This window comes from Agromyces sp. Soil535, from assembly GCF_001428255.1.
Classification (GTDB): Bacteria; Actinomycetota; Actinomycetes; order Actinomycetales; family Microbacteriaceae; genus Agromyces.
Genome location: NZ_LMRW01000023.1, coordinates 283,155 through 339,439, shown reverse-complemented (window position 1 = coordinate 339,439; position 56,285 = coordinate 283,155). Strand labels below are relative to the sequence as shown.

Here is a 56,285-nt window from a genome sequence, read left to right as displayed (position 1 = left end):
AACGAGTCCGCGTCGTTGATGGTGGTGAGGTTCGACTCCGCGAGGTCGGCCGATCCGCCCCAGAGCTCTGGCAGCGCGCCGGCGAGGGCATTGATGACCTTGCCGGATGCCGCGCGCGTGGAGAGCTCGGTGCCCCCCTCGAACGACGGAAGTACGGATGCCACGTCGGCGGGCAGCTCGCCGGCCTCGAGGCGATCGAGCAGCACCTTGCGCACGGGGTTCGCTTCGGCCCACGCGTCGAACGCCACCTGCCACTGGGCGTGCGCGACCGCGCCGCGCTCACCGGCCTCGCGGGTGTGCTCGAGGATGTCCTCGGCGACGACGAAGGTCTGCTCGGGGTCGAAGCCGAGCACCTCCTTGGTGGCCTCCAGCTCGGACGCGCCGAGGGCGGACCCGTGGATCTTGCCGGTGTTCTGCTTGCCGGGGCTGGGCCAGCCGATGATCGTCTTCAGGACGATGATCGAGGGCTTCGAGGTCTCGCCCTTGGCCGCCTCGATCGCCCGGTGCAGTTCTGCGACATCCTCGACGTACTCGCCCGTCTTCTTCCAGTCGACGGTCTGCACGTGCCAGCCGTAGGCCTCGTAGCGCTTGGCGACGTCCTCGGTGAACGCGATGTTGGTGTCGTCCTCGATGGAGATCTGGTTGGAGTCGTAGATCACCACGAGGTTCCCGAGCTGCTGGTGCCCGGCGAGCGAGGACGCTTCGCTCGTGATGCCCTCCTCGAGGTCGCCATCGCTCGCGATGACGTAGATGAAGTGGTCGAACGGGCTCGTGCCGGGTGCGGCATCCGGGTCGAACAGGCCGCGCTCGAAGCGGGAGGCGTAGGCGAATCCGACCGCCGAGGCAAGACCCTGTCCGAGCGGGCCGGTGGTGATCTCGACGCCGTCGGTGTGGCCGTACTCGGGGTGTCCGGGGGTCTTCGAACCCCACGTGCGGAGCGCCTTCAGGTCGTCGAGCTGAAGGCCGTCGCCCGCGAGGTACAGCTGCACGTACTGCGTGAGGGAGCTATGACCGGCGGAGAGGACGAACCGGTCGCGGCCGAGCCAGGCGTGGTCGGCGGGGTCCCGGTGCATGACCTTCTGGAAGAGGAGGTAAGCGGCCGGGGCGAGGCTCATCGCGGTGCCGGGGTGCCCGTTCCCGACCTTCTCGACGGCGTCGGCCGCGAGCACGCGCGCCGTATCCACCGCGCGATCGTCGATGGGTTCCCACTGCAGAGTTGCCACGAGGTGCTGTTCCTTCCGATCGTGACGGCGTCGGGAACCGTCGGGCCCGACCCGCCGAGGACGTTGCGGCGCGGTTCCGCCCTGGCGGCGGATTCGGCCGGGCACGTCGTACGTGACGCCGGCTTGGTCGAACCCGCGAAGCCGGGCGCGCATCCTCAGTATATGGATTCAGCGAGCCAGTGTGACGGGCTGTGACTCACACGCGGCTCCGCGTGATGTGAGGCGGAAAGCGCATTCCGAAACACCACGCGGTGGGCATGGCCTAGAATCGTGAGGGGTCGCGCGGGGAGTGGTCGAAACGTGCCCGCGCCCGGAAGAGGAACGATGCAGGCAGCCGTACACACTCGCGAGTCGCGACCGGCGATGACGGTACGGCGCAAGCTCGCCGCCTACCTCGCGCTCACGAAGCCGCGTGTCATCGAGCTGCTGCTCGTGGTCACCGCACCCACCATGATCCTCGCGCAGAACGGCCTGCCGAACCTCTGGCTGCTCGTCGCCACGCTCATCGGCGGTGCGATGAGCGCGGGCTGCGCGGGCGCCTTCAACTGCTACATCGACCGCGACATCGACCGGGTCATGAAGCGCACGCAGGGCCGGCCGCTCGTCACCGGCGAGCTCACCGATCGCGAGGCGCTCGTGTTCGCCTTCGGGCTCGGCGCGGCATCAATCGCCTGGCTCTGGATCTTCACCAACTGGCTTGCGGCGGCACTCTCGCTCGCCGCCATCCTGCTCTACGTGGTCTTCTACAGCCTGATCCTGAAGCGACGCACGTCGCAGAACATCGTGTGGGGCGGCGTCGCCGGCTGCATGCCGGTGCTGATCGGCTGGGCGGCGGTGACCGGAAGCCTCTCGTGGACGCCGTTCATCCTGTTCCTCATCATCTTCCTGTGGACGCCGCCGCATTACTGGCCGCTCTCGATGAAGTACAAGGACGACTACGCCGCCGCTGGCGTGCCGATGCTCGCGGTCGTGCGCGGGCGCGCGCAGGTCGGCCTGCAGGTCATCCTCTATGCGTGGGCGACGGTGGCCTGCTCGCTGCTGCTCATCCCGGTGGCCGGCATGGGGCTCGTGTACTCGACCGTCGCGGTCGTCACGGGTGTGTGGTTCATCTTCGAGACGCACCGGCTCTACGGTCTCGCGATCCGCCATGAGAAGGTCTCGCCGATGCGGGTCTTCCACGGATCGATCGTGTACCTCTCACTGCTGTTCCTCGCGATCGGGATCGACCCGCTGCTGCCATTCTGAGTTCGTTCGTGTGCCGGTCTTCGCCCGGCGCACCGCGGTCGGGCTGTCACGGTCCACGCAATGGCGAGAGGTCGTCCTCCACCTCCGTCACGTCTGCCGAGTCGGTGCAGAGGCCCTCGGGCGCATGCTCGCGGATGTACGCGGACGCATGGCACACCTCGGTCGAGGACATGCGGACTTTGGTCGATCCGGATCCCTTGGCGGCATCGGACTCGCCCCCGCCACACCCGGCCAGCACACTCACGGCCAAGGCGGCGGGGACGATGAGGAATACGCGAACGTTCATGATCTCGTCCTTCCAGTCGATCGGACGGCAGCCACGATCCACTCCGCGCACGAGGTCGGCATCGGACGAACCCCCTGATATTCGCGGACGAACCCCTTACTCGCCACGACGAGGGGTGCCAAACTGTGGTGGTGGCCGTGCCACCCGAGCCGTCCTCGTCGGTGCTCGTCGGACGTGGGCGTGAACTCGGGATCATCCGTTCGCTCCTCGACCGCTCCGCCGCCGAGGATGCCCAGACACTGCTCGTCTCGGGCGATGCGGGCGTCGGCAAGACCGCCCTGGTGGCCCGGGCCTGTGCCGACCGCGATGGGTTGTCAACGGGGCTGTCCGGCACGTGCCTGCCGCTGACGTCGATGTCGATCCCGTTCCTGCCGATCCGATCGGCGCTGCGCGCAGTTGCCGAGGCGGGCGGCGACTTCCGCGAGGTCACCGCGAAGGAGGGCGAGTTCGTGCTGGGGTTCGACGCCTGGCTGGATCGGCGGTGCGCGGAGCGGCACGTCGTGTTGGTGATCGACGACCTGCAGTGGGCCGACCGCTCGACTCTGGATGCGATCATGTACGTGATCGCAGGACCGTCGTCCCGCCGGCTCGCGGTCGTGGCGACACTCCGGTCGGGCGAGGTCGGGCTGCGGCATCCGCTGCAGCGCTGGCTGGCGGACGTCCGTCGCCTGCCCCGGACGACCGAGCTCGCGCTCGGGCCTCTCGACCGAGCAGGGACTGCGGCCCAATTGGAATTGCTGCTCGGGGGATCCCCGCACCAGTCGCTCGTGGACGACGTGCATGGCCACGCATGCGGCAATCCATACTTCACACGGCTCATGGTTGCGGGCCTCTCCGCCGAGGCGCGCGCAGCGCCCGACGCCTTCCCGGGCGACCTCCGCTCGGCGGTGCTGCAGTCCTCGTTCCGGTTGTCGTCGGCGACGCGGCGACTCGCCACGGTGCTCGCGGTCGGTGGCCGGCCGATGCACGTGGATGAGCTCGCGGAGGTCGTCGGCGAGGATCCTGGCCAGGTTCGGATCCGGCTGGAGGTGGCTGTGGGCTCCGGCACGGTCGTGGCCGTCGGCGACGGGGCATTCTGGTTCCACCATCCGTTGAATGCCGAAGTGCTCGAAGCAGAGCTCGCCGAGGAGGATCGGCGCGACCTCCACGCGCGCTTCGCGGACGCGATCGAGCGGCGGTCCGCAGGGCAGGCCGAGACCGACGCGGCAGGAGCCGCCGCCGTTGCCGTCGCGATCGCCGACCACCGCGATGCCGCGAAGCAGACGCGCGAGGCCTACGAAGGGGCCCTGATCGCCGCGGGCCTGGTCGGCGGCGCGGACGGGCGCGCCGAGCAGCTGCGATTGCTCCGTCGTGCGGTCGCGCTTCGCGGCGAGCTGCCCGACCCGGAGGAGTCCGTCGACACGCTGCTGCGACGGCTGCGCACCGTGGCTGCCGACGCCGGAGCGACGGCCGATGAGCTCGATGCGGTGGAATCGCTGCTCGCCCGAGTCGACCCGGAGGCGCAGCCGCTCGTCGCCGCAGAGCTCCTCGTGCGTCGGATGCACCTCCGTGACATCGCCGGGCAGGCTTTCATCGACGTCGACGAAATGCGGGAGGCCGTCCGCTTGGCGGAGGCGGACACGACGAGCCCCCAGTACGCGCTGGCCCTCGCGGAGCTCGCTCACGCCGAAGTGTGGGCCGGCCATCACGATGCGCCGGCGCACGCGAGCGCAGCGATCGCGATTGCGCGTGGGACCGACGACCTGCGGGCGCTGTCTCACGCGCTCGCGGCCGGTTCCATGACGGCAGGCGTCGCCGAGGATGCGCCGACAGCCCAGGCGCTTGCGCATGAAGCGGTCGAGGCTGCCCGGGCCGCGGGCGACTGGTGGGCCTACGTGCACGCGATGATGTGGGAAGCGGACGCATTCAGGACCTGGGGGAGCGCTGCGTACAGCTTGCTCATTCGGGATCGGCGCGTCGAGATGGTCGAGCGGGGCGGTCCGCATGCGTATGCGGCGTGGATGTCAGCTGTCGAGGCGCAGAACTGGCTCATCATCGGCGACTGGCAGGAATGCGACGCACGTCTCCGCGTCGTGCTCGGCTCCGACCCGGGACCTCTCGGAGACGTCATGGCCCGACTCGTCGCGGCCCGGGCGGCCACGCTGCGAGGGCGGCAGGCCGAGGCCGAGAGCCACCTTCTCCGAGTCGAGGAGCTCATGATCGACGGGTCGGCGTACCTCGGGCTGGAATTCGACGCCGTCCACGCGGAGGTACGCTTCGGTGCGCACGACCATGACGGCGCATTCCGGGCGGCGATGAATGGAGCACGGAAGTCAGGCGCACCGCCGACGAGGTGCGAATGGCTGATGCCGCTCGCGGCCCGGGCCCTCGCCGATCGGGTGCAGAGCGAGCACGATGACGGGCGCACCGATGGGGACGCGCTGGAGACGCTGGACGCGCTGGTCGCGCGGTTCCCGCACGTCATCAGGGACATCGGCCCGACGACGGGGATACGGGGGAGCCTCCTCCACGCGTTCGATGCGCAATATGCCGCGGAACAGGCTCGAGCCCGCCGCCACCCGGGCGAAGCAGCCGCCTGGATCCGAGCGGTGGATGCCTTCGCGAACGCGGCACTCCCGTGGGAGGAGGCGTACTCCAGCTGGCGCGCGGCGGAGGCGCTGCTCGGCCGCGGCCACGACCGGCGGGCGGGTGCTGCGATGCTCCGGCATGGCCTCGCACTCGCCCGGCGGCTCGAGGCGCGGCCGGTCGAGCGCGAGCTGGGCGACCTGGCGGAGCGTGCACGGATCCCGGTGGAGGAGCCGTCGTCCGCGGCATCCGCTGCGCCCGCCGCGCTGCACGGCCTTACCGAGCGCGAGCGCGGGGTGCTCGACCTCGTCGCCGTGGGCCGCACCTACTCCGAGATCGCACGCACGCTGATGATCAGCGAGAAGACGGTGAGCACCCACGTCTCGCACCTGCTCGCCAAGACCGGCACGGCGAATCGCGTCGAGCTCGCCGGGTTGGTCCATCGCGTGACGGACGACGGCCCGGCGAACGGCTAGTCGATCACCCGATCGTCGTCGTGCGCGGCGTAGAACGCGGACTGGCGTCGCATGACCTCGTCCATGCCCGCCGAGCGGTCGACGCCGTAGACGGTGCCGGGGAAGTCGAGCGCCTGCTGGATCGCCCAGATCTCCTCGTGCCGGTCGGGGGAGAGGATGTGCGCGGGTGTCCCCACGGCCACCCAGCCGATCGGCACGACCGCGCCCGGCTCGAGGGTCGTGTTCACCTGCACGACGCCGTTGACGCGCACCTCGGCGCCCTCGCCGATCGACGCACCGGGGAACAACGCCGCCCCCGTTGCGATGAAGGCGCGGTCGCCGACCGTTGCGCCGTTCACGTGCGAGTGCGGCCCCACCATGACGTGCGATCCGATGATCGCCGGATGCCCGGCGCGCCCGCGGACGATCGCGTGCTCGAGCACCACCGATTCCGAGCCGATGCGGACCTCGCCATCCTCTCCGGTGAGCACTGCACCGTGCAGGATGCGCGCGCCGGACGCCACGACGACGTCGCCCGAGACGATCGCCCCGGGTGCGATCGTGGCATCGGGGTGGATGCGCGGAGCTCGTCCGCGGTGCTCGATCCTCATGCGCCGACGGATGCCTCCACCGGCCGGTCGGCGGGGACCGGACGCTTCAGCCGCAGCACGACGACCGTCATGGCGGCCGCGGTGAGCGCGGCGAGCACCATGTGCACGCCGACGGCGAGCGGCGGGAGTCCGTTGCGGGCCTGGTAGAGGCCGACCGCGACCTGTACGAGCTCGATCGCGAGGAGCACGCCCACCCAGCGCAGCGTCGGCAGGCGCAGCCGCCAGGCGGCGACGAGGAGCGCGATGGTGAGCGCGAGGAGGGCGTAGCCGGGCCAGGCGTGGACGTGCTCGAGCAGTTCGGAGTCGAACCCGCTGCGGCCCGCCTCGGCGTCGCCGGAATGCGGCCCCGACCCGGTGGTGAGCACGCCGAACGCGATCGTGAGTGCGAGCATCGCGGTCGTCGTGTGCGTGAGCCCGGCGTACCATCCGGGGACCGCGAGTTCGCGGGGCCCGGGCTGCGCGTCCATGCGCACGATGAATGCCGCGCAGACGCACACGAGCACGAGCGACGAGACGTAGTGGAAGCCGACGATGAACGGGTTCAGGCCGGTCCACACGGTGATGCCGCCCACGATCGCCTGTGCGACGACGCCCGCACCGACGATGAACGAGAGCGTGAAGAGGTCGCGACGCTCGGTGCGGATCCGCCAGACGAGCACGAAGAGCACGAGGGCGACGATGCCGACGACGCCGGTCATCAGGCGGTTCCCGAACTCGATGAGCGAGTGGTAGCCGAGCTCCTCGGTGGGGATCAGGGAGTCGGCCGTGCAGGTCGGCCAGGTGGGGCATCCGAGCCCCGAACCGGTGAGCCGCACGGCGCCGCCCGTCGCGATGATGGTCGTCTGCACGACGAACGAGAGCCATGCGAAGAAGTGGATGCGCCCGTCCACTCGGTCGGGCAGCCACTCGGTGAAGCGGTTCACGCTGGTCGGTCCTGATCCGGGTCGTACTGTGACGGCACTGGGAGAACCGTCCAGGCGGCAGTGCGACCCTATAGACTTGAGGGGTTGGATCCCCGCGAGGCGCGCGACAACGCGCGATGCGGGTTCCCAGCCATCTTAGGTTCGCACTGGAGCCACCCGCACATCATCGCCCACTCACCGAGCACCTCGACTCGCGGGGGGAATGAGCCGGACTGATAGCCGGTTGCACGGGAGGAGAAGAGGGAGAGCATGACGGACGTACTGATCGACCGCCCCGAACTGGAAGGGCTCGGCACGTACGAGTTCGGCTGGGCCGACTCCGACGTCGCCGGGGCATCCGCGCGCCGCGGCATCTCGCCCGAGGTGGTCGCCGACATCTCCGGGCTGAAGGATGAGCCCGAATGGATGCTCCAGCGCCGCCAGCGCGCGCTGCAGCTCTTCGAGCGCAAGCCCATGCCGACGTGGGGCGCCGATCTGTCGGAGATCGACTTCGACAACATCAAGTACTTCGTCCGTTCCACCGAGAAGCAGGCCCAGACCTGGGAAGACCTGCCCGACGACATCAAGAACACGTATGAGAAGCTCGGCATCCCCGAGGCGGAGCGCCAGCGCCTCGTCGCCGGCGTCGCCGCGCAGTACGAGTCCGAAGTGGTCTATCACCAGATCAACGAGGAGCTCGAGCGCAAGGGCGTGATCTTCATGGACACCGACACGGCGCTGAAGGAGCACCCCGAGTTCTTCGAGGAGTACTTCGGCACGGTGATCCCCGCTGGCGACAACAAGTTCGCGGCGCTGAACACGGCAGTGTGGTCGGGCGGGTCGTTCGTCTACGTGCCGCCGGGCGTGCAGGTCGAGATCCCGCTGCAGGCCTACTTCCGCATCAACACCGAGAACATGGGCCAGTTCGAGCGCACGCTGATCATCGCCGACGAGGGCAGCTACGTGCACTACATCGAGGGTTGCACCGCCCCGATCTACAAGTCGGACTCGCTGCACTCCGCGGTCGTCGAGATCATCGTGAAGAAGAACGCGCGCGTGCGCTACACGACGATCCAGAACTGGTCGACCAACGTCTACAACCTCGTGACCAAGCGGGCGACCGCGGCCGAGGGCGCCACCATGGAGTGGATCGACGGCAACATCGGTTCGAAGGTCACGATGAAGTACCCGTCGATCTTCCTCATGGGCGAGCACGCCAAGGGCGAGACGCTCTCCGTCGCCTTCGCGGGCCCGGGCCAGCACCAGGACGCCGGCGCCAAGATGATCCACATGGCGCCGTACACCCAGTCGTCGATCGTCTCGAAGTCGATCGCCCGCGGCGGCGGCCGCGCGGGCTACCGCGGCGAGGTGCGCATCGACGCGAACGCCCACCACGCGGCGAACACGGTGCGCTGCGACGCCCTGCTCGTCGACACCATCTCCCGCTCCGACACGTACCCGTCGATCGACATCCGCGTCGACGACGTGCACCTCGGCCACGAGGCCACGGTGTCGAAGGTGAGCGAGGAGCAGCTCTTCTACCTCATGTCCCGGGGCCTCCCCGAAGACGAGGCAATGGCGATGATCGTGCGCGGCTTCATCGAGCCCATCGCGCGCGAGCTCCCCATGGAGTACGCGATGGAACTCAACAAGCTCATCGAGATGGGCATGGAAGGATCGGTCGGCTAGGAATGCCCGCCCAGATGACCAGCACAGCCATGCCCACTGCCGAGCAGCACGGCTTCCGGCCGCACTCGGACGGCGCATTCGTGCCCGTGCAGACCCGCTCGGAGCGCTTCCGCTCGGTGAACGTCGAGGACTTCGCCCCCGTCACGGGCCGTGAGCACGAGTGGAAGCTCTCGCCCGTCGCCGCGTTCGCCGACCTCACGAGCGGTGTGCTCGACGGCTCCCGGGTCGAGATCGAGACGACCGTTCGACATGCTCAGGACGGCGCGGATGCCACAGGCGTCGACGTCTCGTGGATCGGCCGCGACGACGCCCGGGTCGGTCGCACCGGCATCCCCGAGGAGCGCGCCTCCGCGAACGCGTGGTCCACCTTCGGCGAGGCGCTCCTCATCACGGTGACCGGAGAGGACGAGAAGACCGCCGCCGTCACGCGACACGGGCTCGGTGACGCGCCTCGTGCCGCCCACACCGTCATCGAGGCGGCGCCCAACAGCCGCGGCCTGATCGTGCTTCGCGGCACCGGCGAGGCCCGCCTGAGCGAGAACGTCGAGATCGTCGTCGGCGAGGGCGCCTCGCTCACCGTCGTGTCACTCCAGGAGTGGAGCGACGACGCCGTGCACCTCGCGAGCCACTTCGCGCGCCTCGGCCGCGACTCGTTCCTCAAGCACATCGTCGTCTCGCTCGGCGGCAAGGTCGTGCGGGTCAACCCGTCCACGCACCTCGCGGAGCAGGGCTCCGACGTGGAGGCCCTCGGCCTCTACTTCGCCGACGCCGGCCAGCACCTGGAGCAGCAGGTCTTCGTGCATCACGACGCACCGCACACCCGCAGCCGCGTCACCTACAAGGGCGCCCTCCAGGGCGCGGGTGCGCGCACCGTCTGGGTCGGCGACGTGCTCATCGGCAACGCCGCGGTCGGCACCGACAGCTATGAGCAGAACCGCAACCTCGTGCTCACCGACGGCACACGCGCCGACTCCGTGCCGAACCTCGAGATCGAGACCGGCGACATCGAGGGAGCCGGCCATGCGAGTGCGACCGGCCGATTCGACGACGAGCAGCTCTTCTACCTCATGGCGCGCGGCATCCGCGAGGACGAGGCGCGCCGTCTCGTCGTGCGCGGGTTCCTCACCGAGGTCGTCCAGAAGATCGGTTCGCCCGACCTCGAGAAGCGGCTCATCGCCGCGATCGAGGCCGAGCTGGAAGGGCGCTGACGTGGCATCCGTTCGTGTCTGCACCGTCGACGAGCTCGGCGTCAACGAAGCAGCCCGCTTCGTGGTCGAGGGTGTCGCGATCGCCGTCGTGAAGGACGCCGCGGGCGACATCTTCGCGATCGGCGACACCTGCACCCACGGCGACATCTCCCTCGCCGAGGGCTTCGTGGAGGACGACACGCTCGAATGCTGGGCGCACGGCTCCAAGTTCTCGCTCAGGACGGGGAAGCCGCTCACCCTGCCCGCCTACGAGCCCGTCCCCGTCTTCAAGGTCGACATCGAGGGCGGCGACGTCCTCATCGACCCCGCGGTCAAGCTGACCGTCTGACCCTTCCTGCTCCGGCCCGGAACGGCCGCAATCGAAAGAGATCCCCAACCAACATGTCTGTGCTCGAGATCAAGAACCTCCACGTCAACGTCGAGACCGACCAGGGCACCCGCGAGATCCTCCGCGGCGTCGACCTCGTCGTCAACGAAGGCGAGATCCACGCCATCATGGGCCCGAACGGCTCCGGCAAGTCGACGCTCGCCTACACGATCGCAGGTCACCCGAAGTACCACGTCGTCCAGGGCGAGATCCTGCTCGACGGCGAGAACGTGCTCAAGATGACCGTCGACGCGCGTGCCCGCGCCGGCCTCTTCCTCGCGATGCAGTACCCCGTCGAGATCCCCGGTGTCACCGTCACGAACTTCCTCCGCACCGCGAAGACCGCGATCGACGGTGAAGCGCCCGCGATCCGCGGCTGGGTGAAGGACGTCCGCGAGTCGATGTCGAACCTCAAGATGGACTCGGCGTTCGCCGAGCGCAACGTCAACGAGGGCTTCTCGGGCGGCGAGAAGAAGCGCAACGAGATCCTCCAGCTCGAACTCCTGAAGCCGCGGTTCGCCGTCCTCGACGAGACCGACTCCGGCCTCGACGTCGACGCGCTGAGGATCGTGTCCGAGGGCGTGAACCGCGCGAAGGCGAACACCGGCCTCGGCATCCTCCTCATCACGCACTACACGCGCATCCTCCGCTACATCACGCCCGATTTCGTGCACGTCTTCGTCGGCGGCAGGATCGCCGAGCAGGGTGGCCGCGAACTCGCCGACCGCCTCGAGGAAGAGGGCTACGACCGCTTCCAGGTCGCGGAAGCCGCGGCCGAGTAGGGCCCGGGTAGAATCGCACCATGGTCACCTCACTCGCACCCGAGCGCTTCGATCAGGTCACCGAGGCGCTCAAAGACGTCATGGACCCCGAGCTCGGCGTGAACGTCGTCGACCTCGGACTCATCTACGACCTCGGGTGGGATGAGGAGCACGACGCGCTCGTCATCCACATGACGCTCACGAGCGCCGGATGCCCCCTCACCGACGTGCTCGAGGAGCAGACGGCCGAGGCGCTCGACGGCGTCGTCGACGCGTTCCGCATCAACTGGGTGTGGATGCCGCCGTGGGGCCCCGAGCGCATCACCGACGACGGGCGCGACATGATGCGCGCGCTCGGGTTCGCGATTTAGGCGTTCACGCCAGCCCGCGACGGGCGAGCAACGGCTCGATCGACGGAGCGCGGCCGAGCAGCGCGCTGATCGCCTCCCCGGGGTCGCGCGAACCGCCGGGCGCGAGGATCTCGCGACGGTAGCGGTCGCCGTTCTCGCGAGTCGCTCCACCGCGCTCCTCGAACCACGTCATGATGTCGGCGCCAGGCACCTCGCTCCAGATGTACGAGTAGTACCCCGCGTCGTAGCCGCCCGCGAACACGTGGGCGAAGTACGTGCTCGCGTAGCGCGGTGGCACGAGCGGGTCGTCGAGCCCCGCGTCGGCGAGGGCCGCGCCCTCGAACGCCGCGACATCCGTCACCGCGGTCTCCGCGTCGAGGCGGTGCCAGGCCTGGTCGAGCACGGCCGCGGCGAGGTACTCGGCGGTCTCGAAGCCCGCGTTGAACCCGCGCGCCGCGAGCAAGCGGTCGACGAGGTGCTGCGGCATCCGCTCGCCGGTCTCGTGGTGGACGGCGTAGTTGCCGAGCACCTCGGGGCGGAGCATCCACAACTCGTTCACCTGGCTCGGAAGCTCCACGAAGTCGCGGTAGACGTTCGTGCCCGCCTGCGACGGATACCGCACGCGGGCGAGCAGGCCGTGCAGCGCATGCCCGAACTCGTGAAAGAGCGTCTCGGCTTCGTCGAAGGTGAGGAGCGTCGGCTCGCCATCGGCCGGCTTGGGGATGTTCAGGTTGTTCACGACCACCGGGAGGTCGCCCGTGAGGTCCGACTGCTCGACGAGCGAGCTCATCCAGGCGCCGCCGCGCTTCGAGTCGCGCGTGTACGGGTCGAACAGGTGCAGGCCGACCGGCGTAGCGTCCTCCTCGAAGACCTCGTAGACGCGGGTGTCGGGGTGGAAGCCCACGAGGTCGTCGCGTCGCGCGAACCGAAGTCCGTACAGGAGGGTCGCGGCGTGGAAGACGCCGTCGACGAGCACGCGTTCGAGCTCGAAGAACGGGCGCAGCGCCGAGAGATCGAGGTCGTGCCGCTCGGCGCGCACCTGCTCGGCGAGGTACGCCCAGTCGGCGGCGACGGGCTCGCGGGCGCCCCGCTCGGCGGCGCGAGCGGTGAGCTCAGCGCGCTCGCGGGCGACATTTCGCATGGCGGGCGGCGCAAGCTCGCCGAGGAGCGCGGCGACGGCCTCGGGGGAGCCGGCGGTCTCGCCGGCGGTCACGGCGGCGGCGTGGTTCGCGAACCCCAGCAGGCGGGCCCGCTCGGCGCGCAGGCGCACGATCTCGAGCAGGGTCTCGCGCGTGTCGTGAGTGCCGCCGCGGCATCCGCGAGCCCTGGAGGCGGCGAGGAGCCGGTCGCGCACGCCGGGATCGGCGAGCACCGCGAGGGCGGGCTGGCCCGTCGGGAGCACCAGCGTGAGGAGCCAGCCGTCGAGTCCGCGGGACTTCGCCGCCTCGCGCGCGGCCGAGACGGCCCCGGCGTCGAGCCCGTCGAGATCCGCTTCACGTGTGAGGTGCAGCGCGAGGTCGTTCGTGTCGGCGAGCAGATGCTGCTGGAACGCCGTCGTGAGCGATGAGAGCCGTTCGTTGAGCGCGGTGAGCCGCTCCCGGTCGGCGGCCGCGAGGCCGGCGCCGGCGAGCACGGCCTCGCGATGCGTGCGCTCGAGCAGGTACGCCTGATCGGGATCGAGGCCGAGCTCGTCGCGCAACTCGTGCAGCTCGCCGATGCGGGCGAACAGGCGTGGATCGAGCCTGATCGCGTCGCGGTGCGCTGCGAGCCGCGGCGCGAGCTCCGCTTCGAGCGCATCGATCGCCTCGTTCGTGTCGGCCGAGCTCGCGTTCTCGAGCACAGGCAGCACCCGCCGCAGCAGCGCGCCCGAGCGCTCGAGCGCCACCAGCGTGTTGTCGAACGTCGGCGGTGCGGGATCGTTGGTGATGGTCTCGACCTCGGCGCGCTGCTCGCGCATACCGGTCTCGGCGGCCTCTCGGTAGTGCTCGGGTCGCACGAGGGCGAACAAGGGCAGCCGGTAGGGGAGCGGACTCGGTTCGAGGAACGGATTCGACGGGGCGCCCATCCGACCACCTTATGGCGTGCGTGCCGGATGCCGCGGCGGTCGTAGGCTCGGAGTATGCAGCGCGACGGGCAGTCCATCGAGTCCGCACCGGCCGAGGTGTACACGCACGGCCACCACGAGAGTGTCCTCCGCGTCCACTCGTGGCGCACCGTCGACAATTCGGCTGCCTACCTCGCACCGCACCTCCAAGCCGGCGCGCGTGTGCTCGACGTGGGCAGCGGCCCCGGCACGATCACGATCGACCTCGCGCGGCGAGTGCGGCCCGGCCTCGTCACCGGGATCGATGCGGCCGCCGACGTCGTCGCCCGCGCATCCGGGCTGGCCGCGAGCGAGCGCGTCGAGAACGTCGAGTTCCGCGTCGGCGACGCCTACGCGCTGGAGTTCGCGGATGCCTCGTTCGACGTGGTGCACGCGCACCAGGTGCTCCAGCACCTCGCCCGGCCCGTGGATGCGCTCAAGGAGTTCCGCCGCGTCCTGAAGCCTGGTGGACTCGTCGCCCTGCGTGACGTCGACTACGGCGGGGTGATCTGGAGCCCCGCGTCATCCGGCCTCGACCGATGGCTCGAGCTCTACCACGACGTCGCCGTCGGCAACGGCGGCGACCCCGACGCGGGCCGGCACCTGAAGCGCTGGGTGCGGGAGGCCGGGTTCGCCGAGATCGAGGCCGGCGCCTCGACCTGGGTGTTCTCCTCGGCGCTCGAACGCGAGTGGTGGGGCAACTCCTGGGCCGAGCGGGCGACGCAGTCGCAGTTCGCAGCCCACGCGATCGAGTCCGGGCACTCGAGTCGGGTGGAGCTCGCACGCATTGCCGCGGCCTGGCGCGACTGGGCGGCCGACGACGACGGCTGGCTGCTCATGCCGCACGCCGAGGTACTGGCGCGAGCCTGAGCTTTTGCCACTGCCATCGCGGCTGCGCGACGTGCGCGCGGGCACGGGCGGGCCGGCGGCTACCAGTCCTCGTCGGCGTCGTGCGCGTCGACGATGGCGTCGCTCACCGTCGTGCCGTCGTCGAGTTCGACGATCGGCCGACCTTCGAGCCAGGTGAGCGTCCAGTGGCGTCCTTCGCCGTCGCCGGCGTGAGTGGCCTCCGCGGCGGCGATCCGCGGGCGCAGGTCGGCGGGCACGGATGCCGGGGGCTCCACCCCGAACGCCCACCGCGTGCCGAGTCGCATCACGCGTCCATCTCGTACGTGACCCAGGTCGTGCGCTGGGCGACCTCGTCGTAGAGGCGCTGCGCCTCGGCGTTGTCGGCTGCGGTGATCCAGCTCACGCCGCCGGTTCCCACCTCGCGGGACCGCGCGTGCACGAACTCGATCAGTGCACGCCCGATGCCGGCGCCGCGCGCGTCGGCGTCAACGTACAGATCGTCGAGTTGGATGCCGCGCGTCGCCTTGAGGGTGTCGGGCACGACGCGGAACTGCGCGAGGCCCACGGGCGTCCCCTCCTCGTCGACGGCGAGCGCGGCCTCGAGCGGGTCGTGCTCGTCGCGGATCCAGGTCCAGACGATGAGCGCCTTCGCGTCGTCGAGGTCGGTCTCGTAGAACCGGCAGTACGCCTCGAACAGGGGCAGCCATCCGAAGAAGTCCTCGTCGCCCGCCATGCGGATCTCGTGTGTCATCGCGTTCCCCTTACGCCTGCGGTGCCACGAGCACGATGTCGCGCACCTCGAACTGCTCCGCCTCCGCGAACGACAGCGACGCGATGCGGCCCACCGCGCGGAGGTCGGATGCCGCGGACTCGAGCAGCGTGATCGCCGCCGCAGGAGCGGCGATCACGGCGCTCGCGACCGGCGTCTTCTGCGACGCCTTCGCGTCGGTCTTCGCGCGGCGGATGCCCGTGAGCGCGAGGCTCGCGAGCTCGAGGAGCTCGACGCCCGCCTCCCTGCGCGCGGACACTTCGTCGATCGTGGGCCAGGGCGCGCGGTGCACCGAGCCGTCGTTCGACCAGCTCCAGGCCTCCTCGGTCGCGAACGGGATCACCGGCGCGAACAGGCGCAGCAGCACGCTGAGCGCGGTCTTCAGCGCCGCGACGGCCGAGGCCTGCTCGGGGCTCGGCTCGCCGTACGCACGCTCCTTGACGAGTTCGAGGTAGTCGTCGCAGAAGGTCCAGAAGAACGTCTCGGCGACCTCGAGCGCCCGGGCGTGCTCGTAGGCGTCGAGGGCCCGGGTGGCGCTCGCGACGACATCGGACAGCTCGGCGAGCATGCTGCGGTCGACCGGCACGGTGACCGGGGCATCCGCCCGGCCGTCGAAGCCGAGGATGAACTTGGCCGCGTTCAGCACCTTGATCGCGAGGCGGCGGCCGATCTTGACCTGGGTCGGGTTCTGGGGGTCGAACGCAGCATCGGTCCCGAGCCGGCTGGATGCCGCCCAGTACCGCACCGCGTCGGAGCCGTGCTGTTCGAGCAGGCCCGCCGGCGTCACCACGTTGCCCTTCGACTTCGACATCTTCTTGCGGTCGGGGTCGACGATGAACCCGGATATCGCAGCGTTCGTCCAGGGCGCGACGCCGTGCTCGAGCTCGGCGCGCAGCGTCGACGAGAAGAGCCAGGTACGGATGATGTCCTGGCCCTGGGGGCGCAGCGAATACGGGAAGACGAGGTCGAACAGCTCGGGATCGCGCTCCCAGCCGCCCGCGAGCTGCGGGGTCAGCGACGACGTCGCCCACGTGTCCATCACGTCGTGCTCGCCCACGAATCCGCCTGCCGCACCGCGCTGCGACTCGTCGAATCCTGGCGCGGGTGTCGAGGACGGGTCGACGGGCAGCAGGTCGCGGGTCGCGACGATCGGCTCGTCGTAGACGGGGTTGCCGTCGGCGTCGAGCGGGTACCAGACGGGGATCGGCACGCCGAAGAAGCGCTGGCGCGAGATGAGCCAGTCCCCCGAGAGGCCGCCGACCCAGTTCTCGTAGCGCACGCGCATGAAGTCTGGGTGCCAGTCGATGCCGCGGCCGCGCTCGAGGAGTCGCGACGCGAGCGCATCGTCGCGCGCGCCGTTCACGATGTACCACTGGCGGGTCGAGACGATCTCGAGGGGGCGCTCGCCCTTCTCGAAGAACTTGACCGGGTGGGTGATCGACGTCGGCTCGCCGATGAGGTCGCCGGAGCCGCGAAGCTGCTCGACGACCGTCTGCTTCGCCGAGAACGTGGTCTTGCCGGCGAGCTCTGCGAACGCCGCGCGGCCCGTGTCGGAGCTGATCGCCTCGGGCGCGTCGGTGACGATGCGGCCGTCGAAGCCGATGATCGCCCGGTTCGGCAGGTCGAGCTCGCGCCACCACACGACGTCGGTGATGTCGCCGAAGGTGCAGATCATCGCGATGCCGGTGCCCTTGTCCTTTTGCGCGAGGTGGTGCGCGACCACCGGCACCTCCACGCCGAACACGGGCGTCGTCACCGTGCTGCCGAAGAGGGGCTGGTAGCGCTCGTCGTCGGGGTGCGCCACGAGTGCGACGCAGGCGGGGATGAGCTCGGGACGGCTGGTCTCGATCTCGATCGTGCCGCCGTCGTGACGGTGGAAGCTCACGCGGTGGTACTGGCCCGCCTGCTCGCGATCCTCGAGCTCGGCCTGGGCCACGGCCGTGCGGAAGGTCACGTCCCACAGGGTGGGCGCGAGCGCCTGGTAGGCCTCGCCGCGCTCGACGTTGCGCACGAAGGCGAGCTGCGAGGTGAAGATCGCCTCGTCGGCGATGGTGCGGTAGCTCTGCGTCCAGTCGACGGAGAGCCCGAGCGTGCGCCAGAGCGCCTCGAACTGCTGCTCATCCTCGACGGTGAGCCGCTCGCAGAGCTCGATGAAGTTGCGGCGGCTGATGGGCTGCTGGTCGGCGGCCTTGGTGCTCTTGTTGTCGCCGCCCTCGAACGGCGGAACGAAGTCGGGGTCGAAGGGCAGCGTCGGGTCGCAGCGCACGCCGTAGTAGTTCTGCACGCGGCGCTCGGTGGGCAGGCCGTTGTCGTCCCAGCCCATCGGGTAGAACACGTGCCGGCCGCGCATCCGCTGGTAGCGCGCCGTCAGGTCGGTGTGCGTGTAGGAGAACACGTGGCCGATGTGCAGTGAGCCCGACGCGGTGGGCGGGGGCGTGTCGATCGAGTAGATCGACTCTTTCGTGGCCGCGCTGCGCTCGAACCGGTACGCGCCCTCGCGCTCCCACGCGTCGCCCCAGACCGATTCGAGTCCTTCGAGCGCTGGCTTGTCGGGAATGCGCGACGTGTCGGTCATGAAAGCTCCGGTTCGATATCGGCGGCACCGTGTCCGTCAAGAGGTGCCTGAATGTGCGACGATCCAGCCTACCGGAGACCGCCTTGCCCACTCGAAACGGCGGGCAGGGCGGAAGTCGGGCGCCGCGGCCTACGCGGCGGGCGCAGGCTCGGGCGTCGCTACCATGTCGGGATCGCCCACCTCGGGAACATGCCGCATCCGGGCCGCGGCCCACGCGGAGACGAGCGTCACGGCCGCGAGCGGTGCGAGCACGACCCCCGGGTGCCACCAGACGTATCCGGTCGCCTCGCCGATGAGCGCGGTGACGAAGGGGATGAACCCGCTGACCGCCGCCGCGACGGCGTAGGCCACCGACAGGGCCGAGTACCGGTAGTGGTCGATGAACAGGTCGTTCATGAGCCCGCCGAGCGCCGCCCACGACATGGTCGGCAGGATGCCGCCGACGATCATGGTGCCCACGAGCACCGGGAAGCTCGCGAACTGGAGCAGCCAGTACATCGGGAACGTGATGAGGAGCGTGCCGAGGGCGCCCCACGCGACCACCCGGGCCGAGCCGACGCGGTTCGCCCACGCGCCGAACAGGGGGATGGTGACGAGCTGCAGCAGGCCGCCGATCGTCGTGGCCACGAGCAGATCCTGGAAGCTGAAGCCGAGGGTCGTGGTGCCGTAGTTGATCGTGTACGTGTTCATGAGCGAGTACGAGCCGATGCCGAGCAGGGCCGCGCCGAACGCCACGAGCAGGGCGACGGGCTGCCGGGCGAACATGGTCGCGAACGGCACTCGGTCGCGGCGGTGCTGGGCGACGACGGCCTTGAACACCGGCGTCTCGTCGATGGAGATGCGGAGGTACAGCGACACGGCCAGGAGGGGCAGCGCGAGCAGGAACGGGATGCGCCAGCCCCATGCCGCGAGCTCCTCGGCCGGCAACACGAGCGTCATGACGATGAAGACGGCGGCCGAGAGGATCGAGCCGACGGGGGAGCCCAGCTGCGGCACGGATGCGTAGAACGCCCGCTTCACGGGGCTCGCGTGCTCGCTGGCGAGCAGGATCGAGCCGCCCCACTCGCCGCCGAGGGACAGGCCCTGGGTCACGCGGAGCAGCACGAGCAGGACCGCACCGAGCCATCCGGCCTGCGCGTACGTCGGCAGGAAGCCGATGAGTCCGGTGGCCACGCCCATGATGCCGACGGTCCAGAGCAAGGTCGCGCGACGGCCGAGCCGGTCGCCCATGTGGCCGAAGATCGCCGCGCCGATGGGGCGCACGACGAAGGCGACGCCGATCGTCGCGAAGGCCGCCAGCGTGCCGCCGAACTGGCCGAGCGGGTCGAAGAAGAGCGGGCCGATGAAGAACGCCGAGAAGTAGGCGAAGACGTAGAAGTCGAACGATTCGAGCGAGGTGCCGACCATGGAGGCCCAGGCGACGCGTCGGACGGAGAGCGGGCGCGTCGGGGTCGTCGGTGCGGGAGTGGCGGTGGTCACGGAGGAGTCCTTGTTGGTCGATTCGCGATGAGCCCGACGAACCGGCCGGTGCCGGTGTCGCCCGGCCGGGTGCGGTAGGTGGAGCACCGGGCCGACGGGGCGTTCGGGGGAGCGGGGGCGCCCCGACGACGCGGCTCGCACTCATCTTGGCAGCGGGCCGAAGGCGGGACAAGCTACTTGTTCGACTTCAGATAGCACAATATGATCAAGGCTGTGCTGATCCGTCTCGATCCGACCCGCGCGACACCGATCTTCGACCAGCTCGCCGCTTCCGTGCGGGCCGCCATCATCGACGGCCGCGTCATCGGCGGCGAGCGTCTGCCGGCCGCGCGCGACCTCGCCGACTCGCTCGGGGTGAACATGCACACCGTGCTGCGCGCCTACCGCGTGCTCCGCGACGAGGGACTGATCGAGCTGCACCGGGGCCGCGGAGCCGTGGTCGCGGTGCGCATCGGCGGCCACGCCGCCCTTGCGGGCGCCATCCACGACCTCGTCGACGAGGCGAAGCTGCACGACCTCCCCGAGAGCGCGCTGCTCGCGCTCATCAGCGAGGCCTACCGCTGGACGCCGTCAGCGCCCGGCGTGCTCCGCACCGCGCCGACACGGTAGTCTTGAACACAACGACGTCGATCCGGCCATCACCGGGGAGTCTTCGGAAGAACGCGAACGGATGCCGCGTGGCATCCGCTCGTCACTAGAACCGAACGGGCGGCCCGTCACAGCCGGAACGAGGGGCCTCGGCATCCGCGGATGTCGTGGCAAGCGAGGTGGTACCGCGGCGGCGCTCGATCGAGCGGCCGGCGTCCTCGCGAGAGCATCCGTCCCCGCAAGGAGCGAGCGTGTACCCCCGTACCCCAGACGACCACGGCGTCGCACCCTCACCCGACTTCCCCGCCATCGAGCGGGAGGTCCTCGCGTTCTGGAAGCAGGACGGCACCTTCCAGGCCTCGATCGATCAGCGCGAGGGCGCACGGGAGTGGGTGTTCTACGACGGGCCGCCCTTTGCGAACGGGCTCCCGCACTACGGGCACCTCCTGACGGGCTACGCGAAAGACGTGTTCCCCCGCTTCCAGACCATGCGCGGGCACCAGGTGCACCGCCGGTTCGGCTGGGACACACACGGTCTGCCCGCCGAGCTCGAGGCAGAGCGCCAACTCGGCATCACCGACAAGAGCGAGATCGAGGAGATGGGCATCGCGGCCTTCAACCAGGCCGCACGCGACGCCGTACTCCGCTACACCGAGGAGTGGCAGGCCTACGTCACCCGCCAGGCGCGCTGGGTCGACTTCGAGGACGACTACAAGACGCTCGACCTCACCTTCATGGAGTCGGTGATCTGGGCCTTCAAGACGCTGCACGACAAAGGCCTCGCCTACGAGGGCTACCGCGTGCTGCCGTACTGCTGGCGCGACCAGACGCCATTGTCGAACCACGAGCTGCGCATGGACGACGACGTCTACAAGATGGTGCAGGACCAGTCCGTCACCGTGACCTTCCCGCTCACGGGTGCGAAGGCCGAGTCGCTCGGGCTCACCGCGGTGCGCGCCCTCGCGTGGACCACCACGCCGTGGACCCTGCCCACGAACTTCGCCCTCGCGGTCGGCCCCGACATCGAGTACGCCGTCGTGCCCGCCGGGCCGAACGGCACGCCCGACGCGACCGTCAACCGCGAGCACGTTGGAAGCACGGACACCGAGGTGCTCGGCGCCGAGTACCTCATCGCCCGCGACCTCGTCGGGAACTACGCCAGGGAGCTCGGCTACGACTCCGCCGACGACGCCCGCGCCGCGGTCTCGCGCACGGTGCGCGGTGCCGAGCTCGACGGCGTCACCTACGACCGGCTCTTCGACTACTACGCCGACGTCGAGCACTACGGCGTCCAGAACGCCTGGCAGATCCTCGTCGCCGACTACGTCACCACCGACGACGGCACGGGCATCGTGCACCAGGCGCCCGCGTACGGCGAGGAGGACCAGAAGATCGGCGAGGCGGCCGGCATCCCCGTGATCATCTCGCTCGACGACGGGGGCCGGTTCCTGCCGGCCGTCACGGATGTCGCGGGCCTGCTCTGGAGCGAGGCGAACAAGCCGCTCACCCAGCTCCTGAAGGCCGAGGGCCGCCTCCTCCGCCAGGCGAGCTACGAGCACTCGTATCCGCACTGCTGGCGATGCCGGAACCCGCTCATCTACAAGGCGGTCTCCAGCTGGTTCGTCCGCGTGCCCGAGTTCCGCGACCGGATGGGCGAACTGAACCAGGAGATCAACTGGGTCCCCGACAACGTGAAGGACGGCCAGTTCGGCAAGTGGGTCGCGGGCGCACGGGACTGGTCGATCAGCCGCAACCGCTACTGGGGCTCGCCCATCCCGGTGTGGAGGAGCGACGACCCCGAGTACCCGCGCGTCGACGTGTACGGCTCGCTCGAGGAGCTCGAGCGCGACTTCGGGCGTCTCCCGCTGAACGCCGCGGGGGAGCCCGACCTGCACCGGCCCTACATCGACGAGCTCACCCGACCGAACCCCGACGACCCCACCGGCGGGGCCACCATGCGCCGCATCCCCGACGTGCTCGACGTCTGGTTCGACTCGGGCTCGATGCCGTTCGCACAGGTGCACTACCCGTTCGAGAACCAGGAGTGGTTCGACACGCACCACCCCGCCGACTACATCGTCGAGTACATCGGCCAGACGCGCGGATGGTTCTACACGCTGCACGTGCTGTCGACGGCGCTGTTCGATCGACCCGCCTTCGAGAACGTCGTGAGCCACGGCATCGTGCTCGGCAGCGACGGCCAGAAGATGTCGAAGTCGCTGCGCAACTACCCGGATGTCACCGAGGTGTTCGACCGCGACGGCGCCGATGCCATGCGCTGGTTCCTGATGTCGAGCTCGGTGCTGCGCGGTGGCAACCTCATCGTCACCGAGGAGGGCATCCGCGAGGGCGTGCGGCAGGTGATGCTGCCGCTCTGGAGCACCTGGTACTTCTTCTCGCTCTACGCCAACACCGCGCGCGAAGGCGGCTACGAGGCATCCCGCCGAACCGACTCGGACGACGTGCTCGACCGGTACCTGCTCGCGAAGCTCCGCGACCTCGTGGTCGCGGTCACCGCCGACCTCGAGGACTTCGATTCGCCGCTCGCCGCCCAGAAGCTCCGCGACTTCGCCGACGTGCTCACCAATTGGTACGTGCGGCGCTCGCGCGACCGGTTCTGGGCCGGCGTGGGCGACGACGGCTCGGGCACCGAGGCGTTCGACACGCTGTTCACCGCACTCGAGACGTACTCGCGCCTCGCAGCGCCGCTCCTCCCGCTCGTGACGGAGAGGGTCTGGCGCGGGCTCACGGGAGGCCGCAGCGTGCACCTGGCCGACTGGCCCGACGCCGAGGAGTTCCCCGCCGACGACGCCCTCGTCGCCGCCATGGACTCCGTGCGCGAGATCAGCGGCGCGGCGCTCGCGCTCCGCAAGCAGGCCGGCCGCCGCGTGCGGCTGCCGCTTGCGAACCTCACGGTCGTCACCGCGGATGCCGCGGCGCTCGCGCCGTTCGAGGGGATCCTCAGCGACGAGCTCAACGTGAAGTCCGTCGACCTCGTGACGCTCGACGGGTCGAGCGCGGCGGCGTACGGCGTCACGAAGCGCCTCAGCGTGAACGCGCGTGCTGCGGGTCCGCGCCTCGGCAGGACCGTGCAGCAGGCCATCCAGGCGGCGCGGGCCGGCGACTGGTCGCTCGACGGCGACACGGTCGTCGCGGGCGGCATCGCGCTCGAGCCGGGGGAGTACGACCTCGTGCTCGAGGCGGGCGGATCGGGCGACGGCGAGGGCGCGCTCGCGCTGCTCTCCGACGGCGGCTTCGTGATCCTCGACACCGCCACGACGCCCGAGCTGGAGGCCGAGGGCCTCGCGCGCGACGTCGTACGGGCCGTGCAGGAGGCGCGGAAGGCGGCCGGCCTCGAGGTCGGCGACCGCATCCGGCTCGGCCTCATGCTCGACGACGGCGGCGCGACGGCCGCGTCGGCGCACCGCGACCTCATCGCGCGCGAGACCCTGGCGGTCGAGCTCGACATCGAGACGTCCGTCGACGTGTCGGGCGCCGCCGCGGCGCGCCCGGTCGGCGACGGATCGTCGCTCCTCGTGGACCTGGAGAAGCTGTGACCGACGGCGACGACTTCGAAGCGATGGAGGCGCGCGACGCGGCCGATGCCGTGTACGCGGCCCTGCTCGCGCGGATCGGCGAGGGATCCCCTCGCCCTCGACTCGCGCCCACGCGCCGCGCCGTCGAGCTCCTCGGCGACCCGCATCGCGCCGCGCCCGTCATCCACGTCACGGGCACCAACGGCAAGACCTCCACGAGCCGCATGATCGAGGGCCTGCTGCGCGCGTCCGGCCTGCGCACGGGCCTGCTCACCAGCCCGCACCTGGAGCGGTTCACCGAGCGCATCCGCATCGACGGCGAGCCGATCTCCGACGAGGCGGTCGCCCGCAATTGGGAGGAGATCCTGCCCTTCGTCGGGATCGTCGACGCAGAGCTCGAGGGCGCGGGGGACGAGGCGCTCACGTTCTTCGAAGCGCTCACGGTGCTCGCGTTCGCCTGCTTCGCCGACGCACCCGTCGACGTCGTGGTGCTCGAGGTCGGCATGGGAGGAGAGTGGGACTCCACCAATGTCGCCGACGGGCAGGTCGCCGTGTTCACCCCGATCGACCTCGACCACCAGTCGCGACTCGGCCAGACCGTCACCGAGATCGCCCGCACCAAGTCGGGAATCATCAAGCCCGCGGCATCCGTCGTCACGGCCCGGCAGGCCGACGCCGCGCTCGCGGTGCTCGAGGAGGCCGCCGAGCTCACCGAGTCGTCGCTCGCGGTTGAGGGCGACGCGTTCGACGTGCTCGAGTCCCGCGTGGCCGTGGGCGGGCAGCTCGTCTCGGTCCGGGGCCTCGCGGGGGAGTACCGCGACATCGCGCTTCCCCTGTTCGGGCGGCACCAGGCAGAGAATGCCGCCGTGGCGATCGCCGCGGTGGAAGCGTTCATCGGCGGTGGAGCAGTGCGCCTCGCCGACCAGGTCGTCCACGACGGCCTCGCGGCCACGTCCTCGCCCGGGCGCCTGCACCCGATCGCGAGCGATCCGACGGTGATCGTCGATGCCGCGCACAACCCGCATGGCGCCGAGTCGCTCGTCGCCGCACTCGACGAGTACTTCGACTTCGATGAGGTCGTGTTCGTCTTCGGCGTGCTCGCCGACAAGGACGCCGAGGGCATCGCCGCCGTGCTCGCCCGCACGGGAGCCGCGTTGCTCGTGACGAGGCCCGACTCCGAGCGTGCCCGCGACGTGTCGGACCTCGCGGCCGCCATCGCGTCGCGCATCGGGGCCGACCGCGTGCAATCCGCTGAACGGCTCGACGACGCCCTCGACGAGGCACGAGCCTGGGCCGCCGAGGCCCCGAAGCGCGCCGTGGTGGTCACCGGATCGATCGCCCTCGTCGGGGAGGCCATGGCGATCGCCGCCGACCGGGGCTGGGGTCGGGAATGAACGACGCCGCCACGCCGACGCCGGCACCCGCACCGAGGTCAGCGAGGCAGACCCTCGGCTCGATCGTGCTCGCCTTCGAGATCATCGTCGTGTTCCTCGCCGCGCTCGTGATCTGGGGCCTCGCGCCCACCGAGGGCGGCTTCTTGGGCCTGCCGCCGTGGGTGGCGCTCGCGGCGGGCGGCGCGCTCATCGTCGGCCTCATCGCGACGATCGGACTGCTCAGGTACCCGTGGGGCTTCGTGCTGGGCTGGGTGCTGCAGGCGCTCATCCTCGCGTCGGGGTTCCTCAACCCGGCGATGTTCTTCGTCGGCGCGCTCTTCGGCGGCATGTGGTGGTACTGCATGGTCGCCGGCGCACGAATCGACCGAGAGAGGACGGCGCACGCCGATCCGGGGAAGGAACAGGAATGACCACCGCCATCGAGGAGACCCTGGTGCTCGTGAAGCCCGACGGCGTCGCCCGCAACCTCACGGGCGAGATCCTCCGCCGCATCGAGGCGAAGGGCTACTCCCTCATCGACATCCGCATGGTGCAGGCCGACCGCGAGATCCTGGCGAAGCACTACGCCGAGCACGAGGGCAAGCCGTTCTACGAGCCGCTCATCGAGTTCATGCAGTCGGGCCCGGTGGTCGTGATGCGCGTCGCCGGCAACCGCGTGATCGAGGGCCTCCGGGTGCTCGCGGGCACCACCGACCCGACCATTGCGGCGCCCGGCACGATCCGGGGCGACTTCGGTCGCGACTGGGGACTCAAGGTGCAGCAGAACCTCGTGCACGGCTCCGACTCGGTCGAGTCGGCCGAGCGCGAGCTCGACCTCTGGTTCGCCTGATCGGATGCCGCGTCGACCGGGTCGCCCGGTCGACGCGGCGATCCCGGTGCGGCGTCGGACCGCTCAGCGGAAGAGGTTCTGCAGGTCGACCATGACGCGCGGAATGGCGTTCATGTGCGCCTGCGCGAGCAGGATGACGATGGCATAGCAGACGACCGTGATGAGCGGGATCCACTTGACCCACTCGGCCGCCAAGCGGCGGATGCGTGCCGATGCGGGAATATGACCCGTGCGCAGGTTGTGCAGCGTCACGGTCCAGAACGTGGGGATGGTCACCGCCCAGGTGAGCATGCACCACGGGCACAGCACGTCGAGCGCGTAGATGCTCTGGGCGATGAGCCAGCCGACGAAGACGAGGGCTCCGGCGACGCCCACGTTGAAGCCGATCCAGAACCAGCGCGAGAAGTGCGCGCCGGCGAGGATCGCCACGCCGATCGTGATGACCACCGGCCACGCCATCAAGCCGATGAACGGGTTCGGGAAGCCGAACACCGATCCCTGCCACGACTCCAGGTTCACGCCGCAGCCGACGAGCACCCCGACGTTGCAGGCGGGCACGTGCTCGGGATCCGCCAGCACGAGCACCTTCTCGACCGACAATTCCCAGGCCGCCAGCAGCCCGAGGGCACCGGCGATGATGAGGAATACGGCGAGGGCGACGGGTCGGGACCGTGGGGAGGAGTCCGGCATGTTCGTATTGTGGCATGCCGTTTCCACACCACCCTGTGAGAGCGTGCGATAATCGAAGCAGTCGTCCGGGCCGCGCCCGGCGCGACGCCAATGAAGGCTTTGAGGATGCACCGCATCCGAGTGAGCGGTCGAGACGCACCGCGAGACGTGGCGACACAGGCATCCTGCCGGTCGCAGCAGTGAAGGATTGGCGGTTCGGCGCACGGCGCTGGACTGCTCGAGACGAGTACGGAGCGGATGGCGCGGCCATCCACACCGTCGTAGGAGTGCACCAGAGATGGTGGAAGGCAACGAGAACCACACGAACGAACCAGATTCCGGCACCAGCACACCGAAGCGTCGCGGCGGCCTGTTCGGTGCGCGGCGAACCGGTCGTGGTCGCACCGGCGAGGATCGCGCGCCGCTGACCGGCGAACTGCCGGTCGAGGCAACCGTCGCCGACGAGGCGAACACGGTCGAGGCGTCAACGGTCGAGCCAGAGGGCAGGACCGATGGCGCAGCCGGCGCGGTGTCGGAAGAGGTCGGCACCGCGGCATCCGCGAACGCCGCCGACGCTGCAGAGAGCGCGGTCGACGCGCCTGCCGCCGAGCCGGCCCCCGTGTCGCCCATCCCCGCGACGCTGACCACCACTTCGCTCATCTTCCATGCGCCCCCGGCGCTCGTGCCCGTCGAGCGCGCCGAGCGCGGCGAGCGCCCCGAGCGCGGCGAGCACCCCGGCGCCCCCACGGACGAGGAGTCGTCGAGCGTGCGCCGACGCACACGCCGCCGTAGCGGCGAGGAGGGTCGCGCCACCGGCGAAGAGCCCGCGAACACCGTGGTCAAGGTGCGCAAGCCCCGCGAGCCCGAGCTCATCACGGAGCCTCAGAAGGTGAAGGGCTCCACCCGGCTCGAGGCGAAGAAGCAGCGCCGACGCGACGGCCGCGACGCCGGCCGCCGGCGTGCGGTGATCACCGAGGCCGAATTCCTCGCCCGCCGTGAGTCGGTCGACCGGCAGATGGTGGTGCGCGCCAAGGGCGGGCGGATCCAGATCGGCGTGCTGGAGGACGGCGTGCTCGTCGAGCACTACGTCGCCCGCAACCAGGACGCGTCGCTCATCGGCAACGTCTACCTGGGCCGGGTGCAGAACGTACTGCCGAGCATGGAGGCCGCCTTCGTCGACATCGGCCGCGGTCGCAACGCCGTGCTGTACTCGGGCGAGGTCGACTGGGACGCCGCCGCCGAGAACGGCGAGAAGAACCAGCCGCGCCGCATCGAGCTCGCCCTGAAGCCCGGCGACCGCGTGCTCGTCCAGGTCACGAAGGATCCGGTCGGCCACAAGGGCGCCCGCCTCACGAGCCAGGTCTCGCTGCCCGGCCGCTACCTCGTGTACGTGCCGAACGGCTCGATGAACGGCATCAGCCGGAAGCTCCCCGACACCGAGCGTGCGCGCCTGAAGAAGATCCTGAAGGAGGTGCTCCCCGATGACGTCGGCGTCATCGTGCGCACCGCGGCCGAGGGCGCCACCGAGGAGCAGCTCACCCTCGACGTGAACCGCCTGATCGCGCAGTGGGCCGACATCTCGACCCAGCTCGAGAAGGTGCAGGCGCCGGCGCTCCTGCATTCCGAGCCCGACCTGCTCATCAAGATCGTCCGCGACGTCTTCAACGAGGACTTCCAGAAGATGATCATCTCGGGCGACGAGGCCCGCGAGACCATCGAGCGGTACCTCCGCGCCGTCGCGCCCGACCTCCTCGAGCGCGTCGAGGCCTACATGGGCGAGCGTGACGCATTCGACGAGTTCCGCATCACCGAGCAGATCGAGAAGGCGCTCGACCGCAAGGTCTGGCTGCCGTCGGGCGGTTCGCTCATCATCGACCGCACCGAGGCCATGACGGTCGTCGATGTGAACACCGGGAAGTTCGTCGGATCCGGCGGCAACCTCGAGGAGACCGTCACCAAGAACAACCTCGAAGCGGCCGAGGAGATCGTGCGGCAGCTCCGGCTCCGCGACATCGGCGGCATCATCGTCGTCGACTTCATCGACATGGTGCTCGAGTCCAACCGCGACCTCGTGCTGCGCCGCCTCGTCGAGTGCCTCTCACGTGATCGCACCAAGCACCAGGTCGCCGAGGTCACCTCGCTCGGCCTCGTGCAGATGACCCGCAAGAAGCTCGGCCTGGGCCTCCTCGAGTCGTTCAGCGAGCCGTGCGAGGTCTGCGCCGGCCGCGGCATCATCGTGCATCACGACCCGATCGTGAAGCACCGCGTGCCGCAGCAGGTTGAGCGCGGCCGTGGCCGAGGGCGCGGTGGCAGCCAGCAGGCCCAGGCACCGTCGGACCCGAAGGCGCACACCGGCACCCACGCGATCACCGAGGACGTCAAGCACGCCCTGGCGCAGATCGCCGCGTCGACGATCCCGCACCCCGAGCACAAGCCGGCCGAGACGGATGCCGCGCCCGAGGCCGCGACGGAGCCGGCCCCCGCCGAGGCGGGTGCTCCCGCGGACGCGGCGGGCTCGACCGCGCCGGCCGTCGAGCCGCAGGCTGCCGCCGGTGGTCGCCGGCGCGGACGTCACCGCCGCGTGACGCAGGAGCAGGGTCCCGCTGAGCCATCCGAGCCGCGTGGTGACGCGGCCGAGCGCACGGGGGGCGAGCCAGTGCCCGCCGAGTCGGGCTCCGCGGCATCCGCGACGCGGGCGGGCGTGCCGATCGTGCAGTTGCCGCCGGTCGCGCCGACCGAGCGTCGACGCACCGTGCGTGCGGCGGACACCGAGGTGCTGCTCGACTCCGTGCTCGACGCGCTGCCGGCGCCGAAGAAGGCGGGCGAGGGTCGTGCCCGCAGCCGACGCGTGTCGACGGCAGCGCTCAGCACCGCCGGCGCACCACCGGTGATCACCCGCGCCGACGGCACGTCCGCCGGCTCGGGCCAGGCCTCAGCCGAGCGCTGACCGGGCGCGTCGCTCCCGCGGCGTCACCCGGAGACCGCTCGCCGCGAGCCGGCGCACGAGTTCGCGTGGCGACACCGGCTCGGCGCCGGCCTCGACGAGCTCGTCGTACCGCTCGATGGGCACGTCGTAGTGGTCGAGGTCGAACGCCCGCGGCGGCAGCCCCATGCACTCGGCGAACGAGCGGAGCTCCGCGATCGAGCGGTCGCTCACGAGGTGCGCCCAGACCGTGCCGTGCTTTGGCCAGAGCGGCGTGTCGATGAGCACGGTCATGCGGCCGATCCTACGCGCGGGCCCTGCGACGCGCCGCGTGACGCGCGTTTGACCGACCATGGGGCTTCGGGTAAACTCGACCGTTGGTGCCACCGCTTATCCCGGTGTGCCCGCACAGTTTTCTGGCAGTGACGACCCTCCTTCCCGCTGGGGTCCCGCGCAGTGACATCCCATCAGGCAGTGACATTTCCCAGCTAACGGAGCCCCGGCTCCCCAGAGATAGGTACGAGTAGTGGTTTACGCAGTAGTGCGCGCCGGCGGTCGGCAGGAGAAGGTCGAAGTCGGCACCATCGTGACGATGGACCGCATCAAGGCTGACAAGGACGGCAACGTCCAGCTCATCCCGGTCCTCCTCGTCGACGGCGAGAAGATCACCTCCGACGCCAAGTCGCTCGCGAAGGTCACGGTCACGGCTGAGGTCCTGAACGACCTCCGCGGCCCCAAGATCGTGATCCAGAAGTTCAAGAACAAGACCGGCTACAAGAAGCGCCAGGGCCACCGTCAGGAGCTCACGCGCGTCAAGGTCACCGGTATCAAGTAGCCCGCGGCTCGCAAGGAGAAACAGACATGGCACACAAAAAGGGAGCGAGCTCCACTCGCAACGGTCGTGACTCGAACGCCCAGCGCCTCGGCGTGAAGCGCTTCGGTGGTCAGGTCGTCGGCGCGGGCGAGATCCTCGTCCGCCAGCGCGGCACCCACTTCCACCCGGGTGCGGGCGTCGGTCGCGGTGGCGACGACACCCTCTTCGCGCTCGAAGCCGGCGCCGTGCAGTTCGGCACCAAGGGCGGCCGCAAGGTCGTCAACATCGTGGCGGTCGGCGAATAGTCGACCGATCGGTCTTGTGAGGGCGGGCTTCGGCCCGCCCTCGCGTGTTTCACCCGTTTGGAGGGATGCGGCATGGTCAGCTTCGTCGACCAGGTGACGCTCTTCGTGCGCGCCGGTCATGGCGGCAACGGGTGCGTCTCGGTGCGCCGCGAGAAGTTCAAGCCGCTGGCCGGCCCCGACGGCGGCAACGGCGGCCACGGCGGCGACATCGTGCTCGTCGCCGACCCGCAGGTCACCACGCTCCTCGCCTACCACGGTCGTCCGCACCGCTCGTCGGACAACGGGCAGCCCGGCATGGGCGACAACCGCTCGGGCGCCGCGGGAGAGCTCCTGGAGCTCCCCGTGCCCGTCGGCACCGTCGTGAAGGACCCCGACGGCACCGAGCTCGCCGACCTCTCCGAGCCCGGGATGCGCTTCGTCGCGGCCCCAGGAGGCCAGGGCGGCCTCGGCAACGCCGCGCTCGCGAGCACCAAGCGCAAGGCGCCCGGCTTCGCCCTGCTCGGCACGCCCGGGTTCGAGGGCGAGGTCACGCTCGAACTGAAGACCATCGCGGATGTCGCGCTCGTCGGCTTCCCGTCGGCCGGCAAGTCGAGCCTCATCGCCGCGCTCTCCGCGGCTCGGCCCAAGATCGCCGACTATCCGTTCACCACGCTGCATCCGAACCTCGGCGTGGTGCAGGCGGGCGACCACCGGTTCACCGTCGCCGACGTGCCGGGGCTCATCGAGGGCGCGAGCGAGGGCAAGGGTCTCGGCCTCGAGTTCCTTCGCCACGTGGAGCGGTGCTCGGCGCTGTTGCACGTCATCGACTGCGCGACGCTCGAACCTGGCCGCGACCCGGTCAGCGATCTCGACGTGGTCCTCGGCGAGCTCGCCGCGTACCCGGTGCCAGAAGGCCAGGTGCCGCTGCTCGATCGCCCGCAGCTCGTCGCGCTCAACAAGGTCGACGTTCCCGAGGCGCGCGACCTGGCCGGCTTCGTGCGTCCCGAGCTCGAGGCGCGCGGCTACCGGGTGTTCGAGATCTCCACGGTGAGCCACGAGGGCCTGCGCCAGCTCGGGTTCGCGCTGGGCGAGCTCGTCGACGCGGCGCGGGCCGCCGCCGCCGCGGCCCCCGCGGGGCCGCGCATCGTGCTGCGTCCGAAGGCCGTCGACGACTCCGGCTTCGTCGTCCGTCCGGAGGGTGGCAGCTACGGCACGATCTACCGCGTGCTCGGCGCGAAGCCCGAGCGCTGGGTGGCGCAGACCGACTTCACGAACGACGAGGCCGTCGGCTTCCTCGCCGACCGCCTCGCGCGCCTCGGCGTCGAGGACGAGCTCGTGCGCGCCGGGGCGGACGCCGGTTCCACGGTCGTCATCGGCCCCGGCTCGGGCGTCGTGTTCGACTGGGAGCCCACGCTCACCTCGACGGCGGAGCTCATCACCGCGCCGCGCGGGAGCGACCTCCGCCTCGACGAGCAGCGCCGCGCCACGCGCGCCGAGCGTCGCAGCGAGTACCACGAGCGCATGGACGCCAAGGCCGAGGCGCGCGCCGAGCTGGAGCGCGAGCGCGAGGCCGGACTGTGGTCCGACGGCGAGGAGGCGCAGTCCGCCGACGATGGCCAGGAGGCCGTCGAGGCGGGGCAGGAGGAGGACGAACGGTGACGCCGCGCACCCGCGCCGACATCCCGAGCGCCAGGCGGATCGTGGTGAAGGTCGGCTCGTCGTCGATCAGCGGCGAGAACGCCGGACAGATCGGCCCGCTCGTCGATGCCCTCGCGGCCGCCCACGAGCGCGGCGCGGAGGTCGTGCTCGTGTCGTCGGGCGCGATCGCCACGGGGATGCCGTACCTCAAGCTCGACCAGCGGCCGACCGACCTGGCGACGCAGCAGGCCGCGGCATCCGTGGGTCAGAACCTGCTCGTCTTCCGCTACCAGGACTCGCTCGACCGCTACGGCATCGTCGCCGGGCAGGTGCTGCTCACCGCCGTCGACCTCGAGCACGCCACCCCGCGCTCGAACGCCCAGCGTGCCATGGACCGGCTGCTCGCGCTGCGGATCCTGCCGATCGTGAACGAGAACGACACCGTCGCCACTCACGAGATCCGGTTCGGCGACAACGACCGGCTCGCCGCGATGGTGGCCGAGTTGATCGGTGCCGACCTGCTGGTGCTCCTCTCCGACGTCGACGCGCTGTACACCAAGCCGCCGCACCTCGAGGGAGCCGAGCGCATCGCGCACGTGCCCTTCGGCGACCCGTTGTCGGGCGTGGAGATCGGCTCGATCGGCCGCGCGGGCGTGGGCACCGGAGGAGCGGAGACGAAGGTCTCCGCTGCCCGTATCGCGGCGGAGGCGGGCGCTGCGGTGCTCATCACCGCGACGACGCGCGTGGCCGATGCCCTCTCGGGCGCGGAGATCGGCACGTGGTTCGAAGCCGCCCCCGTTCGTCACGCGGCGGGCGGGGATTCCACCCTCGCCTAGGCTGGTGCCATGGAGCACTCCGACCTCGACACGACGGTGATCGACGTGCGGCTGGCCGCCGCGAAGGACGCGTCCTACCGCCTCGCCCGGGCGACGACGGCGGAGAAGGATGCCGCGCTCGAGCAGGTCGCCGCGATCCTCCGCGACCGCGCCGCTGACATCATCGCCGCCAACGCGCTCGACCTCGAGGCCGGTCGCGAGGCGGGCCTGTCGGCCGGCCTCCTCGACCGGCTCGCGCTCGACGAGCGACGCGTCGATGGCCTGGCCGACGCAGTGCTCGACGTGATCGGCCTCACCGACCCGGTCGGCGAGACGGTGAGCGGTCGCTCCCTCCCGAACGGGGTGCGCATCGACCAGGTGCGGGTCCCACTCGGCGTCATCGGCGCGATCTACGAGGCGCGCCCGAATGTCACCATCGACATCGCCGTGCTCGCCCTGAAGAGCGGAAACGCCGTCGTGCTGCGCGGCGGCACGGCCGCAGAGCAGACGAATCGCGTGCTCGTCGGCGTGCTCCGCGACGCGCTCGAGGCCGCTGGCCTCCCGGCCGACGGCGTGCAGACGGTCGACGACTTCGGCCGTGCCGGTGCGCGCCACCTCATGCAGGCACGCGATTACGTCGACGTGCTCATCCCGCGCGGGAGCGCGGGCCTCATCCGCGCCGTCGTCGACGAGGCCCGCGTCCCTGTCATCGAGACGGGCGCCGGGGTCGTGCACATGTTCCTCGACGCGAGCGCCCGCGAGGACTGGGCGGTGGAGCTCGTGCACAATGCGAAGGTGCAGCGTCCCAGTGTGTGCAATGCGCTCGAGACGCTGCTCGTGCACCGCGACGCCGCCGAACGACTGCTGCCCGCGGTGCTCGACCGGCTCGAGGCATCCGGGGTCACCATCCACGCCGACGAGCGCGTCCGGGCCCTGCGTCCCGAGGCCCTGCCCGTAACCGACGAGGACTGGGCCACCGAGCACATGAGTCTCGACCTCTCGGTCGGCATCGTCGACTCGATCGACGACGCGCTCGGCCACATCCGCCGCTACTCCACGAGGCACACCGAGTCGATCGTCACGAACGACCTCGGCAACGCCGAGCGCTTCCTCAACGAGGTGGATGCGGCGGCGGTCATGGTGAACGCGTCCACGCGCTTCACCGACGGGGCCGAATTCGGCTTCGGCGCGGAGGTGGGCATCTCGACGCAGAAGCTGCACGCTCGCGGCCCGATGGGACTGCCCGAGCTGACGAGCACGAAGTGGCTCGTGCGCGGCGCCGGACACGTGCGCGCCTGACCTCGCTAGACTGTCACGAGCGAGACCCGCAGGATCGAAAGGAACGGCGAATGAGCCTCACGACCGCAGTGCTGACCGGCACGGTGCTGACCGAGACGGTGCACGCGAGGGAACTCCCGGTCGACTCGTGGGTCTACGGCCTCGTCGCGCTCATCATCTTCGCCGCCCTCGCCTTCGTCGCCGCGTCGTACCGCGACGTCGCCAACCGGCACCGTGCGAAGGCCGCGGCCTACGCGGCGCGCCACGGTGGGAGCGAGCACGACGGCCACTGAGCGGGCGTCGTCCCGATGACGGGCGAACATGGCCGGCCACGCATCGGCGTGATGGGCGGGACCTTCGACCCCATCCACCACGGGCACCTCGTCGCGGCGAGCGAGGTCGCGCAGTCCCACGGGCTCGATGAGGTCATCTTCGTGCCCACGGGCGCGACGAACTACAAGGCGGACGTGACCCCCGCGGAGCACCGGTACCTCATGACGGTCATCGCGACCGCGTCGAACCCTCGATTCACCGTGAGCCGCGTCGACATCGACCGGGACAAGCCGACGTTCACGATCGACACGCTGCGCGACATCCGCGCGGAGCGGCCCGACGCCGACCTCTACTTCATCACCGGGGCCGACGCGATCGCCCAGATCCTGGCGTGGAAGGACATCGACGAGCTCTGGCGACTCGCCCATTTCGTCGCTGTGAGTCGGCCGGGACATGTGCTGTCCGTTTCAGGTTTGCCAGAGCAGGACGTAAGCTTGTTGGAGGTTCCGGCACTTGCGATCTCGTCGACCGACTGCCGGGACAGGGTGCGCCGGGGATTCCCGGTGTGGTACTTGGTGCCCGATGGGGTCGTCCAGTACATCTCCAAGCACCATCTCTATCGGAGTGTCGAATGACGTCGTCGCAGGAACCGCCGCTGACGCGCCGCGAGTTGCGCGAGCGCGAACGGCTGCGGGAACAGCAGGCGGCTTCGTCGACCCCGGATGCCGCGGCAGCACCGCCGCAACAGCCTGCACCGCCGGCACAGCAGATGCCGCCTGCGCCTCCCGTCCAGGCGTACCCGCCCGTTCCGCAGCCCGTGCAGCCTGCGCCGCAGCCCGTGCCGCCCTCCGGCTACAACGCGCCTCGACAGGCCGGGGGATTCGCCGATCCGTCGTCGCCGTACGGCCGGCCGATCGTGTCTCCCGCGCCGCCCGCCGCGAATCCGTACCCGACGCCGCAGGCACAGATGCCCCCCACTGCGCCACAGCCCCCGCCGCCCGCGCCCGCGCCGCCGCAGCAGGCTCCTGTCGCGCCGCAGCCGACGACGCCCGAGCGCACGCTCACGCGCCGCGAGCTCCGGGCGATGCTCGACGCCCACGCGGCCGGGGAGTTCCACGACCTCGACTTCGACGACGAGCCGGCGGCTCCGCCTGCGCCGGCGCCCCCGCCGGTCGCAGCACCGGTCTCGAACCCGTTCGCCCAGCAGCCGGTCCCGACCCGCCCACCGGCGCCGCACCAGGTTGCCGAGGCGGCCATCGCCGACGAGCCGCTTGCGGCGCCGAAGCCGGTCGGCCACTGGACGGCGCAGCTGAACGCACCCGTCGAGCGGGCCGAGCCGTTCGACCAGCTCCTCTCCCGAGGTGGGGTCAGTCACGGCGTACCCACCACGACCAACGCCCTGATCCTGCCGACGCTGCCCGACCACGGCCCCATGAGCGATGCGCTCGCGAAGAGCGGCGAGGTCATCGTGACCGGCTCGATCGACCTGCCGCGCAGCTACGGCGCCACGGGCGTGCACCCCAGCCAGATCGACTCGTCCGACGTCGACCGCCTCTTCGACCAGGTCGAGGACGGCGCCGGCGTCGGTGCGCCGGTCTCCGCCACCCGTGCGATCAGCACCCAGAACACGGCGCGCGCGATGATGGCGCCGCCCAAGAAGGAGGGCATGAACGTCCCGCTCGTGCTCGCCGTCACCGCCGGCGTGCTCGCGCTCGGCGTCGTCGCCACCCTCGTCATCGGCGCGGTCGCGGGGCTGTTCTGATCGCCGGCGCCGTGTCCACCACTCCGGAAGTGAGCGTATGACCGCATCCGACCAGGCACTCGACGCACTCGCCCTCGCGGCGCGCGCAGCCGATTCGAAGGGCGGCGAGGATTTCGTCGCCCTCGACGTGTCCGGACCCCTGCCCTTCGCCGACGTGTTCCTCATCGTCACCGGCACCTCCGAGCGCAACGTCGTCGCCATCGCGGACGAGGTAGAGGACGTGCTCCTCAGGGCAGGCGCCAAGACCCATCGGCGCGAAGGGCACGACGCCGGCCGCTGGATCCTCCTCGACTTCGGCGACCTCGTCGTGCACGTCTTCCATCGCGAGGAGCGACTGTATTACGGCCTCGAGCGACTCTGGCTCGACTGCCCGGCCCTGCCCGTGGCGCCCCTGCTCGCCGCGGGAAACTGAGGCACGCGGCATCCGCTCGCTGAGGCCCCCTTGGATTTCATCCGGAGGGCGACGCTGGTGTAAGCTCGATTCGTTGCCCCGCACGGGGCGAACGGGTCTGTGGCGCAGCTGGTAGCGCACCTGCATGGCATGCAGGGGGTCAGGGGTTCGAGTCCCCTCAGATCCACCAAAACCCCTGATGAACGCAAAGTTCTCAGGGGTTTTTTTCGTGAGAAGGGCTCCTTGGGGCCTTTTTGGGGCCTTTTTCACATCGCCCCGATGTTTACAGCGATCCACAACGGATCACCTCAGACAGTGAACAAAAGGATCTGTGCCGCACTCATAAGGAGTATGAGCACATCCGTTCCGTCCACCTCTCCGCCGGCGCGCTTCATCGAGAGCCTCGGGGACTATCTCACCGTCGACGAGCTTGCAGAGTATCTGCAGCTGTCCAAAGAGACGATCTACCACTGGCGCCTCGAGGGCACCGGCCCGAAGGCGACCAAGCTCGGCAAGCAATTGCGCTACAGCCGAGCGAACGTCGAGGCATGGCTGAAGTCTCGAACGGACAGACGGTGACCGGTTTGGTCGTGCCCGTCTCCTCCGACCGAGGGCGACTCCGATGGCACGCATCAAACTAGCGCCAGGCTCACACGGTGAGATCACGTACCAAGACCTCCCGGACGGTCGGGTGCGCGGTACGCTGCGCTTCCGTCGCCTCGACGGCAGCTACGGCAAGCTCCGCGTGCGGGCAAGCTCCAACGCGGCAGCACGTCGGTCGCTCATGTCCTCGATTGAGGAGCAATATGCGCCGCTCGGTCAAGTCGGCGACCTCAACCCCGACTCCTCGTTCCTGGCTCTGGCGCGTGAGTTCATGGACCATGTCGAATTCACTCAGGAACAGCGCGACACAACCCGTCACGAGAACCGCAGGCTCATCGAGAAGAAGATCGCGCCACACATGGGCGCACTCGCCATCCGCGAGATCAAGGCCAGCACGGTGCTCCGCGTATACAAGGCGATCCACAAGGAGACTCCAAGCACGGCGAGGAACGTGAAGGCGCTGATCAGCCAGATCTGCTCCTACGCCGTGATGAACGACCTGATGGTTGCGAACCCTGCCCGCGAGGTCAAGCAAGTCAGGCAGCAGTCCAAACCCATCTACGCTCCGGCGCCGGTGGAGCTCGAAGTCTTACGCGGCATCATCCGCGACTACCAAAACCGTACCGACCGGATGGGCCCGCGCCGTCCGACCTTCTCGCCGATGTCGTCGACCTCATCCTCGCGACCGGTGCCCGCATCGGCGAAGCCGTCGGCCTCAAATGGGAGCACGTCGACATCGACTCGCCCAAACCGACCATCACGATCGCAGGCAAGGTAGTCGACTCGAAGGGTAGGCCGAAGCACTGGGAGAACTACGTCAAGAGCGAGTCCGGGTGGCGGCGCATCACCATCCCGCCGGAGCTACTCCCGATGCTGCGGCGCCGTAAACTCGCCAGCGGCGGCAACGAGTTCGTCTTCCACACCCGCACCGGGGCTCCCAACGGCACTCAGGACGTTCACCGCGCGCTTCGTAGCGTCCGCGCCTGGGCCGGGATCGATGACGAGCTCGTCCCGCATGCGCTGCGGAAGTCAGCCGTCACCGCTGTCTCGGACGCGCTCGGCCTGGAAGCGGCGGCACGGTTCGCCGGTCACAAGCGTTCCCGCGTCACTTATCAGTACTACGCCAAGCGCGCCATTGACGCGCCAGACACCTCGGAAGTCCTCGGGAGGCTTCAAGGAAGCCCGCAGAAGCCGGCACCCGTTCTAGAGGTCGACAAGGAGCGCTGGGGTCGCCGAGAGGCAGGCTTCTGAGCGTACGGTGATCTTCACCGTAGGGGAATGGTGCGGGCGTTGGGCATTCCGGTTGCTCGCTGGGTTCGTAACCCATCGGTCACCAGTTCAAGTCTGGTCCGCCCCACAAAATATCCCGTGATCGGTAATTTTGACACATCGATCGTGTTGCTCGACTCTCCCGAGCTTGAGCCCTCGGATCATGTTTGGGCCATCTCGGTACAGGGCGACTGGACTCGGTTCGATTCGCGTGAGTTCGCGTCATGGTCCGCGACGGCGTCCGTGTCGTGGCCGGCTTCAGCGCCGGCGGGCTTCGCCGCTACCCCGCCAAGCTGCCAACCGCTGGGCGGCCAGCCCCCGCGTCGTCCCGCTCCACCCCAAGCTCGCATTCGCGGTCGGATTCGTGTCGGAGACCTTGAGGAATGAGCTGCAGGGCAATGGGAGGTTGCGAGTGTCACTCCTGGTGCCTTCCGCCTCCGATATCTCGCCGACGTGGGATCACACGATTCAGATGAAGCGACGCGTCGGAGGCTGGATGACAGTGAAGCAGAAGGTTGGCCGCGAGATCGGCTGCTTCCTCTCACGAGTTAGAGGGGGAGCGCCGATGTGAGGTCCCACACATAGAGCAAACGGTCGAGTGTCTTTGACCAGATCGACGCCCTCGCTCCGTTCGATGCGAAAGTTACGAGGTAACCATGGCTCAGCTGCCGGTGAACCGACTGATGCGGGCCGGCGTGCGCTCGGCCGCCGGACGTTTCGCGATACGTGCTCTCCGTGACATCCGTGACCTCGAACTGTTTGATCGAGCCATGACGCTCGCCGCACAGGCGTTCACCTCCATCCTGCCGATCCTCATCGTCGCCGGTTCGCTGCGAGGGAGCTTGAATCCAGAGGCGGACTCGGTGTTCGCTCAGAATCTCAGCCTCGATGATCGCACCGCAGAACTCGTGCAGCAGTCGATGCCCCAGCAGGTAGAGGGTGTAACGCTCACGCAAGTCATCGGAGCACTACTGCTCATCATCGCGGCGACGTCCTTCGCCCGCGCCCTCGAGCGTTGCTTCCGCAGGATCTGGAAGACACCGAAGGCCAGCATCCGCTTCGCTTGGCGCTGGGTCGCCGCGATCGTCGCGATCGTCATCGGCTTCGTCTTCGTGGTCGCGACCCGGAACATCGTGCGCGGCACGGATGCCATGTCAGTGCTCGAGTTCATCATCGAGACGGCGATCTGGGGCGCGCTGTGGTGGTTCGCCTCTTGGATCGTGATCAACCGCAGCGTCAGTCTGCGGGCGCTTCTGCCGGGATCGGTGCTTGCCGGGCTCGGATTCGCCGTTGCCACTGTGGTGGGCCGCGCGTATCTCCCGGGGGTGCTGGCCTCCTCCGCCGATCAATTCGGCGTACTCGGACTCGCCTTCTCGTACATCGGGTGGCTGTTCGTACTGATGTCGGTGCTCCTTGTCGCGGTGACCATCGGCCGGGTCATTCACCTGGCCTTGATCGGGCATCTGTGGAGCCGCTCAGGTGAGGCCGCCGGAGCTCACACAGTGACGAGCAGCCCGTGATGAGCCGCGCCCGCGACGAGGGATCCAGGCATTCAGGTGAGTTACTCGGTCGGGCGCGGCGTACGGTGCTCGGACGGGACGGGCAGCGACACCCGCCCTGTGGACTCAGCCTTCAGGCTGCTGGGTGGCGCAGGCTGCGCTGATCTTCTCGACCGCCTCCTGGATGGCCGCCTGTTGCTCCGCTATCGCGTCGACGTCGAGCTCACCCTCTGGGTCGGTGGGAAGGGCGCCGACCGCCTCCGCCGCCTCGCTGAGCTTCGCGGTGAGCGTTTCAAGGGCGTTGACGACGTCGGGGTTGTCGGCTTTCTCGGCCAACGCTCCCGCGCGCTCACTGTACCCCTCGAGGTCTGCCTGGATCTCGGCGGGATCGCCGGCGGAAGCGAGTGCGTTCTGCGCGCCGTTCGACACGTCGCGCAGCGCGGCTTGAACCGACGCGCAGGCGTCCGCGACTGAGGTTGGACCAGTGCCTCCCGCGGCGCAGCCGGAGACGAGCAATGTACTCGCGAAGACGAGTGCGGCAGTTGTTCTGATTCCATGCATGTTGATCTCCCCGATCTGGATGCGTCCGGTGTTGGAGCACCGCCGACGTTGGCGAGCTAAGTCGTGCATACCGAATGTGATCCGCGCACCCGTTGCGTGACCCAGTTCGGCCGCGCGACCAGCTCGGGTGCTTGCGGATGCGGTTTCATGCTGCGTTCTCCTCGTCGGCATCAACGTCCTTGGCCTCGCGACCCCGTCGGACGGCGGCCGAGAGCAATCGGACGCCGGCGCCGAGGACGACCAGGTTCAGGATCATCTGGATCATGGCGACGCTACGTGCGGTCTCACTCGCCGGACTGATGTCGCCGAAGCCGACCGTGGAGAACACCGTGACGGTGAAGTACAGGGTGTCGACCCGGCTGAGCGGATCGGTACTGAAGCTCGCGGGGTCGGCGAGTGCCATCAGGAAGTAGGTAGCGGCGAACAGCAGGAGGTACAGCGGTGCGATGACGGCGAGTGCCACGATCCCACGGCGTCCGGGGTGTTGCGACCGGAGGATCGCACGGATCTGCCACCACGACACGGCGACCAGAACCAGCGGGGCCAGCACGAAGACGACGGCCACGGGCACGCCGTCGATCCAGGAGAGTGGAGCGAGGAAGTACACGGTCACCAGGATGATGGTCATGATGAGGGCCCGGAGCAACCCGCGCAGGATGAACCGACGTCGCGCGGCTCGCGTCATCTCCGTGTTGTCCGTGCTGTCCGTGTCGGTCATGGCTCAGTCCGTTCATCGTTGTGCACCGTCACCGGTCTCTCTCCGCGCTCCTAGACGCTGTCGGCCGCTTCGAGCCGTCCCGATGCCACCGCCTCGGCAAACGCGGCGTAGTCGCGGTCGTTCTGGTCGGCGTAATCGCGTGCGAACTCGGCGATTGCACGGTCGAAGCGGTCGCTGTTCCCGAGGTACGACGCTATCGCGACCCGGTCGCCGGCACGGGCGTGTGCTCGCGCGAGCGTCTCACCGCACACCCGCGCGTACACCTGGGCCACTGAAACCTTCATCGTGTCGACATCGGCTGAGCCCTTCCAGTCGTGCAACTGCCGGATGTAGAAGTCCCGCTCGATCCCATCGATGCCGGTCTCCCGCCGCCAACCGAGGAACATGTCGCTGGCCGCCTGCATCAGGCGCTGCCCCCTGACCACGCGCTCGCCGTGGTTGTCGTACTCGCTCGCCAGCAGGAACCGCTCCAGCACCGACGCCTCGGCCTGCTTGGCCTGCAGCAGCAGCGGGTCGGAGTCGTTACGGCCGCGGAGCAGCACGATCCACGCGCGTGTGCCGACGCTTCCGACGCCGACGACCTTGCGGGCCAGGTGCATGTAGGAGAACTCCCGCATCGGATGGTTCTGCTGCTGCAGGGTGGACTGGTACGACGCCAGCACCTCGCGCATCCAGTCCTCCTGTTGAGCCCTGGTGTTCCGCATGGTGTCCAGCTGTTCGATCGGCACGATGAGCGGCGGGTCGGCGGCGATCCGCAGTTCGCCGTCGACCACCTCGACGAGCTTGGCCACCGCGCGGGTGCTGTCCTTCGTCCGCGCCTTCGCGAGGGCGGCGTCCGCGCGCTTCGCCAGCTTGTCGGCGCCGCGCTTGGGCTCCTGTCCCGCCGTGACGTACTCCATCAACTGGTCGGCGTCGAGCCGGTCGTACCAGGCGTCGAGCACCCGCGACTCGGCGGCCCGCAGCATCCGCTCGCGATAGCCGCGCACGACGGTGAGGTTGATCTCACGACGTTCCTCGTCGCTGAAGCCGCGACTCCGGCCGGCGACCTCGAAGCTGGCGGCGAGCCGCTTGACGTCCCACTCCCACGGGCCCGGCAGCGTCTCGTCGAAGTCGTTCATGTCGAAGACCAGCGTGCGCTCCGGTGTGCCGAAGACCCCGAAGTTGGACAGGTGCGCGTCACCGCAGATCTGCGTCGTGATGCCCGACACCGGCGTACCGGCCAGGTCGGCCGCCATCAGCAGCGCCGCGCCCCGGTAGAACGTGAACGGCGACACCATCATGCGCGCGTGCCGGATCGGCACCAGCTCCGGCACGCGGGTCGTCGCCTGCTCCTCGAGCAGGGCGATCGGGTCGAACCGGTCGGGCGGGGGCGTCCACCCTTCGTGGGCGGAGCGTGGCGTGCGCCGCCGCGCCTCTCGGCCGTACTCGGCACGGGCGGCGAAGTCGGTCGACGGCGGGAGCGCATCGGATGCGACGTGGTCACCGATTGCGGTCTGAATGGTCATTCTGGGACCTCCGATCCCGTTGATGACTCCGAATGGCGCGCGAGCGCCTTGGCCGCTCGTGCTGAGCCGCACGGGGCCGGTCCCGCGTTCCCCCGAGCGATTCCGCCCCACCCGGCCAAGACCGGTTCGAGCCGCCATGCCTGAAGCCACGGTCAGTACACGCGGGGACTCAGGCAGCGGCATCACACGAATCGAATGATTCGGACATCTGAACCGGTGGTTAGCGTCGTGCGCGAACGGTGAGGGGCTCCAGTCGGCGAACCAGCTGGGCTGAATCGCGAGAGCGACAGACGGATGAACGGAGATGGGAGACATCATGCGGTGGAACAGGAAGCGATCGAAGGAAGCGGCGCCAGGGGGCGATTCCGCAGTCGTCGTGGCACCGGTGGAGCCCCCGAATGCGCACCGCAATGCGTTCATCCTGATCGGACTCGGCGGCGCGACGATCGCCGCCTTCGGCCTCGCCGCGATCGCGGGCATCTTCGCCCCCTTCTTCCTCGGCGTCGTGCTCACCATCTGCGTGCATCCGCTGCGGGTATGGCTCGAGAAGCGCGGGGTGTCACGCGGCATCGCCACCGCGGCCGTGATCCTTGCAGTGCTCCTGCTACTGCTCGGACTGGGCTACGCGATGCTCGTCGCGTTCGGCCAGTTCGGCGCGTTGTTGCAGGAGTTCAGCGGCCAGATCGCCGCGTTCGGGCAGGATGTCGCCGCCTGGCTCTCCTCGATCGGGATCGGTGCCGACGAGGTCAACGACATCTTCGCGAGCTTCGACCCGGCGGCGCTGGCCGCATTCGTCGGCGGCCTGATCGGCGGCCTGACGGGCATGTTCTCGCTCCTCGTCATCGTCTTGACGATGCTCCTGCTGATGGGCATGGACGCCGCGTTCGTCCCGACACTGCTCAGGCAGCTGTACCCGGCGCGGCCGCTCGTCGTGGCCTCGCTCGTGACGTACGGCTCGAACGTGCGCCGGTACATGGTGGCGACCACCGTGCTCGGGCTCGCGCAGGGAATCGTCGACTGGATCGCCTTGCTCCTCATCGGGGTTCCCGGCGCGTTCATCTGGGGACTCCTCGCCTTCGTCTGCTCGTTCATCCCGAACGTCGGCTACTTCATCGCCCTCATCCCACCGATCATCTTCGGCGCGCTCGTCGGCGGGTTGCCGACAGTGATCCTCGTCATCGTCGTGTACGCCATCATCAACGGCGTCATCCAGTCAGCGATCCAGCCGCGTGTCATCGGCAAGGCCGTGAACCTGAGCCAGACGATCACGTTCTTCTCAGTGCTCTTCTGGGCCGTCGTGATCGGACCGATCGGAGCGATCCTCGCGATCCCGCTCACGCTCCTGGTTCGCCTCATCCTCGTCGACTCCAACCCGGCGATGAGCTGGATCCGACCTATGCTCGGCGAGCTCGACGAGACGAAGGCGGTCATGGCCCAGTTCGACGCCGAGGCGAAGGCCGAGCGCAAGACACGCGCGTCAGGGACGGCGAATGGCGTTCTGGACGCGCCCCTCCAGGCGCCGCCCCCGCGTTCTGACGAGCCATCGCCTGTGCCGTGATCGCCGCGAAAGACGCGCAGTTGGGAGCACATCGTGGACTACCTCGAGCGGCTTCGTCGCCTGTCGATGAACGCCGAGCGGATGGGAGAGGACGACTTCGTCCGCTTCGACCTCGACAGCGTTCCCGTGGTCGATCCGAAGACGATGGCACTCTCCAGGATCGCCGCACTCGTCGCGATGGGTGGGGCCGAACCCTCATTCGGATCATTGGCCGATGCGGCGGTGAGCGCCGGAGCTACCGCAGTCGAGATCGTGGATGTCCTCATGGGCATCATGGACATTGTGGGGGTACCCCGAGCGGTCGCCGCAGCACCGCAGCTCGCCATGGCGCTCGGCCATGACCTCGACGAGGTCACCGACGAAGGAGGATCCACTCGCGGGTGGCGGCCCTAAGCGCCGAGGAGACCGACATCCGTGGCGCGCTGGACCGCCTCACTTCGCTTGGCAACGTCGAACTTGCGGTAGATGCTGGCGAGCTCGGAGTTCACCGTGTTCCTCGAGACGTAGAGTCGCCCGGCGATCTCGGCGTTCGAGAGATGGGTCTGGAGATACGGAAGCAGGCGAAGCTCCGCGGGGGTCAGTGGCGGGCCGCCCGTCCAGCCAGACTGTTCACTCGACGCGACCAGGTTTCGGAATTCCTCCACCTGATCGACGAGTGCGCCGAGATCCGGCCGCCGAACCAGGATATCCTCGACCTCGCGGAGCAGGTGATGAGCGGTGATGTGGTCGTTCAACGCCCAATGCAGCTTCGCGAGTTGGAGGCGAGCGCGCACCGCAACATACGGCATCGCGGACGTACAGCTGGGGCGTGCACGCATCGCGCGCGTGACATGGCGATGAACCGCTTGCAGGTCACCTTGGTGAAGCGCGAGCCGTGCAGCTTCGGCGAATGCGAGCACGGAGACGGAGTAGTCGTCCAATGCGTGCTCGTCGATGGCCTCCAGCGCGGTCTGAACGTGCCCGGCCGCCTCGACCCACCGCCCGTCGTCCATCGTGAGGACGGCGAGCTCCGACTCGCTCAAGACGACGCCGTCGGTGTTGTCGTGAGCCGTCGCCACCGTGGAACCCTCCGTGAAGGCAACCTCGGCCTGTTCGAGATCTCCGGCGAGAAGATGAGCCTCGCCCAGTAGGATGAGCGCCTGATCTCGCCATGGGCTCGTGCTCGGTTCCGACGCGACTGCGAAGCGGGCATCTGCCATCGCCTGGTCTGGTCCGGAGGCGCACATGAAGGATCTCAGCATGGCCCTGGCGGAATCGAAGGAGGCCGAGCCGTCATCAGGTGGGAGATCGTAGGATGCCTCCGCCAGTACGGCTGCCCACCGGTCCGCCTCGTCTGCCTGGCCGGCGAGCGCGGAGATCCAGCCGGCGAAGACGGCGAGTGGCGGGTACTCCTCGATCGCCCGGTCGCCGATCGTCCGGTACCAGCGTTGCACCGTCGTCAGCAGCCCGAGCTGATAGGCACCGAGCGTCGTGGCGGCCATCAGGTGTATGGCCCTCGTCCGTTCGCTCGGAACGTCGAGCAGGTACTCGACGGCAACGGGAGGCGCCGCCTGCTCCTCGAACCACGACGCCGCCCGCACGCGGAGTTCGGGGATCAGGTCGGGTTCCACCCGAGCGAGTTCGCTGAGAAGGAACTCGCGGAAGAGCCCGTGATACCGGTACCACTCGCGCCGACGGTCGAGGGGGACCAGGAACGCGTTCGCTGCCGCCAGGTCGCGCAGTACGACCCTCGCATCGTCGGTGCCGAGGATCGCATCGCACAGCGGTGCCGACAGGTTCTCGAGCACCGCGGTTCGACGCAGGAACCGCTGTTGGTGCTCTGGAAGGCGTACCAGCGCTTCCTGGTAGAGGTAGTCGGCGATGAATCGATCGTCGCCTGACACTGCCGGCGCGCCGCCGTCGCGCATGATCGCCGCGGCGAGGTACACGCCGACCGGCCAGCCCTCCGTGCGCTCGACCACAACGACCGCCTCCTCAGTGCTGAGCGCAAGGTCCGCGTCGGCGAACACCTCGCGTGCGCCCGTTGCGTCGAACGCGAGGTCGACGGCGGTGATCTCCATCGATTCCCCGAACGCGCGGGAGTGTGCGAGGTGCGGTTGCTCGGCTCGGCTCGCCGCGACCAGCTGCGAGCCGGCCGGAATGCCACCGATCACGACACTCAGGACGTCGTGGCTGGCCGGATCCTGCAGCTCATGCAAGTCGTCCAGCATGAGCACGAACGGCGTCCGGCTGGCTCCCAGCGCGGTGGCGACGAGCGGCGCCGCCCGGCCGAGTGCGGAACCGCCATACCCCCGAACCGCGTCGGCCAGGTGCTCCACTCCCGGCGTGATCCGCGCATACGCCGAGGCGAGCACGACGAGCAGCGCGATCGGGTCATCGTCGAATCGATCGAGGGAGGCCCACGCGACCGGTCGCTTCTCCGCCTTCGCCCACTGTGCCAAAAGCGTTGATTTCCCATACCCCGCGGGCGCTGTGACGGCGACGATCCGACGATCCGACGATCGCGCGGAGGCGATGAGGGCGGCGCGACTGACCGAGCTCCGACGAGTGAGTCGGGGAGCGGTGAGCTTCGCGTCGAGCAGCTGGCGATCCAGCTCGACCTCCGACGTGACCAGCGCCGGGGCATCCTCTAGCACTCCCGAAGCCTATTGGGTTGCGAGGGGTGCACTCAATAGCGCCATACGGCCCGGCCTCTGGGCCGCGCCGGAGCTCCCTACGGGCGCCTCGTAGTGGGGTGGGCGGCGCCGCCGATCCCTTGGCGATCGGCCTCGCACGCGCGGTCGAAGTCAACAGACGTGCGCCAACCGTCCGCGACGGTCGCATCAAGGCGCCTGAGTTCCTCCTCGATCGCTGCCCGATGCTCGGGCCGCACGGTCGCGAGCAGTTCCTCGAGCACGGCCCGGAGCCGTCGCATGACCTGCACTGAGGTGGCTCCGAATTCTCGGATCTCCGTGAGCCCGAGTACGACGAGGTCCTCCCAGCGGCGGGTCACAATGACGACCGCGGCCGTCGTTCCTGGTTCGGCGGCTTGCGTCCGCAGGTCGAGGTCTGTCTGTCCGACGAAGGCGAGGACATCCCCGATGTGATCGAGCACCTGTACGGCGGTCGTCGGGTCGTTCACGGCCGGTGAAAGCGCCTTGTTGGCGATGTCGACCATCATCCGCAACGCGAACGTCGGATCCTGATCGAACGTTCGCTCGTCGCCGAGCGCGATCATTCCCTCGAGCTCGGCGGCCGCGCCGTCACCGAACTCGCCTCCGAAGACGAGCACGATCGCCTCGCCCGCGTGCACGAAGTCGCCCACTGGATGAGGAACGACGAGTTCAGCCCCTCTCGCTCGAGCCCACGCCACGAGGCCGTCGGGGTCTATCGCCTGGATGGCGCCGCCGCGGCTCGCACTCACGATGAGCGTTGGATCCGCGCGGGTCGCCTCGTAGTCCCAACGGACGTCAGGTCGGTCGGCAAGGCTCAGCGTCTGCTCGAACGTCGTGCGAGCCGTGCGAGCGACATCCGCGGCGACTGCTGCCGGCCGGAGCCGGCGGACGCAGCGATCGAAGAAGACGATGAAGGCCAGCAGGCACAGGGAGATGAGCAGGCCTGACACTGTCACGCCGAGGTTCGGCACGGAGTCGTCGCCGATTCGTGAGAGCACCGAGAAGGAGAAGGTCAGCGTGCCGACGAGGATCGCCAGCGTCGCCTTCAAGAGGGGATCGCGGTACCAGAGGCGCATGATTCGGGCCGAGAAGCTGCCCGTCGCCATCTGCACCACGAGCACCGTCACGGTGACAACGAAGCCGGTGAGCGCTGCCGTCGCACCGACGATCGACGTCAGTACGGCGCTCGCGGTCGACGGCGTGTACTGCCACAGCACGGGCGTGGTGAGTCGCTCGTCGGCGATCGCGACGGCTGAGCCGAGGATCACGCCGAGCAGTGCTCCCAGAATCGGGATGGCCCAAAGGCTTTCGGTTACGCTCTCCCGCCGGCGGAACCGGGTGCGCCACGTCATATCGCGACCTCGCTCACTGCAGTGCCGAGGTGAGTCGCGCGACGCCATCCAGGAAGGTTGCCGATGCCGGCTCCTTCTCCCACTCCTCGAGCGTCAGCTGCCGGCCGGCATCGCGGTATCCCTGCTCGACGGCGCGCATCTGCTCGACGAACCATCGACCGCGCACGAGGAGCGTCACCTCGGCATTGAGCGCGAATGAGCGGATGTCCATGTTGCTCGAGCCGATCACGGCGACCTCCTCGTCGATCGACAGGTGCTTGGAATGCAGGATGAACGGTGCCGGGTAGAGCCAGATCTGCACCCCGGCTTTGAGCAAGGGCTCATAGTACGAGCGCTGGGCGTGCCACACGGAACCCTGGTCGCCGATCTCCGAGACGAACAACTGCACCTCCAGTCCGCGCTTGCAGGCGGAGGTGATCGCGTACATCATCGCCTCGTCGGGCACGAAGTAGGGGCTCGTGATGATCACCTTGCGCTGGGCGGACGTGACCAGCGTCAGGAACTGCCGCAGGTTGTTCTCGTCGTCATAGCCCGGGCCGCTCGGCACGACCTGGCAGTCGAGCGCCGCCGCGGACCTGTCCGGTGCAACGTCGGCGGCGCGAAGGTGCGCCTCCTCACCGAGGAGCTCGCCGGTCTCGGTGTACCAGTCGGACAGGAACACTCCATTGATCGCCGGCACGATCGGGCCTGTGACCCGGGTCACGAGCTCCTGCCACTTCAATCCGCGCTTGAGGTTCTTGGGCGAGTTGTACGTGCGGTCGATGAGATTCTGCGAACCCATAAAGCCGACGCGACCGTCGACGACGAGCAGCTTGCGATGGTTGCGCAGGTCGGGGCGCTGGTACTGGCCCTTGAACGGTCGGACCGGCAGCATGTAACTCCACTCCACCCCGATCCGGTCGAGCTCCGCCACGGTCTCGTCGTGCCCGGCCACATTCCTCGACGCGATGAAATCCATGAGGAGGCGAACCGGCACGCCACGCTGGACGGCGCGCTCCATGGCCCCGAAGAAGCCCTTCGTCGTCGCGTCGAACGACACGATGTAGAACTCCACGTTCACGAACCTCGTCGCCGTGTCGATCTCGTCCGCCATCGCATCGACAGACGCCACGTAGTCACCGATGAGCGCCGCGGTGTTGCCACCGACGGCGGGCAACGCCCCCAGGTCCTGGTTCTGCCGAACCAGGCCCGCAAACCAGACGGGCCAGGCCGATCGGTCGCCGACGAGATCGACGCCCTCGGCACGCTCCGCGATGATCCGATTCAGCTCCTCCTGTCGCTCCCGTCGCTTCTTCGGGAGCTTCGAGTTGCCGATCAGCAGGAACAGGATGATGCCCACGAACGGGATCAGGAAGATCGCAAGCAACCAGGCCATCGCCGCAGTCGGCTTCCGATCGCGAGGCACGATGAACAGCGCGGCGATCCGGATCACGAAGTCAAGGATCACCAGGATGCCGCCGATGATGGGGAACTGCTCGTTCACGAGCGCATCCGTCGTGGCGAGGTCACTGTGCCGGCATGAGTCACGGCCGCGCTCCGCCTCATACCGGTTCCACGTCGGGCAGGGTCCACGTGCCGTCGAACAGCGGAGCTGTCGGGCTGTAGAGGCGGAACATCGGGTAGAAGCCCCTGCCGGGCACCGTCTGGATCCAGTTCGTTTCCGGCCCAACACCGGGTTCGGGCGCGAAGTACAGGTCGATGGAGCCGTCCTCGTTGATGGCGAGGTCGTCGTACCCGGAACGCGCGGCATCGTTCGTCGGGTTCTGGACCATCGAGCGTGTGGCGGTGTCGTACAGCGTGAGTGACCAGAATGCCGCGGCCGGGGGGTTCGCCGGGATGTGCAGGCGGTAGGCCTTCTCACCGTCGAAGTGGTTGCCGTCCCGATCCCTGAATGCCTGGAGGTAGGTCGCCCCGGGTCCGGGTTGCATTCGGCCGATGCCGGGGGAAAGGTAGATCGCGCCATAGGTGTACTGCAGGCGTTCGTCGAGCTGGCTGTAGTGTTCGGCCTCCTGGTCGGGCCTGACCAGGATGACCCAGTCCCACCGGGTGCCGGGGAATGCCGTCGCGCCGCTGATGCGCTGCGAGTTCTCGTACATGACGTTGCGGGCCATGGCATCGCCGAGTTCCGCGGCCTCCTCCAGGATCCTCGCCTGGCGATCGTCAGGCTGGAACGGCTTGCCCTTCTCGATACCGAGCGGCTTGAGCATCGCCATGTGGAACCGGTCGTGTTCTTGGACCGGGTTGTTGTCGATGACCCTCGACAGCCGTGTCCAGAACTCCATCCCACCGGGGGGCCTCGTGTCGATCAGGGCTCCCGAGATCGACACGAACCGGTTCGGTGTCGGGTCCTCGCGTTCGCTCCACTGGTAGACCTTGACGTTCCGGATCCGCTGCACGGCGTCCGGGACGTCGCCGTTCACGATGATTCCGCGCACGAGCATGTTGTGGTCGTGCATGTGCGCCTGCACCGTGTAGTACCCGTCGTGAACGTCCTCGCCCTCGTAGTCGGGCGGAAGCACGAGGAACCTTCCGCCGTTGCCGGCGTCCGGACCGGGGAGGCCGACATCGACGAGCGACTTCTGCCAGAAGTCGTCGACGAGCCCGACGATGGCTCCGGGTGGGATCTCGATGACCACTGGGCCCTCCGACAGGTCGAAGTTGACGAACGCGTAGATCGTGGTGTCGTTGGCGGTGAGCCACATCGACCTCGGATCGACGAACTCGTCCGCGATTCCGAGGTCGAGGGCGTCCATTCCGAGGTCGTCCTTCGCGACGGTTCGGATGGATTCGAATGACACGGCCGGGTAGGCCCACAGGTAGGCCTGCACCGCGCGTTGGAAGTCCATCTCATCGAAGAGTCGTTGCGAGGTTTCCGGCGTGGGGCATCCGACGTCGTAGTGCAGGGTGCCGATTCGAGACTCCACCGATTCGGGGTGAGCCCGGGCTGTGCGGTCCGAGATGGTCATGACCGATCCTCCTTGACTGAAAGGTGACGACGGAGCGTCGATGATGGACAGCAGCTGGCCAGCTCCCGCCACGCGGCTTGTAGGTCCTCAGCTGCTCGCGAACCTAGGACGAGGTGATCTGGCCGACATCATTCGTATCGAGTGAAGTCGCGGCCTTGCCTTAGGCGTCTGCGCCGGAGCCCGGATTCGACTCCGCGGCGCTGGAGAAGACAGTGGAGACGTCTTCGGCGGCGTCTACATTCCCGCCTGCGACTGCAGGCAGGAGGTGAGAGGCCCCTCAGGCGTGCTGGTCTTCGGCTTCATCCTCGAGCTCGGCGACTTCGAGGTCCTCGAGTGCGATCTCCGCGGCGAGCGCCTTGACGATGTTGCCGGTCGCCGCGGCGACCCGCGCCGTACCGACAATAGGTGCGATCGCCGTGAGGACTCCACGGACGTTCTCGGCGTCGAGACCGACTTCACCGCCGGCTTCGAGGTTGAGCGCATACGAGACCGGGGGTGCGCCGACAGCCACCAGCGCGGCGATCCGTACGAGTACCAGTGTCTGGGAGTCGAGGCTCGAGGCCTCGACGGAGTCGGCGGTCATCTGCGCGAGCAGGTCGAGCACCGGTGCGTCGTCGTTCAATGTGTCAGACATGGTGGATCCTTCCCCCGGGTGGATCTGGTGGTGAGCGGTGTGGCGCTCCAGGCGCCATTGGACTCCCGGGAGATATGAATCGCTTCATTGTTTTCGGATGAAACCACCTGCGTGGGCGAGCCCCGGCGAGGCTGAATGCCCTCTTCATTCAAGTGTGGTGATGCCCTCTCACCGGGCTTCCGGCACCCTTGCGTTGCTCAAGCGAGGCTTCCGGGGGCGCCTGCGCCAACGGCAACGGGTAGGGAGGGTGCCGAGATCATGAGTACTGCAAGAGAGACCACGGGATGGGTCGGATGGATAGGGTTCGCCGCGGTCATCCTGATCTTGAATGGCGCATTCAGCGCGCTCCAAGGCGTTGTCGCGTTGCTGGGGTCGAACGGCTACTACGTTCTCACGAGCGGCAGTCTGTTCCTCTTCGACCTCACAGGGTGGGGATGGTGGAACCTTCTGATCGGACTCCTGCTCCTGTTCACCGGGATCGCCCTGTTCTCGGGTGCCACTTGGGCGCGGGTGATCGCAGTCATCGTCGCCGGACTCAGCGCTCTCGGGCAGCTGTTCCTCGTCCCTGCTCAGCCGTGGTGGTCCGTGATCGTCATCGGAATCGACATCCTCGTGATCTATGCCATCACGGCACACGGCCGCGAGATGGGGCACAAGGACGAACCTGCGTGAACCAGGTGGTGCACCGCATGAACAGTCGCAGCGAGGAATCGTTCACATTGGATGTTCTGGCATCAGGCCGGTGAGGCAAGAATTCGACCCGCATGCGCGATCGGCGGGAGATGTCCTGTCCGGCTGCGAAGTGGCTTGGATCGACGGACCGACCCTGATGCGCAGGCGCGAAAGAGAGAGGAAGCGCGATGGACGACACGAAGCCCCCAGTGGGCATGGGGGATCTGGCACCGTTCTCGACCCCCGACACGATCGACAGCAGGGTGGGAACGTTGGAGTTCCGCGACGGCGCCCCAGCCGACGCCACCGCGGCATTGCTGTACGACCACCTCGATTTCCTGCACGGCGTGGAGGCATTCCTCGGTGCCTTGCGCGTGGCGTCGCTTGCCGCGGTGCGCCGTGGCTTCCTGTCCGTCGGGGTCGAGGATGGCGAGTTCATGCTCTTCCCCGACCTGATGGATTCGTCATCGCTGTTCCTGACGGCGAACTGCGACACCGTCTACTTCTGGGGTTTCATCGACCTCGGCAACGGACCCGTGGTCGTGGAGATCCCGGCACTCGGAGCCCCGAGCGGGATCCTCGGCACGATCGACGACATGTGGTTCCGGTGGGTCACCGATGTCGGCCTTCCCGGTCCGGACCGCGGCGAGGGCGGACGTTACCTGCTCGTCGGGCCCGACTATGACGGTCCACTTCCCGACAGCGGCTACCACGTGTTCCATTCCCGGACCCGGCGAGCGACCCTCATCGGACGCGCATTCATGATCCACAACGACCCGGCGGTCCCCGTCCAGGTGATCCGAGAGGGGGTCAAGGTCCATCCGTACGTGCCCGGCGCGTACGGCACAGCCGTCGCCAGCTTCCTCGCCGGCAATGCCCCGCTCGGGGCCGCACAGGCCACACCCGAGACACGCTTCGTCGAGGCATCCGGCATGCCGGTCAACACGCTCTTCCCGAACGACTTCGGCTACTGGGAACTGGTCCACGAAGCCCTGCAGCAGGACCCACCGAACGCGGGGGACCCCGAACTCCTCGGACTGCTCGCTTCGGTCGGCATCGCCCACGGCGAACCCTTCGCGCCCGACGCCCGGATGCGGAAGATCTTGGAGGAGGCCGTGGTCGTCGGGAACGCCACCGCGCGGACCATCACGTTCGCCGCGCGACCGGAAGAGGGCTTCGCGTACTACCCCGACTCGCAATGGCAGAGCGCGCTCTTCGTCGGCGGCTACGAGTTCCTCGACCCGCCCCCCGCCATCACGGCCCAGGGACCAGTGCCCGCCGCGAGCAATGGAGCGCGCAAGCTCGACTCCGCCACCAACTTCTTCTACATGGCAACGGGTATCACCCCAGCGATGTGCATGCGGCTCACGGGCATCGGCTCCCAGTACATCTTCGCAATGCGAGACAGTCGGGGTGAGTTCCTGGACGGCGGCAGGAGTTATCGACTCACCCTGCCGCCGGACATCCCGGAATCCCGCTTCTGGTCGCTACTGCTGTACGACAACCAGACCCGATCGATGCTGCGAACGGACCAGCAGTTCCCGCGCCTGGGAAGCCAATCCGGCACCGTCCAGTACAACCCGGACGGCTCCACCGACCTCTACTTCGGACCGGCCGCGCCGACCGGGATGGAGAGCAACTGGCTCCAAACCGTTCCCGGGAAGGGCTGGTGGACGGTGTTTCGCCTGTACAACCCGCTCGAGCCGTTCTTCGACAAGACCTGGCAGCCCAGCGAGATTCAGCCGATCTAGCACAGGGTGCTGGCACGTGACGTCGTTGTCGATGCTCCTGCTTCGTTGCGATCGAATGCGGATGGGAGGAACCCTCGATGACCACCGAGGAAGGCGACATGCGCCATGACGGAGACGACGCCCTCGACCGACTGACGTCGTGGCGTGAAGACACCTACGCCACGCGCCTGAGTCGCCTCAAGCAGCGCAGGCGCGACGTCCTGGCAGTTGGCGCGGCGCTCACCGCCTTCGTGGTCGCCGTGTCCGCGGGTGGCGCCGCCGCCGGCATCTACAACGACGTACCAGGCTGGCTACGGGCCATGATCTTTACGTTCGTCATCATCGCGGGCAGCGGCCTCGCGTTTGCCTGGATGCGCTTCCAGGAAGAGTCGGAGCGCATCGAGCAGGCCATCGGACATCACGGGGACCTGGCGACGACACGGATTGGCAACCACCGCCTGCCCCGGCACGCAGACGCCTTCTGGGTCGTCGGGCTGGTCTGCACCGGTCTCGCTCCACTCGCTTTCCTGACCGCCGCCTGGTGGGCCGCGTTCTGACAGAGTCGTCATGACGTTGGGGCGCGCCGCTCGCTCGAGCGCGCCGATGGGGCGGCAGCCCGGCTCGCGCTCGAATAGATGTCACCAGTCGGAGAAGGCGACGGTCGCTGACCTACTGCACCGCGACGCCATCCCTCCATCTCGCGGTTTATCCCACGTGTTTCGACTCCGGCTTCTCAGTCGGGTTCGGTTTGCCGGAGATCAGGGGAAGGGCCCACCAGGTGCGGGGGTCCGCTTCGATCAGGAGCGCCCTGGTCAGCAGGGTGAGCGGTACAGCCAGGAGCGCGCCCAGCGGCCCGATGACCCAGGTCCAGAACACCAGTGAGAGGAAGGTCACGGTGGTGGAGAGGCCTACCGTGTCGCCAACCACCCGCGGCTTGATCAAACTATCGCTCAGAAAGGTGATCCCGGTGTAAATGGCGAGGACCGCGAGCATCAGCTCGGGTCCACCCTCCAGGAGGGCGATGAGGGCGGGCGGGATCACCCCGATGAGAAAGCCGATGTTGGGGATGAAGGAGGTGACAAAAGCGAGAACGGCCCACACGAACGCGCCAGGGACGCCCAGGACTGTCAGGGGGTCAGGGGTTCGAGTCCCCTCAGATCCACCAATACCCCCGGAGCTCCTCGAGTTCCGGGGGTTTCTTCGCGTTCGAGGGGCCACCGCGGTCTGTCGGCCGTGGTCAGCTCGAATCGAGCTTGCTGTTCGCGGGGTTAGGCTCGAAGAGTGGACATCCGAGACATCCCGCTCACGACCATCGACGGCGGCACCGCCTCACTCGCCGACTACGACGACCAGGTGGTCATGGTGGTGAACGTCGCCTCGAGGTGCGGCCTCACGCCGCAGTACGAGAAGCTCGAGGCGCTGCAGCGCGAGTACGGCGACCGCGGGTTCACGGTGCTCGGCTTCCCGTGCAACCAGTTCGCCGCACAGGAGCCGGGCACCGCAGAGGACATCAAGGAGTTCTGCTCGATGACCTACGGGGTCACCTTCCCCCTCATGTCGAAGGTGAAGGTGAACGGCCGGCACCGGCATCCGCTCTACGTCGAGCTCACCAAGGTGCCGGATGCCGCGGGCAAGACCGGTCGCGTCAAGTGGAACTTCGAGAAGTTCCTCGTGCTGCCCGGTGGTGAGGTGATGCGCTTCCGGCCCCAGGTCCAGCCCGACGACCCGAAGATCGTCGCCGTCATCGAACGCGGGCTCGACGAGGCCGCCGCGGCATGAGGCGATGCGCGCCGACCGGCGGCGCGCTTCCTTGACCCTCCCGCTGGAGCGGCCCACAATTGGGGGGTCTATTCCATGCAAGGGGAGCGGGGAACCAATGACCGACGCGTACTCACGTCCCATCGTCGACCAGGCGCCCGCGCCCGGTGGCGCACCGGCTCCGCACCCGGATGA

At 68.8% G+C, this 56,285-nt stretch carries 54 protein-coding genes and 2 tRNA genes (2 of these 56 cut by a window edge); 36 read left to right on the top strand and 20 right to left on the bottom strand.

Annotated elements, in window-relative coordinates; all coding sequences use genetic code 11:
* Positions 1-1,223 carry the 5' portion of a transketolase gene (tkt, locus tag ASG80_RS14635; protein ID WP_056731942.1) on the bottom strand. The gene continues 871 nt to the left of window position 1, outside the view, so only the first 1,223 of its 2,094 coding nucleotides appear in the window; its start codon is at positions 1,221-1,223; its stop codon lies off the left edge, out of view.
* A gap of 324 nt (positions 1,224-1,547) precedes the next feature.
* Between tkt and ASG80_RS14630 the strand changes: the two genes are divergently transcribed.
* Positions 1,548-2,468, top strand: coding sequence for a heme o synthase (locus ASG80_RS14630; protein ID WP_056731940.1), 921 nt, complete (start codon positions 1,548-1,550; stop codon positions 2,466-2,468).
* Between the two features lie 46 nt (positions 2,469-2,514).
* Here ASG80_RS14630 and ASG80_RS14625 read toward each other — a convergent pair whose 3' ends face one another.
* Positions 2,515-2,754: a hypothetical protein gene (locus tag ASG80_RS14625; protein ID WP_156401864.1), complete on the bottom strand. Its 240-nt coding sequence runs from the start codon at positions 2,752-2,754 to the stop codon at positions 2,515-2,517.
* A gap of 131 nt (positions 2,755-2,885) precedes the next feature.
* On the opposite strand from ASG80_RS14625, the gene ASG80_RS24800 reads away from it, so the two are divergent.
* A complete protein-coding gene (locus ASG80_RS24800; RefSeq protein WP_156401863.1) occupies positions 2,886-5,795 on the top strand; it encodes a LuxR family transcriptional regulator in 2,910 nt (969 codons plus the stop codon).
* Here the strand turns inward: ASG80_RS24800 and ASG80_RS14615 are convergent.
* Positions 5,792-6,385: a gamma carbonic anhydrase family protein gene (locus tag ASG80_RS14615; protein ID WP_056731932.1), complete on the bottom strand. Its 594-nt coding sequence runs from the start codon at positions 6,383-6,385 to the stop codon at positions 5,792-5,794. The genes ASG80_RS24800 and ASG80_RS14615 overlap by 4 nt on opposite strands.
* A complete protein-coding gene (locus ASG80_RS14610) occupies positions 6,382-7,308 on the bottom strand; it encodes a heme A synthase (RefSeq protein WP_056731930.1) in 927 nt (308 codons plus the stop codon). The genes ASG80_RS14615 and ASG80_RS14610 overlap by 4 nt, the downstream gene beginning before the upstream one ends.
* Before the next feature lie 249 nt (positions 7,309-7,557).
* On the opposite strand from ASG80_RS14610, the gene sufB reads away from it, so the two are divergent.
* Genes sufB through ASG80_RS14585 form a run of 5 tightly spaced genes read left to right on the top strand, consistent with a single transcriptional unit; the run spans position 7,558 to position 11,683 of the window.
* Positions 7,558-8,976 (top strand): Fe-S cluster assembly protein SufB, encoded by a 1,419-nt coding sequence (gene sufB, locus ASG80_RS14605; protein ID WP_056731928.1) that lies wholly within the window; start codon positions 7,558-7,560, stop codon positions 8,974-8,976.
* Between the two features lie 14 nt (positions 8,977-8,990).
* Complete coding sequence (sufD, locus tag ASG80_RS14600; RefSeq protein WP_162256638.1) at positions 8,991-10,184, top strand: Fe-S cluster assembly protein SufD; 1,194 nt, start codon at positions 8,991-8,993, stop codon at positions 10,182-10,184.
* Between the two features lies 1 nt (position 10,185).
* Positions 10,186-10,512, top strand: coding sequence for a non-heme iron oxygenase ferredoxin subunit (locus ASG80_RS24160; protein WP_056731926.1), 327 nt, complete (start codon positions 10,186-10,188; stop codon positions 10,510-10,512).
* Between the two features lie 53 nt (positions 10,513-10,565).
* On the top strand, positions 10,566-11,333 hold the full coding sequence (gene sufC / locus ASG80_RS14590; protein ID WP_056731925.1) for a Fe-S cluster assembly ATPase SufC: 768 nt from the start codon (positions 10,566-10,568) through the stop codon (positions 11,331-11,333).
* A gap of 20 nt (positions 11,334-11,353) precedes the next feature.
* Positions 11,354-11,683, top strand: coding sequence for a metal-sulfur cluster assembly factor (locus ASG80_RS14585; protein WP_056731923.1), 330 nt, complete (start codon positions 11,354-11,356; stop codon positions 11,681-11,683).
* A 4-nt stretch (positions 11,684-11,687) separates the two neighbouring features.
* On the opposite strand, the gene ASG80_RS14580 is transcribed toward ASG80_RS14585, so the two are convergent.
* A complete protein-coding gene (locus tag ASG80_RS14580; protein ID WP_056731921.1) occupies positions 11,688-13,727 on the bottom strand; it encodes a M3 family metallopeptidase in 2,040 nt (679 codons plus the stop codon).
* Between the two features lie 54 nt (positions 13,728-13,781).
* On the opposite strand from ASG80_RS14580, the gene ASG80_RS14575 reads away from it, so the two are divergent.
* Positions 13,782-14,615, top strand: coding sequence for a methyltransferase domain-containing protein (locus ASG80_RS14575; RefSeq protein ID WP_056731919.1), 834 nt, complete (start codon positions 13,782-13,784; stop codon positions 14,613-14,615).
* Positions 14,616-14,674: 59 nt separating this feature from the next.
* Here ASG80_RS14575 and ASG80_RS14570 read toward each other — a convergent pair whose 3' ends face one another.
* The 4 genes from ASG80_RS14570 to ASG80_RS14555 form a co-directional block, all read right to left on the bottom strand.
* A complete protein-coding gene (locus tag ASG80_RS14570) occupies positions 14,675-14,899 on the bottom strand; it encodes a hypothetical protein (RefSeq protein ID WP_056731916.1) in 225 nt (74 codons plus the stop codon).
* On the bottom strand, positions 14,899-15,345 hold the full coding sequence (locus ASG80_RS14565; protein ID WP_056731914.1) for a GNAT family N-acetyltransferase: 447 nt from the start codon (positions 15,343-15,345) through the stop codon (positions 14,899-14,901). The genes ASG80_RS14570 and ASG80_RS14565 overlap by 1 nt, the downstream gene beginning before the upstream one ends.
* A 10-nt stretch (positions 15,346-15,355) precedes the next feature.
* Complete coding sequence (gene valS / locus ASG80_RS14560) at positions 15,356-17,938, bottom strand: valine--tRNA ligase (RefSeq protein ID WP_056731912.1); 2,583 nt, start codon at positions 17,936-17,938, stop codon at positions 15,356-15,358.
* A 129-nt stretch (positions 17,939-18,067) separates the two neighbouring features.
* The gene (locus ASG80_RS14555; protein WP_056731911.1) at positions 18,068-19,417 is read right to left on the bottom strand and encodes an MFS transporter; all 1,350 of its coding nucleotides are present in this window, start codon (positions 19,415-19,417) and stop codon (positions 18,068-18,070) included.
* A gap of 213 nt (positions 19,418-19,630) precedes the next feature.
* Between ASG80_RS14555 and ASG80_RS14550 the strand changes: the two genes are divergently transcribed.
* The 5 genes from ASG80_RS14550 (at position 19,631) to ndk (ending at position 25,764) form a co-directional block, all read left to right on the top strand.
* Positions 19,631-20,026 (top strand): GntR family transcriptional regulator, encoded by a 396-nt coding sequence (locus ASG80_RS14550; RefSeq protein ID WP_056732185.1) that lies wholly within the window; start codon positions 19,631-19,633, stop codon positions 20,024-20,026.
* Between the two features lie 230 nt (positions 20,027-20,256).
* Positions 20,257-23,562: an isoleucine--tRNA ligase gene (ileS, locus tag ASG80_RS14545; RefSeq protein WP_056731909.1), complete on the top strand. Its 3,306-nt coding sequence runs from the start codon at positions 20,257-20,259 to the stop codon at positions 23,560-23,562.
* Positions 23,563-23,585: 23 nt separating this feature from the next.
* Positions 23,586-24,935: a folylpolyglutamate synthase/dihydrofolate synthase family protein gene (locus ASG80_RS14540; RefSeq protein ID WP_056732182.1), complete on the top strand. Its 1,350-nt coding sequence runs from the start codon at positions 23,586-23,588 to the stop codon at positions 24,933-24,935.
* Positions 24,932-25,345 (top strand): DUF4233 domain-containing protein, encoded by a 414-nt coding sequence (locus tag ASG80_RS14535; RefSeq protein ID WP_056731907.1) that lies wholly within the window; start codon positions 24,932-24,934, stop codon positions 25,343-25,345. The genes ASG80_RS14540 and ASG80_RS14535 overlap by 4 nt, the downstream gene beginning before the upstream one ends.
* Positions 25,342-25,764, top strand: coding sequence for a nucleoside-diphosphate kinase (gene ndk / locus ASG80_RS14530; protein ID WP_056731905.1), 423 nt, complete (start codon positions 25,342-25,344; stop codon positions 25,762-25,764). Before ASG80_RS14535 ends, ndk begins: the two co-directional genes overlap by 4 nt.
* A gap of 63 nt (positions 25,765-25,827) precedes the next feature.
* Here ndk and ASG80_RS14525 read toward each other — a convergent pair whose 3' ends face one another.
* A complete protein-coding gene (locus tag ASG80_RS14525) occupies positions 25,828-26,454 on the bottom strand; it encodes a vitamin K epoxide reductase family protein (RefSeq protein WP_056731903.1) in 627 nt (208 codons plus the stop codon).
* 277 nt (positions 26,455-26,731) lie between these two features.
* On the opposite strand from ASG80_RS14525, the gene ASG80_RS14520 reads away from it, so the two are divergent.
* Complete coding sequence (locus tag ASG80_RS14520; protein ID WP_082590396.1) at positions 26,732-29,380, top strand: Rne/Rng family ribonuclease; 2,649 nt, start codon at positions 26,732-26,734, stop codon at positions 29,378-29,380.
* Here ASG80_RS14520 and ASG80_RS14515 read toward each other — a convergent pair.
* Positions 29,366-29,650: a DUF4031 domain-containing protein gene (locus tag ASG80_RS14515; protein ID WP_056731901.1), complete on the bottom strand. Its 285-nt coding sequence runs from the start codon at positions 29,648-29,650 to the stop codon at positions 29,366-29,368. The two genes, ASG80_RS14520 and ASG80_RS14515, sit on opposite strands and share 15 nt — an antisense overlap.
* A 232-nt stretch (positions 29,651-29,882) precedes the next feature.
* On the opposite strand from ASG80_RS14515, the gene rplU reads away from it, so the two are divergent.
* From rplU to ASG80_RS14440, 15 genes are all read left to right on the top strand, one after another.
* Positions 29,883-30,191 (top strand): 50S ribosomal protein L21, encoded by a 309-nt coding sequence (gene rplU, locus ASG80_RS14510; RefSeq protein ID WP_082590394.1) that lies wholly within the window; start codon positions 29,883-29,885, stop codon positions 30,189-30,191.
* 26 nt (positions 30,192-30,217) lie between these two features.
* The gene (rpmA, locus tag ASG80_RS14505; protein WP_056731897.1) at positions 30,218-30,475 is read left to right on the top strand and encodes a 50S ribosomal protein L27; all 258 of its coding nucleotides are present in this window, start codon (positions 30,218-30,220) and stop codon (positions 30,473-30,475) included.
* 72 nt (positions 30,476-30,547) lie between these two features.
* A complete protein-coding gene (gene obgE / locus ASG80_RS14500; RefSeq protein WP_056731895.1) occupies positions 30,548-32,113 on the top strand; it encodes a GTPase ObgE in 1,566 nt (521 codons plus the stop codon).
* Positions 32,110-32,928, top strand: a complete 819-nt coding sequence (gene proB, locus ASG80_RS14495) for a glutamate 5-kinase (RefSeq protein WP_056731893.1) — start codon at positions 32,110-32,112, stop codon at positions 32,926-32,928. The genes obgE and proB overlap by 4 nt, the downstream gene beginning before the upstream one ends.
* 9 nt (positions 32,929-32,937) lie before the next feature.
* A complete protein-coding gene (locus tag ASG80_RS14490; protein ID WP_056731890.1) occupies positions 32,938-34,206 on the top strand; it encodes a glutamate-5-semialdehyde dehydrogenase in 1,269 nt (422 codons plus the stop codon).
* A gap of 50 nt (positions 34,207-34,256) precedes the next feature.
* On the top strand, positions 34,257-34,478 hold the full coding sequence (locus ASG80_RS14485; protein WP_056731888.1) for a hypothetical protein: 222 nt from the start codon (positions 34,257-34,259) through the stop codon (positions 34,476-34,478).
* A gap of 15 nt (positions 34,479-34,493) precedes the next feature.
* The gene (nadD, locus tag ASG80_RS14480) at positions 34,494-35,093 is read left to right on the top strand and encodes a nicotinate-nucleotide adenylyltransferase (RefSeq protein WP_056731886.1); all 600 of its coding nucleotides are present in this window, start codon (positions 34,494-34,496) and stop codon (positions 35,091-35,093) included.
* Positions 35,090-36,220, top strand: coding sequence for a hypothetical protein (locus ASG80_RS14475; RefSeq protein WP_056731884.1), 1,131 nt, complete (start codon positions 35,090-35,092; stop codon positions 36,218-36,220). The genes nadD and ASG80_RS14475 overlap by 4 nt, the downstream gene beginning before the upstream one ends.
* A 37-nt stretch (positions 36,221-36,257) precedes the next feature.
* The gene (gene rsfS, locus ASG80_RS14470; protein WP_056731882.1) at positions 36,258-36,632 is read left to right on the top strand and encodes a ribosome silencing factor; all 375 of its coding nucleotides are present in this window, start codon (positions 36,258-36,260) and stop codon (positions 36,630-36,632) included.
* Positions 36,633-36,725: 93 nt separating this feature from the next.
* A tRNA-Ala gene (locus tag ASG80_RS14465) sits at positions 36,726-36,801 on the top strand.
* Positions 36,802-36,962: 161 nt separating this feature from the next.
* Positions 36,963-37,190: an AlpA family transcriptional regulator gene (locus ASG80_RS23940; RefSeq protein ID WP_056731880.1), complete on the top strand. Its 228-nt coding sequence runs from the start codon at positions 36,963-36,965 to the stop codon at positions 37,188-37,190.
* A 43-nt stretch (positions 37,191-37,233) separates the two neighbouring features.
* A complete protein-coding gene (locus tag ASG80_RS24525; RefSeq protein WP_056731878.1) occupies positions 37,234-37,992 on the top strand; it encodes a hypothetical protein in 759 nt (252 codons plus the stop codon).
* Positions 37,890-38,465 (top strand): tyrosine-type recombinase/integrase, encoded by a 576-nt coding sequence (locus tag ASG80_RS24520; RefSeq protein WP_369816270.1) that lies wholly within the window; start codon positions 37,890-37,892, stop codon positions 38,463-38,465. Before ASG80_RS24525 ends, ASG80_RS24520 begins: the two co-directional genes overlap by 103 nt.
* A gap of 34 nt (positions 38,466-38,499) precedes the next feature.
* Positions 38,500-38,571: transfer RNA gene (locus ASG80_RS14445), tRNA-Thr, on the top strand.
* A 568-nt stretch (positions 38,572-39,139) separates the two neighbouring features.
* Entirely contained in the window at positions 39,140-40,003 is an 864-nt protein-coding gene (locus ASG80_RS14440; protein WP_056731873.1) for a YhjD/YihY/BrkB family envelope integrity protein, read from the top strand.
* A gap of 105 nt (positions 40,004-40,108) precedes the next feature.
* On the opposite strand, the gene ASG80_RS14435 is transcribed toward ASG80_RS14440, so the two are convergent.
* From ASG80_RS14435 to ASG80_RS14425, 3 genes are read right to left on the bottom strand one after another with little or no spacing between them, the layout of a single operon-like run.
* Positions 40,109-40,714, bottom strand: a complete 606-nt coding sequence (locus ASG80_RS14435) for a hypothetical protein (protein ID WP_235508337.1) — start codon at positions 40,712-40,714, stop codon at positions 40,109-40,111.
* Positions 40,689-41,261 (bottom strand): potassium channel family protein, encoded by a 573-nt coding sequence (locus ASG80_RS14430; RefSeq protein ID WP_056731869.1) that lies wholly within the window; start codon positions 41,259-41,261, stop codon positions 40,689-40,691. Before ASG80_RS14430 ends, ASG80_RS14435 begins: the two co-directional genes overlap by 26 nt.
* A 50-nt stretch (positions 41,262-41,311) precedes the next feature.
* Positions 41,312-42,766: a DUF2252 domain-containing protein gene (locus ASG80_RS14425; protein WP_082590388.1), complete on the bottom strand. Its 1,455-nt coding sequence runs from the start codon at positions 42,764-42,766 to the stop codon at positions 41,312-41,314.
* 304 nt (positions 42,767-43,070) lie between these two features.
* On the opposite strand from ASG80_RS14425, the gene ASG80_RS14420 reads away from it, so the two are divergent.
* Together ASG80_RS14420 and ASG80_RS14415 are read left to right on the top strand one after the other, a co-directional pair.
* Positions 43,071-44,324: an AI-2E family transporter gene (locus tag ASG80_RS14420; protein WP_156401859.1), complete on the top strand. Its 1,254-nt coding sequence runs from the start codon at positions 43,071-43,073 to the stop codon at positions 44,322-44,324.
* Positions 44,325-44,357: 33 nt separating this feature from the next.
* Positions 44,358-44,717, top strand: coding sequence for a carboxymuconolactone decarboxylase family protein (locus ASG80_RS14415; protein ID WP_056731866.1), 360 nt, complete (start codon positions 44,358-44,360; stop codon positions 44,715-44,717).
* Here ASG80_RS14415 and ASG80_RS14410 read toward each other — a convergent pair.
* The 5 genes from ASG80_RS14410 to ASG80_RS14390 form a co-directional block, all read right to left on the bottom strand.
* Positions 44,714-46,960, bottom strand: a complete 2,247-nt coding sequence (locus ASG80_RS14410) for a LuxR family transcriptional regulator (RefSeq protein ID WP_056731865.1) — start codon at positions 46,958-46,960, stop codon at positions 44,714-44,716. The two genes, ASG80_RS14415 and ASG80_RS14410, sit on opposite strands and share 4 nt — an antisense overlap.
* Before the next feature lie 77 nt (positions 46,961-47,037).
* Positions 47,038-48,330 carry a DUF2254 domain-containing protein gene (locus ASG80_RS14405; RefSeq protein ID WP_162256637.1) on the bottom strand — a complete coding sequence of 431 codons (1,293 nt, stop codon included), beginning with the start codon at positions 48,328-48,330 and terminating at the stop codon, positions 47,038-47,040.
* 13 nt (positions 48,331-48,343) lie between these two features.
* The gene (gene cls, locus ASG80_RS14400) at positions 48,344-49,813 is read right to left on the bottom strand and encodes a cardiolipin synthase (protein ID WP_056731861.1); all 1,470 of its coding nucleotides are present in this window, start codon (positions 49,811-49,813) and stop codon (positions 48,344-48,346) included.
* Between the two features lie 58 nt (positions 49,814-49,871).
* Complete coding sequence (locus ASG80_RS14395; protein ID WP_056731860.1) at positions 49,872-51,296, bottom strand: DUF1254 domain-containing protein; 1,425 nt, start codon at positions 51,294-51,296, stop codon at positions 49,872-49,874.
* 277 nt (positions 51,297-51,573) lie between these two features.
* A complete protein-coding gene (locus ASG80_RS14390) occupies positions 51,574-51,930 on the bottom strand; it encodes a hypothetical protein (RefSeq protein ID WP_056731857.1) in 357 nt (118 codons plus the stop codon).
* A 258-nt stretch (positions 51,931-52,188) separates the two neighbouring features.
* Here ASG80_RS14390 and ASG80_RS14385 point away from each other — a divergent pair, with 258 nt between their 5' ends.
* The 3 genes from ASG80_RS14385 to ASG80_RS14375 all read left to right on the top strand — a co-directional run bounded on the left by ASG80_RS14385 (position 52,189) and on the right by ASG80_RS14375 (position 54,889).
* Positions 52,189-52,602, top strand: coding sequence for a hypothetical protein (locus ASG80_RS14385; RefSeq protein WP_056731855.1), 414 nt, complete (start codon positions 52,189-52,191; stop codon positions 52,600-52,602).
* A 188-nt stretch (positions 52,603-52,790) separates the two neighbouring features.
* Positions 52,791-54,353: a DUF1254 domain-containing protein gene (locus ASG80_RS14380; RefSeq protein WP_200952574.1), complete on the top strand. Its 1,563-nt coding sequence runs from the start codon at positions 52,791-52,793 to the stop codon at positions 54,351-54,353.
* A 77-nt stretch (positions 54,354-54,430) separates the two neighbouring features.
* Positions 54,431-54,889 carry a hypothetical protein gene (locus ASG80_RS14375; RefSeq protein ID WP_056731852.1) on the top strand — a complete coding sequence of 153 codons (459 nt, stop codon included), beginning with the start codon at positions 54,431-54,433 and terminating at the stop codon, positions 54,887-54,889.
* Between the two features lie 148 nt (positions 54,890-55,037).
* On the opposite strand, the gene ASG80_RS14370 is transcribed toward ASG80_RS14375, so the two are convergent.
* Entirely contained in the window at positions 55,038-55,550 is a 513-nt protein-coding gene (locus ASG80_RS14370) for an AI-2E family transporter (RefSeq protein ID WP_255355598.1), read from the bottom strand.
* Between the two features lie 63 nt (positions 55,551-55,613).
* On the opposite strand from ASG80_RS14370, the gene ASG80_RS14365 reads away from it, so the two are divergent.
* A complete protein-coding gene (locus tag ASG80_RS14365; RefSeq protein WP_056731848.1) occupies positions 55,614-56,111 on the top strand; it encodes a glutathione peroxidase in 498 nt (165 codons plus the stop codon).
* Positions 56,112-56,208: 97 nt separating this feature from the next.
* Positions 56,209-56,285, top strand: the start of a protein-coding gene (locus tag ASG80_RS14360; protein WP_056731846.1) for a hypothetical protein. It continues 451 nt past the right edge of the window; 77 of the gene's 528 nt are visible here — the first part of the coding sequence; it begins with the start codon at positions 56,209-56,211; its stop codon lies beyond the right edge, outside the window.

What these genes read in the sequence shown, in the direction of transcription:
- ASG80_RS14390 (WP_056731857.1), bottom strand. Translation starts at nt 51,930, where the DNA reads ATGTCTGACACATTGAACGACGACGCACCGGTGCTCGACCTGCTCGCG.
- ASG80_RS14575 (WP_056731919.1), top strand. Translation starts at nt 13,782, where the DNA reads ATGCAGCGCGACGGGCAGTCCATCGAGTCCGCACCGGCCGAGGTGTAC.
- ASG80_RS14585 (WP_056731923.1), top strand. Translation starts at nt 11,354, where the DNA reads ATGGTCACCTCACTCGCACCCGAGCGCTTCGATCAGGTCACCGAGGCG.
- ASG80_RS14565 (WP_056731914.1), bottom strand. Translation starts at nt 15,345, where the DNA reads ATGACACACGAGATCCGCATGGCGGGCGACGAGGACTTCTTCGGATGG.
- ASG80_RS14440 (WP_056731873.1), top strand. Translation starts at nt 39,140, where the DNA reads ATGGCTCAGCTGCCGGTGAACCGACTGATGCGGGCCGGCGTGCGCTCG.
- ASG80_RS14630 (WP_056731940.1), top strand. Translation starts at nt 1,548, where the DNA reads ATGCAGGCAGCCGTACACACTCGCGAGTCGCGACCGGCGATGACGGTA.
- sufB (WP_056731928.1), top strand. Translation starts at nt 7,558, where the DNA reads ATGACGGACGTACTGATCGACCGCCCCGAACTGGAAGGGCTCGGCACG.
- sufD (WP_162256638.1), top strand. Translation starts at nt 8,991, where the DNA reads ATGACCAGCACAGCCATGCCCACTGCCGAGCAGCACGGCTTCCGGCCG.
- ASG80_RS14435 (WP_235508337.1), bottom strand. Translation starts at nt 40,714, where the DNA reads ATGCCGACGAGGAGAACGCAGCATGAAACCGCATCCGCAAGCACCCGA.
- ASG80_RS14425 (WP_082590388.1), bottom strand. Translation starts at nt 42,766, where the DNA reads ATGACCATTCAGACCGCAATCGGTGACCACGTCGCATCCGATGCGCTC.
- nadD (WP_056731886.1), top strand. Translation starts at nt 34,494, where the DNA reads ATGACGGGCGAACATGGCCGGCCACGCATCGGCGTGATGGGCGGGACC.
- rsfS (WP_056731882.1), top strand. Translation starts at nt 36,258, where the DNA reads ATGACCGCATCCGACCAGGCACTCGACGCACTCGCCCTCGCGGCGCGC.
- ASG80_RS14615 (WP_056731932.1), bottom strand. Translation starts at nt 6,385, where the DNA reads ATGAGGATCGAGCACCGCGGACGAGCTCCGCGCATCCACCCCGATGCC.
- ASG80_RS14395 (WP_056731860.1), bottom strand. Translation starts at nt 51,296, where the DNA reads ATGACCATCTCGGACCGCACAGCCCGGGCTCACCCCGAATCGGTGGAG.
- ASG80_RS14475 (WP_056731884.1), top strand. Translation starts at nt 35,090, where the DNA reads ATGACGTCGTCGCAGGAACCGCCGCTGACGCGCCGCGAGTTGCGCGAG.
- ASG80_RS14405 (WP_162256637.1), bottom strand. Translation starts at nt 48,330, where the DNA reads ATGACGTGGCGCACCCGGTTCCGCCGGCGGGAGAGCGTAACCGAAAGC.
- ASG80_RS14520 (WP_082590396.1), top strand. Translation starts at nt 26,732, where the DNA reads ATGGTGGAAGGCAACGAGAACCACACGAACGAACCAGATTCCGGCACC.
- ASG80_RS14525 (WP_056731903.1), bottom strand. Translation starts at nt 26,454, where the DNA reads ATGCCGGACTCCTCCCCACGGTCCCGACCCGTCGCCCTCGCCGTATTC.
- ASG80_RS14420 (WP_156401859.1), top strand. Translation starts at nt 43,071, where the DNA reads ATGGGAGACATCATGCGGTGGAACAGGAAGCGATCGAAGGAAGCGGCG.
- ASG80_RS14385 (WP_056731855.1), top strand. Translation starts at nt 52,189, where the DNA reads ATGAGTACTGCAAGAGAGACCACGGGATGGGTCGGATGGATAGGGTTC.
- ASG80_RS14570 (WP_056731916.1), bottom strand. Translation starts at nt 14,899, where the DNA reads ATGCGACTCGGCACGCGGTGGGCGTTCGGGGTGGAGCCCCCGGCATCC.
- valS (WP_056731912.1), bottom strand. Translation starts at nt 17,938, where the DNA reads ATGACCGACACGTCGCGCATTCCCGACAAGCCAGCGCTCGAAGGACTC.
- sufC (WP_056731925.1), top strand. Translation starts at nt 10,566, where the DNA reads ATGTCTGTGCTCGAGATCAAGAACCTCCACGTCAACGTCGAGACCGAC.
- ASG80_RS14535 (WP_056731907.1), top strand. Translation starts at nt 24,932, where the DNA reads ATGAACGACGCCGCCACGCCGACGCCGGCACCCGCACCGAGGTCAGCG.
- ASG80_RS14375 (WP_056731852.1), top strand. Translation starts at nt 54,431, where the DNA reads ATGACCACCGAGGAAGGCGACATGCGCCATGACGGAGACGACGCCCTC.
- ASG80_RS14430 (WP_056731869.1), bottom strand. Translation starts at nt 41,261, where the DNA reads ATGACCGACACGGACAGCACGGACAACACGGAGATGACGCGAGCCGCG.
- ASG80_RS14515 (WP_056731901.1), bottom strand. Translation starts at nt 29,650, where the DNA reads ATGACCGTGCTCATCGACACGCCGCTCTGGCCAAAGCACGGCACGGTC.
- ASG80_RS14485 (WP_056731888.1), top strand. Translation starts at nt 34,257, where the DNA reads ATGAGCCTCACGACCGCAGTGCTGACCGGCACGGTGCTGACCGAGACG.
- rpmA (WP_056731897.1), top strand. Translation starts at nt 30,218, where the DNA reads ATGGCACACAAAAAGGGAGCGAGCTCCACTCGCAACGGTCGTGACTCG.
- ASG80_RS24525 (WP_056731878.1), top strand. Translation starts at nt 37,234, where the DNA reads ATGGCACGCATCAAACTAGCGCCAGGCTCACACGGTGAGATCACGTAC.
- ASG80_RS14490 (WP_056731890.1), top strand. Translation starts at nt 32,938, where the DNA reads ATGGAGCACTCCGACCTCGACACGACGGTGATCGACGTGCGGCTGGCC.
- ASG80_RS14625 (WP_156401864.1), bottom strand. Translation starts at nt 2,754, where the DNA reads ATGAACGTTCGCGTATTCCTCATCGTCCCCGCCGCCTTGGCCGTGAGT.
- ndk (WP_056731905.1), top strand. Translation starts at nt 25,342, where the DNA reads ATGACCACCGCCATCGAGGAGACCCTGGTGCTCGTGAAGCCCGACGGC.
- obgE (WP_056731895.1), top strand. Translation starts at nt 30,548, where the DNA reads ATGGTCAGCTTCGTCGACCAGGTGACGCTCTTCGTGCGCGCCGGTCAT.
- ASG80_RS14380 (WP_200952574.1), top strand. Translation starts at nt 52,791, where the DNA reads ATGGACGACACGAAGCCCCCAGTGGGCATGGGGGATCTGGCACCGTTC.
- ASG80_RS14580 (WP_056731921.1), bottom strand. Translation starts at nt 13,727, where the DNA reads ATGGGCGCCCCGTCGAATCCGTTCCTCGAACCGAGTCCGCTCCCCTAC.
- ASG80_RS14540 (WP_056732182.1), top strand. Translation starts at nt 23,586, where the DNA reads ATGGAGGCGCGCGACGCGGCCGATGCCGTGTACGCGGCCCTGCTCGCG.
- ASG80_RS23940 (WP_056731880.1), top strand. Translation starts at nt 36,963, where the DNA reads ATGAGCACATCCGTTCCGTCCACCTCTCCGCCGGCGCGCTTCATCGAG.